Source organism: Planctomycetaceae bacterium, from assembly GCA_041398825.1.
Lineage (GTDB): Bacteria > Planctomycetota > Planctomycetia > Planctomycetales > Planctomycetaceae > F1-80-MAGs062.
The window spans coordinates 230,686-288,356 of sequence record JAWKTX010000009.1 but is presented as its reverse complement, the minus strand read 5'-3'; the positions used below and the strand labels follow the sequence as shown (position 1 = coordinate 288,356).

Below are 57,671 nucleotides of genomic sequence, written 5' to 3'. Positions count from 1 at the left end.
ACGCTGCAGGTCGTTCTGTGCTCCCGTTGAAGTCTCGTTGTAGACGATCTGTTCGGCCGCGATGCCCCCCAGGAGAACAGCGATGCGGCTCTGCAATTCCGATTGCGTCAGTAATTCACGTTCATTCTCCGGCAGTTGAAGCATGTACCCTAATGCTCCCATACCTCGGGGAATGATTGAGATCTTGTGGACCGGATCCGTGTGCGGCAAGCTGGCCGCAACCAGGGCATGGCCCGATTCATGGCAGGCCACACGGCGTTTGATATCGTCCAGAATGATCCGGGAGGTCTTCTCCAGCCCCGCCATCACCCGTTCAATACCGTCTTCGAATGACCGCATCGTGACACGTTTTTCATCACGACGCGCTGACAATAAGGCTGCCTCATTGACAAGGTTGGCAAGATCCGCACCAACAAATCCCGGTGTCAGTTTCGCCAGTCGTTTGAGGTCAACGTTTGTGTCCAGTTTTACTTTTCGGGCATGGACATTCAAAATGGCCTCTCGCCCCTTGATATCAGGGCGATCCACCAGAACATGTCGATCAAATCGCCCCGGGCGCATCAGGGCCGGGTCGAGTGTTTCCGGACGATTGGTCGCTCCCATTACGATCACGCTCTGGTCGGTGCCGAATCCGTCCATTTCCACCAGGAGCGCATTCAGAGTTTGCTCTCGTTCGTCGTGACCTCCGGGAGCGCCGCTTCCGCGAACTTTGCCCAGGGCATCCAGTTCGTCAATGAAGATAATGGCCGGCGAACGCTGCAGTGCCTGCTGGAACATATCCCGAACGCGAGCGGCCCCAACACCAACGTACATTTCAACAAAGTCGGAACCAGACAGCCCGAAAAAGGGGACTCCGGCTTCGCCCGCAACTGCCTTGGCAAGCATTGTCTTACCGGTTCCCGGAGGACCCACCAGCAAAACGCCCCTCGGAATTCGACCGCCCAGTGCCTGATATTTCTGAGGAGTTCGCAGGAATTCGACGATCTCCTTTAGTTCTTCGACGGCCTCTTCAATGCCAGCCACATCGGCAAATGTAACTCGAACATCTTCCTGCGCGTACAGACGACCACGACTTCGCCCAAACGACATCGCTGAGCCAGCTCCACCGATTCGTCGGAGGAAGAGCAGCACTGCGACGAACAGCAGAATAGTGAACAACATCATCGGGGCCAGAGCCGCCCATTCCGATGGTGGCTCAGCATAGCTGTACTTGATGGATTTCGACTTCAGCAGTTCCTCAAGGTTCGCGCGACCCACATCGCTCAACGGCAGAATGGGTACGTAGAAGCGTTTGAAGTCAGTGACGTTTGAAGCACTGACATCCTTAGTGGCGTGCGATTGCCACGCCAGGGCTGATGTGCCAATTGTCAATTCATGCACATTTGCGGAGGTGTAGTTGCCCTTCTGAAGTTCCTCCAGAAACTGGCTGTAGTCGATTCGTTCGCCGGTACGATTCCGGCTGGCAACAGACAGGACGACCACCAGGATGACGCCGATGGCAATGACATACCACATCGACAGGCCTGGACCTCGTTCCTTTCGAGGGTTCTTCGGAGCCTGCCCTTCGCCATTTGCTGAACCGGACTCTTTATCTTCTGGCATATTCTGGGTCTGTTCCGCCCGAATCGGAAACCGTTCGGTCAAACTGGTTTATGGTGTCTGGAGTTTGCTGGTCATCTCGAATCTGACATGAGACAAGCGCTACTCCACTGTAGACCTGCAAACGGAAGCGGTCAACCTGATCTCATCGGAGGCGCTGACGGAGTTTATCGGTGGGCAGGATCAATCACCGAATCGATACAACCCCTCCCGCAGGACAATCAACTCAGGAACTCAGCCTCTCTCTCCATTCCCTGACCCGTTCCGTCACAGACGATTGGCCACCGGATCCGTAAGATTGCAAGGCTTTCATCGCATTTTCAGCCCCCAGAATCTGGTAGACATCTTCCTCGATCAGGTCGCACGCTGCGCGCAGGTCATTCAGAGAAAGATCGTTCAATCGGCAGCCTGCCTTTTCGCATTTTCCAACCAGCTTTCCAACCGTTTCATGGCCGGTTCTCATGGGAACCCCCTTCTTGATCAGGTATTCCATGAGCGCCGTCGCATCCAGAAATCCGTCTTCAAGCTTCGAACGAATCTGATCCAGCTTCAGTTCCGCACCGGCAACAATCGCGGGCGTCAGCTCCAGACAGGACCGAACCGTGTCGTATGCACTGAACATAGCCAGCTTGTCCTCCTGCAAATCACGGTTGTAAGCCATAGGGAGGCTCTTCAGCAGGATCAAAAGCTGGGGAACGGAAGCCATCACGCGAGCCGTCTTGCCGCGAATCAACTCCAGAACGTCCGGGTTCCGCTTTTGCGGCATGATCGACGAACCCGTTGTGTAGGCGTCCGGCAGTCGAAGGAAATTGAACTCTGTGGTGAACCAGAGGATCCATTCTTCGCACAAGGTGCTCAAATGGGCAGAAATCAATGACAGGCCAAATACGAACTCAACCAGGTAGTCGCGGTCGCTGCTCACGTCCAGACTGTTGGCTGCGACGCCTTCGAAACCAAGGAGGCTTGCAGTCATTTGTCGATCGATCGGCAGAGACGAACCTGCCAGCGCGGCGGCCCCCAGCGGACTCACATTCACCCGTCGGCGGCAATCGGCAAGTCGGTCACGATCGCGTTGAAACTTCTCACAATACGCCAGCCAGTAGTGGGCGGCCAGTACCGGTTGTGCTCGCTGCAGATGTGTGTAACCGGGCAGGACCACGTCCGCATCCGTGGAACACCGATCGACAAAAGCACTCTGTATGTCGGCAAGCAATTTGTCGAGGTCGTCAATTGCATCTCTGACATAGAGTTTTAAGTCCGTCGAAACCTGATCATTCCGGCTGCGTCCCGTGTGGAGTTTTCTGCCGACGTCGCCGATCCTTGCAATCAGGCTGCTCTCGATGTGCATATGAATGTCTTCCAGCTCATGACTGAACGGGAAGTTGCCCTGCCGGATTTCTTCTCTGATTTCCGATAGTGTGCTGGTGATCAGGTCACGCTCGTGATCCGTAATCAATCCCACCGCAGCCAGCATGCTGGCATGGGCAATCGATCCCCGAATGTCCGCTTCGAACAGGCGGTGGTCGAAGCTGATGGATTCAGTGAACGCTTCCACACGTGGATCTGTTGCCTGACTGAAACGACCACCCCATGCCTTTGCCACGATACCCACCTTGCAGCCCTGAGAGGCCTGATCCGAAGTCAATGAAACACCAGGACCGGACTTCCGTCGATCACCAGAATTGCCTGAATTTTCCGAATTTCGGCTCCAATTGAAAATTCGCAGCGACCCGGACCCCGCCTCCAGCGGACGGATTGTTCCGCGAATCTCCATCAACTTCGCAAAGTCATCACCGTTGAGCGAAGTCTCGAAACCGATAAACCTGAAACGAAACCGGGGCGGTGGATGAACCGAAGCCAGTCAACCAAACGACGGAACAGCCGGGAGCCAGCCACCAAATTCAAGCAGATTCGCGATGAAACGCGATGCCATCCGCCTCAGGGATGCTACCGTAAACAGGCCGTCGCTTCGAGTGTCCGGCCGGCATTCGCGGAATCGGCATTCCCAGTTGGTGCATCGCAAGTGCGTTTTGTGGGTTGCAGGATTGAATGTCCGCTGCAAACTCGCTAAATTTCTCGACTTGCATCAGATAGCTGCCGATTTACCAGCGGTATTTGGCGGCTTTTTTGTTTCCATGCGGAGATGCCACACTCGTTTCTGTGGCTCCGCGGACTTTTATGTACACATGAACACGGGTTTTCAACCCAGAGGACGAACGTTCGATGCTGGCACTCGGCAAAACATGGATGGCAAAGAAAGAAGAAGTGTGTGATCCGGACTGGTTTGTCGTGGATGCCGACGGTCAGATCGTTGGTCGTCTTGCCGTCCAGATCGCAACGATCCTGATGGGGAAACACAAGGCCGACTACACTCCACACGTCAACTCAGGTGACTGTGTAATTGTAACAAATGTCGAACGAGTCCGTTTCAGCGGCGGTGCAATGCAGCACGCAGAAGTGCCGTACATGTCCACGAAGATGGGCAAGAAGAGCTACGACCGGTACACCGGATATCCGGGTGGCCTTCGCTCTCGAACCGCGGTTGAAGCCTGGCAGCACCGTCCGGAAATGATTCTTCGGGAAGCTGTTCGCCGGATGCTTCCGAAGAACAAGCTCGCGGATCAAATGCTGAAGCGTCTGCGCCTTTTCGTTGGCCCCGAGCATACGCATCAGGCACAACAGCCCAAGCCTTTTCCAGCACACATGCTGCCATCGACCAAATTGCAGGCTGACTCCTGAGAAGTCGTTTGATCTGTTCCTCGAAATTGCCGAGTGCTGCAGTTTCGAACGCTCCTGTTTTCCTCCCTATTTGTTCTGAAACGTGATGAGTATGGATCCCTCCGTAAACGAAGAACCCCAGGACGAGACCGTTGTTGCCTCTGGCGAAGAAGCAGTTTCCGCTGACGCGGAGCCTGAGGTGCCATCGTCGGATCTTCCTGAGCTGACTCTTGGCGCCGGTGCACCAGGTGAATCGGTTCCAGTCGATCCCAACTATCAGCCGACCATTCGAGGTAAGGTTGACCGCTTCGGCGTTGCAATGGGAACCGGCCGACGAAAGACGGCAGTCGCCCGAGTTCGCATCAAAGAGGGAACAGGTGTCTTCACGGTCAACGGCCGTCCTGTTGAAGAATTCCTCTGCGTGCAGCGCGACCGGGAGAGCGTAATTGCCCCGGTAAAGGCCGTTGACAAGGTCGGTCAGGTTGATATCCACGTTCGCGTTAACGGCGGCGGAACAACCGGCCAGACTGGTGCTATCATCCTTGGTATCGCTCGTGCTCTGCAGGGCATGAACGAAGCCTGGCACCACACACTTGCAACCGCTGGCTTCCTGACTCGAGATGACCGAATGGTCGAACGTAAGAAGTACGGCAAGCGGAAAGCTCGTCGAAGCTACCAGTTCTCGAAACGCTAGTTCGTTGGTTCCTCGACTTCGAGGATCGCAGCGTTCTTTTCAACTGAAATCGAGTCCCTGCTGCGGGGTTTCCGCTGGCAGGGATTTTTTTTGAACGAGTGGTTGGGATGCGGGATGCCTACCAGTCTCTGATTTTTCCGGACCTGCAGCTGATGCTCCAGGAAGGAGATCGGCACGGCCTGGCAGAATTCTGTGAAGTTGTCCATCCGGTCAAACTCGCCGAGATGCTGGAGGACCTTGAGACCAACCAGGTCTGGACAGTACTGGACCAGGCCGAGCTCGAGCTGCGGGTCGAAATCTTTGAGAATATTTCACTGCGGCGTCAGGCTGAGCTCGTCGAAACACTGGATTCCGGACGTCTGTCTGAGTTGCTGGAACAAATGTCATCGGATGACCGGGTCGACTTGCTGACCCGAATCCCGCAGGAACGCCGCGAAGATATCCTGAGGTTGATTGCCAAGGCAGAACGCAACGATATTCGCCGATTGCTCTCCTACGACGAATGGAGCGCTGGTGCGATCATGACAACGGAGTATGCGTCGCTTCCGGCCAACATCACCGTTCGTGACGCTATCGAGCGTCTTCGACTTCAGGCACCGAACAGCGAGACGATCTACTACGTTTACATTCTCGACGATAATCGGCATCTTGAGGGATTGATATCACTTCGTGAGCTTATCCTGGCAAAGCCAGAAACCCTGCTTGCAGAAATCATGCAACGGGACGTCGTGCGCATGCGAGTCTCGGATGAGCGAGAGGCCGTTGCACAGGAGCTCGCAAGATACAACTTTCTTGCCGTTCCGATTGTGGATGACGACGACAGACTCGTTGGTATCGTGACCCACGACGACGCCCTGGACGTTGTTCAGGAAGAGGCAACAGAAGATGCCTACCTGCAGGGCGGGGTACAGCCGCTCGAAGATGCCTACGAGGAGACACCAATCCTGACCATTCTCTGGAAGCGGGGAATTTGGCTGGTCTTTCTGTCAATTATGGCGCTGGCGAACGCAAGGGTACTCGACCACTATACGGGTTCCGCAGGTGAGCTCACGGCGTTGATTCTGATGTTTCTCCCGCTGGTCATGGCGAGCGGTGGAAATACCGGTTCTCAATCAGCGACCTTGTTCATCCGCATGATTGCACTGCAACCCGCCGATTCCGGAAACCAGTCCCTCCTTCGCGAACACAGAGACGTCATCACGCGTGAAATCTGGGTCGCCCTGCTTCTTGGTGCGTTACTTGCAGCCATCGATACCGTCTTCACGCTGTTCTGGTTCGGACGGAGCTGGCAGGAAGCGGCCGTTATCGGTGGTACCGTGGTCAGTGTAGTAGTGCTCGGAACGTCATTCGGGGCAGTCCTGCCCCTGATATTGCAGCGTCTGGGGTTGGATCCAGCCATCATGTCCAATGCCCTGATTGCATCGATACTCGACATTCTCGCTGTGACGATCTTCTTTCAAATAGCCATCTATACACTGTCCTGACAGATGCACCTCCGGTGTACCGACTTGTTATCAGCGGAAGGCAAGGGGTTCGAACCCTCATCTCCAGAAGAGAACCGCGTTAGCAATGCGGTCCGGCAAACCTTATCCGGCTACCTTCCATTCAGAAACCGCAGCCATTCATTCGGCTCAGTTGCTGTGACATCCTCATTGACACACGCAGACCAATCAGGTTCAGCCTGAACAGCGGGTTGCCGGAAACAAAAAGCCATCAGGTATCCATCACACGCCCGTCAGTAAGAATCAGGCGTCTGTCAGCCACCAGATTCGCTTCCTCTTCGCTGTGCGTTACATGCAGCGTCGTGACCTGCGCCGTCGTCTTCAGAGATTGAAGCAGCGTCTGCATTTCCAGTCGAGTTTCCTGGTCTAACGCACTAAGCGGCTCGTCGAGCAACAGCACCGTCGGACGAAATGATAAAGCACGCCCCAGTGCCACGCGTTGAGACTCTCCTCCGCTGAGTCCCTGGATGCGCCGAGCCAGCAGATGCCGAATGCCAAGTAAATCAGAGAGTTCGTTCACTCGTTCCGAAATTCCCGAAGCAGATACCTTTCGGATTTCCAGTGCAAAGGCGAGGTGTTCGCGCACCGTTAATGTTGGAAACAAAGCAAGATCCTGAGGTACATATCCAACCTGCCTGTCGCGCGGGGACCAGTCCGTTACGTCGACACCGTGAATCAGGATGGCACCGGAATCAATCCTGCGCAGGCCGCAAATCGCTTCGAGAATCGTAGTCTTACCCCTCCCGGTTCGCCCCATCAGTGCAACATGCTCACCGGTTTCAATGCAAAAGGACAATTGCGTGAGTCGAAAATCACCGGCGGCAATTGTCACATCCTTTAGCTCAATCATGCTGTCAGCCTTGTCCCAAGGCCACGAAGAATCAGCAACACGATCGATGCCATCAGCACCATCAGCAGCGAAACTGCCACAGCCGCGTTCAGGTTGCCAATGCTGAGTTCGAGGAAGACAGTGGTAGACAGGACTTCTGTCCGCATTCGTGTCGCGCCGGCAAACACCAGGATGGGACCGAATTCCCCCATAGCTCTTGCCCAGGCAATTGTTCCAGCGGCCATGATCCCGCGCCATGCCTGAGGCAATGCGACACGCAAGAACGCCTGACTGCGAGTGCATCCGAGAGTTCTCGCCACATCTTCTGCCCGCGGGTTAATTTGATCAAAAGTAACACGCATCGTTCGAACCGCAAAGGCACACGCCACGCTGAACTGTGCCAGAATCACCGCGCGAACCTGATACGTGACCGGATAATGAAGGTCTTGCCGCAACCAGGTTTCCAGCTCCCACCCGTTGATCTTTAAGTGAAACAGAATCAGCAGGCTTAACCCCAAAACGAGCGGCGGCAGTACGACAGGAATATCAACAAGCGTGTCCACAACCCAGCGGCCGGGAAACTGATATCTGGACAGCAGGTATCCGAGTGGAACTGCCACCCAAACGGACAACAATGCGGATATAGAGCAGGACAGCAGCGTCAGCCGAAACGCCTGCTGGATTTCCGGCTTCAACAACGCCTCTTTGAAATCAGCCACCGAAGTAAACAGCAGATCTGCGGCGAGCATCAGGACAATCAGGACGATAAAGCAGGACGATAATCCGCCCATCACAAGAAAGAACGGGACATCAGATCGGCCACTTCGCTTCAGAGCAATTTGCTGCGATAAGGCACCTGGATTCGATGCGTCATCGGTCATGATGTGCCTTGCGTTCGATGCCCACTGCTGTTTGATTTCATTTTCTGTTCCCATTGAATCATCTTCAGGCCTCCGAGTTTAGCGGAACGGCGAACATGCGGTCAAAGTACCGCAAGAGACGATTCGTACGAAAGAAGTATGCAGCATTTCGCGGAGTTCAGCAGGCAGTAAATCCAATGCTAGGAAGCTATACGTCAAGCGCGTTCAGCAGGCCATGTGCTCCGACCCGGGTGACTTAGTCGTGCAGTAAAGTGTCCATAAGCGATTGCGTCAGGGATCGCTGATCACATCACGCTGCGACGTTGCCTGGCTCTTTCCATCGCAGCATCGCGTTCCGCTTCAGTTTGCAGGTAGACTGTGCGAATCAGGGTTTCCATGGCAGCGGTCAGAGTCTGGTCTCTTCGCTGCATGGCAATTGCAGCGGAGGCAAGGCTGTTTTCCAGCGGCCAGTCAGCAGCCAGTTCGCCGAAACTTATGTTACAGAATGAAGGGATATGACGTGGCAGAAGCCGACCTCCGGGAAGCACCATCGCCATAATGCCTATGGAACTGCCCGTATTGAACATGCTGTCGATGGCAGTTTTTGTATGGTCGCCGATAAACGAACCGACCTTCATCATCTGTGAATCGATGGATTTACCTTTCAGAGGAACGCGTACACAACTGTAGTCGCTCTTCAGGTCAGAGGTAGATGTCATTGCACCAAGATTCACCCAGGGGCAAACGTAGCTGTGGCCAAGGAACCCCTCGTGGTATTTGTTCACGTAGCTATGAAGAATCGACTCTTCGATTTCGCCACCAACACGACAGTACGCTCCGACCGTTGTGCCGCCTCGAATCATCGCACGGTAGACTCTTGCCCCTCTACCGATATGACAGGGCCCATCAATACGCGTGAATGCCTGCACTTCGGCATCGCGGTCGATAGACACAGGTCCGGATGTTGCATCGATCACAACAAACGGATCGATCCTCGCTGATTCTGAAATATAGACGTCCTGCGGATCTCCCAGAATCACAACCTGAGGACTACTTGTGGATTGAGAAAGCCCTTCGTCCCGGAAATCTCGAACCAGCTGCGTAGAGTTCCGACTGACCAGGTCCCATGGATAACGGATAATGCTGCCACCTGCTTCGACAACGCGTCGACTTCGGGCCAGCAAGAGCAGCGTGGAGCTGAAGTCCTGTTCGGTAAGCAGGCTCAATTCTTCCGGGGCAAGTGCAATCCACGCAAGATGTCCATCGATAAATCCGGCGCTGTCGAGGTCCAGTTGGGAGGGATCAATTCTGGCATCCGGCAACCAGCGTCCATTCATCAGCAACGTCGAGTGATGCTGCAGCCAGTTCAACTGGTTGACGTGAGCATCAGGAAACTGCTCTCGGTAAACCGCCACCAAATGCGATCGGACCCAAACACCCCAGTGAGCACCGGGGAACCATCGTTCCACTCGGCGCCGAAGGCAATCACGACCGCACACCAGCTCAAACGAAGGTCGCAGCAGCGTCAGAGGAGACAAATCGTCGGTGAGTTCATCTTCGAAAAGTAAATAACGCATTTGCGGAAACGAGATTATCAACGACAGCTGTAAAGAAATGGCCGTTCAGCCTCAGAGTATTCTGGTTCCATTGCCAGATTTGTACGACCTCGAAATGATTCAAAATCCATGCCAACGGGATCGAACGGTGGAGCCCATTGGGTGGACCAGCAATGTTTGCCGCGCAGCTTTCGGGCCGACTGGCTATTCTGATATGATCCTGCGACATCAGATTGGCCTGAATTTCTTCGTTAACGGCACGCACTGCTATGAGTCGAACATTCCCAACAGGTGACTTCACTATGTGTCCTCGTTTCCTCCGTCTGTTCATGCTGGGCTTAATCCTGCCCTTGACCTGCGGCGTTTCTTCGCGGGTTCAGGCTGGCCAGTCAAATAGTCTTCTGGCGATCGACAGCAGCAACACACTGATCGCATGTTCGAACCGCGACAGTGGTTCCGTAACCATACTGTCCTGGCCTGAGATGAAGAAAATTTCGGAAGTTCCGGTTGGTGTTCACCCGGAAGGTGTGGCGTGGATACCCGGAACAAAGCAACTTCTGTGCTGCGTCTACGGGGACGATGTCGTTAGCGTGATTGACGCCGAAAAGGCGACAGTGACGCAGCAAATCAATGTATTTGACGAACCCTATGGGGTCGTGTGCTCCGAAGATGGTCGATTTGCCTATGTCACCCTTGAGTATCCCGGACAGGTCGTTCGGATCAACACATCAACGTGGCAACAGGATGCTGCCTGGACTGTCGGGGCCATGCCGCGCGGGATCGCAATCAACTCGGATTCGACCGCTCTGTTTGTCACCGAATATCTAACATCACGACTTGTGGAGGTCTCTACAGTCGACGGGACCCTGAAGAGGTCCTGGGAACCAGCCTCAACAGACAATCTGTGTCGGCAGGTGACGTTATCGAACAATGAACGAAAGGCGTATCTGACTCATATTCGTTCGCGAGTCACAGCTGCACACGGAAACGGTTCGATCTTTCCGTACGTTTCGGTTGCGACGCTGCAGGGGGAAAAATCGGGGCAACGGGTTCGCGTTCCGATGGATTCGATTCGAGGTGCGAGAGTCACCGCAAATCCATGGGAAACAGCCGTTTCGCCGGACGACAGCACAATTGCAGTCATCTTTGGGGCGACAAACGACATGTTTCTCTGCCGGGTTATCAACGATGACTATTCGGAACTGGACTATGCGGCATCGATTCCACTGGGCAACAATCCACGAGCTGTTCGGTACACAAATGACGGGGCTGCAATACTGGTGTACAACGCACTGGATTTCGAGGTGGTGGCAATTGATCCGGCCAGCCTGAAAGTGATTGCTTCCGAGAAAGTGACTCAGAATCCCCTGACCGAAGACGCGCTTCTCGGAAAGAAGCTCTTCTACACAGCTCTTCAGCCGATGTCTTCCAGAAACTGGATCTCCTGCTCAAGCTGTCATCCCGATGGTGACGCCGATGGTCGCACGTGGCAGCAACCAGAAGGTTTGCGAAGTACTCAACCTCTCGCGGGACTTGGCTGGACACATCCTGTCCACTGGTCTGCCGATCGCGACGAGGTACAGGATTTTGAACACACTGTCCGCGGGCAACTGATGCAGGGGCGGGGGCTAATGCGCGGAGCGTTGCCCGATGCGCTCGGCGATCCCATCAGTGGCAAAAGCAAGGCATTGGACGCTCTGGCAGCTTATACAAATTCACACAAATTCACGCTCAGTCCTCATTCGAAGAATGGGCTTTCGGAGGCTGCTCGACGCGGCCAGCAACTATTCCATTCAGATCGAACAAAATGCGCGTCGTGCCACAGTGGCCCGTTCTATACAGACTCGCAACCACGCCCGACCGAACAGATTGTTCGGCACGATGTTGGTACCGGCCATGACGACCCATCAGAATTGATGGCACCCGCCTACGACACGCCAACGCTTCTGGGCATCTACCGATCCGGGCCTTACCTGCACCATGGAAAAGCAGAGACTCTGACCGATGTGTTAACAACATGGAACAAGGACGATCAACATGGGGTAACCAGCGGCCTGAACGAATCGGAAATAGCGGATCTGGTGGAATTCCTGAAGGCACTACCGTTTGAAGATCCGGAGCCTGCAGCAATTCAGAAGGGACTCAGAAAGGTTGTGAGCCGACTTCAATAAACTGGCGTCTGTCGAGCAAGCGGCAAGAAAAAAAGAGCCGCTCAAATCTGAGCGGCTCCGCTTCGTTTCTGTTCAGTGGTATTTCCCTGGGGCTACTTCGCTTCGGTCGCCTTCTGCTCGGTTTCCAGCTCGGAAATCTGCAATGCAGAAATCAGCAACTCTGACAGCTGTACGGCGGTCACGGGATCGGTGTCATCCCAGCAGGGTGCCATATCCGGTACCCGAGTCTTTGCCGAAGCCCCAAAGTCCACTGCTGTCATTCGCAGGACGGGCGTCCCGGCAGGCGGCAACCCACGCTCAACGGAACAAATGCCTTCGGCTGACAACTGCAGCGTTGCCTGTAACCCGCCTGGTCCGGAAAGATCAATGCCGACCGTGTTTTCCGGAATCGCGCTGGTGTTGCTGGCTGAATGCAGAACTTCCATCGCTTCGAATGCAGGCTCAACCCACTCCAGCTTTCGCTTGCCCCATCGGTCCTCGTTGCCATACTCGATGTAGCGATGCATCACTGTCTCGTCAATGACTGGACACACAATGTCGCCGGCAAATCGCTTCGTGTTTGTCAGGTCAAAGATGTTGTCGGTGCGTTCGTACGGAGCATAGGTCTCCATGTTCTCCTTGTACAAACGCTCAAACATGTACTGGTCTTCGTTTTCTTCCCGACTGACTGCTGCTGGTTCCGGCGCATCTGCTCCGATGAATTCAGCACCCGTTGAATTGAAGAAATCAGCACAGTACTGAATGATCTGACGGACTTTGATTGGGTGGTCAGGAGCGATGTGAAACGTAAGACCGCGTGCTTCCGGGGATTCGAAGATACGAGTCATGACCGCCGATACCCACTCGACAGGAATAATGTTCCGGCGTTCGTCACCCGTCATTCGCAGTCGAATTGGGGTTGGATGCTTTCCGTCCTCGTTCAATGGGATAGCCGGAATCATCAGAGCCATGAGTCGAAGGTACAGATAAATTCCGTGGTAGGTATTTGTGTACCCGGTCCTGGAATCGCCTGCAATGACGGCGGGACGATAGACCGTAACGTGGTCTGCGAAATCGATCTGCCGGACCAGTGACTCTGCGAGGAACTTACTTTCTTCGTAGTCATTGCGGAAAGTCTGCCCGGCAGACAGACTGCTTTCCATGACACGACCTTCCTGGATTCCCGCGACATAGGCAGTAGACACGTAGTGGATGTCGTGAATCCTGAGATCACGACACAGCGCGATCATGTTTTCAGTACCATTCAGGTTCGTTCGCCACGGTTCCCCTGCGCGATCCTTTCCGTAGAATTCCAGGATCGCAGCACTGTGGATGATGCTGGAACAGTTCTCGCTCACCCATTCGGCGTCTTCTTCGCTGAAGCCAAAACCTGGCTGGCAAATGTCTCCTGAAATTACGACCGGTCGCGGCAAAGCGCGGCCAAGTTCGCGTTCCCAGTGCTGAAGGATTTCCTCCATTCGGTCTGATGCGGATTGACGCCGCGATGGGCGCACGACCACCGCCAATTGGTGTTCATTCAGCAAAAGATCTCGAACCAGATAACGTCCAACCAGCCCTGTGGCACCAGTCAAGAGTGTGTACATCGTGTCCCCTGGCAATAATCTGCGAAACAACAACCGACCTCACGTCAGTCAGCACGTCATCCTGTGATGAGCACGCGGAGGTTTTCTGAGGCAACATTGAACCACAGAATCGACGATTTCAAAGGAAAAACAAACCTCTCTTCGGTGCATCGTCGACAAAACTGCGGGCACCGGCCAGGCCATTCCTTCAAAGGCAACAGTCTGAGTAATATTCACTTTTTACGCAGAACTTCAACTCTACTTATTCTGAACAATCTTACATCCGAACAAAACGACTATTCTTCTTGTTCCTCAGACTCCTCCCTTCGGATAACCCCCAGATGTTTGGCCATACGCATCCACTCGATCTGATCATCATATTGCTCTACCTCGTCATTGTAACGGCCCTCGGCTGTTTAATGTCGAGGCGAACAAAGAACGCAGGCGAATTCATGGTGGCCGGAGGCTCACTGCCAGGGTGGGTAGTTGGACTTTCGATCATTGGAACATTCGTCAGCAGCATTAGTTTCATCGCGAATCCAGGCAAGACCTTTGCGGACAATTGGAATCCATTCGTGTTTTCTCTGTCGCTTCCGTGGGCAGCGTGGATTGCCACAAAGTGGTTTGTTCCGTGGTTTCGAGCGACTGGAAGCGTTTCCGCTTTCGAGCCTCTGGAACAGTGTTTTGGAGCCTGGGCCCGCGTTTATGCGGCTCTGTTTAATGTTCTCTACCACGTTGGACGAACCGGAACGATCCTTTACGGTGTGTCTCTGGCAGTGAGCACGCTGCTTTCGATTGACGTCTACTGGCTGATTCTCGCGATCGGAATTCTTGTGATCGTCTACACACTGACGGGTGGCATCGAGGCGGTCATTTGGACGGACGTTGCGCAGAGTCTCATTCTTGTGGGTGGAATCATTATCTGTGCAGGGTTGTTGGTCAGCCGGGTACCAGGAGGTTTCTTTGGAATCATCGATATCGCTCGCCACCAGTCAGTCAACAAACTGTCGCTTGGTTCCACCGAGTTCAACGGAAGCACCTTTGCAATACCATCATTCTGGATGACGCTGATGTTCGGGCTGGTCATCAACGTGCAGAATTTTGCTGCCGATCAAACCTACGTTCAGCGTTACTTTGCTTCTGATTCGAACCAGTCTGCACGAAAAAGCGTTTGGATGGGTGCATTGGGATACATCCCGATTTCAGCAGTCCTGTTCTTCGTGGGCACCGCATTATTCGCGTTTTACCAAACGACGGGAAGCGGGGTTTTGCCGGCTGATATAAAATCCGACCGAGTACTGCCCGTTTTCATCCTTTCGGAGTTACCACCGGGGCTTTCAGGGCTTCTCATCGCGGCAATCCTGGCAGCAGCGATGAGCACCGTCGACTCATCGCTGAATAGTTCTGCAACCCTGCTTCTTTGCGATGTGCGACAGCGATTCTGGGGCCGCACGGCGGATGCCAGCGAACTACGGTTCCTGCGTAACATCACCATCGTGCTTGGGATAGCTGGCATTGGTTGTGCAATTGCGATGACGAAAATTGAGTCCATGCTGGATGCATGGTGGAAGATTTCAGGAGTCTTGAGCGGCGGAACACTGGGGTTAATGTTGCTGGCCAGATTTACTCGCGTTCGGGGAACCCTCGTCAGTCTGGCGGCCGTCATTGTGGGAGTCACCTTCATCGGGGCCATCACACTCTCCAGCCTCGACAATCCGCCACCGTCCATCGCGTGGATCCGCGGGTATGTACATCCTCTGATGGCCATCGTCATAGGTACCGCGGCGGTATTTGTGACGGGAATTGCACTTTCTGGTGTCCGGGCCATCTTTCAGCGTTCAGAGGACGCGTAGTGCAGGCCTGATCACGAACGGCAAAATCAAATGACGGAATGAGTAATGACGCGGTTGCGAACGACATTCTTCGTTCCCTGGGTCAGACTTGTGTTTCACTTGTTTTAACGAACCCTCCCGCTTAGCCGGATCTTCAAGGACTCGGTTACTGCGCTATCCTGCCAGCCCGCTCAACAACTTCGCGACCCGTCAGAGATGGGTCGCTGGACATTGCCGACGCTGAAAAACGTGCCTCTCTGACGCGTGCGGTTGCCTTTCGCGTCGTTTTTCAACGGCCAGCGATCAGGATTCTGTCGAATTTCCAGAGCGACCAATTCGGCAAGTGAATTCCTGAATCTCATTCAACGTCGTTTTGAGGGAAATCAGCTCAACGGTTGGTAGAGATGAGAAATTGTGTCTACCATGTTTTCCTCGTGGATGCGGTTTTGACACCGGGCCGCGCGAGGCTGAAATCCCCGTGGTTTTTCACACTCCACCCGAAAAATAGTTAGAGATCCCACTTTTTGTCGGTTCCGCGTCGCAGATCCCCGACATTTTGACTTCGATTCTGTAGAAGGATGTTTTGTGGCTACGCTTGAAGAAAAGTGCCTGGAACGAAAGCAGCAACTCGATCAACAGACTCGTGAGATTGTCCAGTGGCATTTCAGTGATGAGACCGGCTGCGAGTTCTGGCTTGAGAAAAAGAAAACTTTTGACTTCGACCCTCTGAAAGATGTCAATTGCTTCGACGATCTTAAGAAATTCCCTCTGTTTGAGGATGAATGGCTTCGCGGCGGGCCCATGAGAAGATGGGTACCGAAAGCATATCAGGACAAGCCAATCTATGTTTTCGAAACTGGTGGCACCACGGGGATCCCGAAATCTCGCGTTGTCGTCGAGGACCACTGGATCGACTACGAAATGTTCAGCGACACGTTACCGGATGAAAGTTTCCCGCGCGGGGCGAACTGGCTCATGCTGGGCCCATCGGGTCCAAGAAGGCTGCGCCTTGCAATTGAGCATCTGGCACAACACAGGGGGGGCATTTGCTTCTGCGTGGATCTGGATCCGCGGTGGGTCGTCAAACTCCTGAAGAAAGGGAAAGTTGAAGAGGCGAAAGAATACAGCGCTCACGTCATCGATCAGGCGATGACCGTCCTGTCCGCAAATAACGACATCCAGTGCATGTTCACCACCCCGAAACTACTGGAAGCCCTGGCACTGCGGCTGATGGATGAAGGCAGCAGTATCGAAGAAGCCGGAATCAAAGGCATCTTCTGTGGTGGTACGGAGTTTACGCAGCAGTGGTTCCGGTTCGCATGCGAAGAATTGCTCGGTCCCAATGTCTACATCACGCCGACCTATGGCAACACGCTGATGGGGCTGGCATGCGGCAAGCCATTTGACCCCGCTGACAATTACAAGATCACGTACTATGCACCGCAGCCACGTGCCGTGGTAGAGGTCGTGGATTTTGACGACCACAACAAGGTCGTTGGGTACGGTGAAACAGGTCGAGTAAAGCTCTATACCCTGACGAAAGAGCTCTTCGTGCCCGGGTTCCTCGAACGCGATGAGGGCGAAAGAGAAAAACCGTGTGACAAATACACCTGGGACGGCGTCAGCAGTGTTCGCCCCTACCACGTATTTGCAAAAACAACGACTGTTGGGGTCTACTAGCTGCCACAGTGACCGTCGGAAGCCAGCGGAGTCATCTGTCACGCACGGGCGTCTTTTCTGGCAACCTGCGACGCAAACGCTTACTGCGAAGCATTTCAGTTCAAATTTCTCTGTTTAATCAGCACCTTCTGCCATGCTTGAAATTCCAGTTATCCGTTGGGGTAAGCCTTACGAGTCGCTCGAAAAGGCGGACGTAGTTCATTTTGAAACCGGAGAAGTCATGGCTCAGATGCATCAGGCCAATGCAGGCCTGGTGCAAATGGACATGCGGAAAGCAGACAAAGCACGAGAAGTACTTCGTCAGTTCCAGCCCGCCGATCTGATCGACATGTGCGTGAAAGCGGCGGACTTGTTTCTGACCGCAACATTGCCGATGGGTAACGGCACACAGACGCCGGAAGAATTCTGCTCGATTCAATCGGCAACTACGGGTCTTCCGCTCAACATGGCACGAGCCAACATGAGCAAGAATGCGTTCGTGCTCAGCAATATGGGCGCGATGCTGGATGCGTTGACACGGGGTCTGCCACTCGAAATTCTTTCGCGTGGATACGGCATGGAAAGTCGCGGGGTGATGGTGAGCTATCAAAGCACCACTCCGGTTCTGGGGCTCGTGTTACCATCGAATTCTCCTGGTGTTCACACACTATGGCTTCCGGCGATTCCTCTGCAGGTTGGATTGGTTCTGAAGCCGGGGTCCTCAGAACCATGGACTCCGTATCGCATGTACGAAGCATTTGCGGCAGCTGGCGTCCCGAGGGAAGCATTTTCACTGTATCCCGGGCCACACGATGTCGGAAACAAAGTACTGGAAACATGCCAGCGTGCGATGATTTTCGGGGGTACCGCCACGGTCGAGAAATACGCTGGCAATCCCCGGGTTCAGGCTCATGGTCCAGGATTCAGTAAGATCATGCTCGGCGACGACGTTGTCGACCGCTGGGAAGATTATCTGGACATCCTGGTGAAGAGCGTCCTGATTAACGGCGGTCGCAGCTGCATTAATTGCTCGGGAATCTGGGCATCTCGCCACACAGAAGAGATCGCGGATGCGATTGCAAAACAGCTGGGCCCGATCACAGCTTTGCCAACCACCGATCCCAATGCCGCTCTTGCTGCGAATACGATGGCAGGTGCTGCCGAAGCCATGAACCGTCAGATCGACGAAGGTTGCGAATCTGCTGCCGTCACAGAGATGACGGCCAAATATCGGGACGGTGATCGATGGATTCCCAAAGAACGCTGTGACTATCTTCGCCCGACCGTTCTGCACGTCAGTGATCCTGACGACAAAATGGCAAATACGGAGTACATGTTTCCATTCGTGTCTGTGGTGAAATGTCCTCAGAACCAGATGCTGAAAAAGATCGGTTCCACACTGGTTGGAACCGCAATCACTGAAGATCCGAAATGGACACAGGAACTGGTTGACGCGAGACACATTGATCGACTGAATATCGGTCCGATACCAACCTGCGCTTTGAACTGGCTGCAGCCACACGAAGGTAATATCATCGACTTCCTGTTTCGCAACCGCGCATTCCAGAACAGCATGCCGCCAGCTCACTAAGTGCCTCACTGATCGCTGTCGAATGGCCCGACGCCTGACTTCTTATGGTCGGGCCTGTTCGAATTGCAGACTGTGCGAAATCCAGTTGAGACTGTTCGAATTCGAGACCGCGCGAGTTTCAGAAAGACTCCAGCACAGAACGCACGACTGGTCCGGTGCTCTGCATGGAATGCAGCCTCGTAGCCGATTCGATCAACCTGGATTTACAATCAGAATCCATATTCCGCGTGTAGGTCGTCACAAAATCCTCGAGCTTCCGGACCGAAGATTCACCATGCGGCGGTTTGCAACTGGAATCGAATAACCAGCCTGCTCCCAGGTCGGCAATGCGTTCAGGAAATGCTCCATGAGCGGGAAGCAGCGACGGAACACCCAGCAGAGCCGCCTCAATGACGTACAGTCCCTTAGGTTCGTGGTAATCCGCAGGAATAAACAATAAGTCGAACGCCTGCAGGATTTTGAACTTCTCACTCCTTGTCGAAGGACTACCAAGCCACCGCAACCTGTCTGAAGGGACGTCCTTCTGCACTCCTGCAAGCAATGAGTCAAACCAGTGCCGGTGTTGCTGTGGTAAAAATCCGGCGATCGTAAAGTCCACGTCAGGATAGATCGGAAGCAACTGCCGGGCCGCATCCAGGAAGTGCTGAACGCCCTTCTCGGGACAGACTCGTGCGAAATAGCCAATATTCACACGGCCCTTGTCCCCATCCGCCTGTATTTCGGTTTTGGCTTGTTTTTCTTCAACATGCCACCCATCCATGGTGAGCGGAATTTCACGAAATTCCATGCCTTGCAGGGAAAGGTAATCCCTCATGTGGCTGCTGTAATACCGGCTGTGAGTCAGTATTCCGTCCAAAGAACGACAGTTGTCAGTCAGCTGCCGTAATGCCGGCTGCCGGAATTGTGGTCTCAGAGCATCAAGAAAAATGTCGTCGCCCTGAAGCAGCGTGAGAATCCTGCCGCGAAACCGACTGCGTAAATGAGGAACAACACCGGACAGAAGTGCGTTACTGAACACCACGATATCCGGCTTCAGGTCATCGACGATGTAGTCAACAAGCTGAACAATCTCGCCGCGCTGCGGGCCGTGCGTACCGCTAAGAAGATCAATGGTCAATTTTCCGAGACTGGCTGCGTCCGTACTGCCGCTCAGTCGGGAAAGTTGCCGAATCACACCTGGGTGATCGAGCCATGATTTGAGGAAATGCGGCAGACGCCGCCAACCGGGAACCACGGAATCCAGGTAAACATTAATCCCGCCGAGGAAAACTTTAGGGCTGCTGGCATTCTCTTCATCCACACGAATCGGCGTGTAAGTAGGAATGAGCACAGCGTCCACGTCGGCTATCCGCAGAGCGCGAGCAAGTGCATTGTCCTGCATGCATGAGCCGCAGAACATCCCCGCCCCCCCGGCTGTGATTATTGCAACTTTCATGGAATGATTCTGTGTTGGCGGTTGGGATTTTTCCAGCGGGGCTCGCCGAAACGGTCGACCAGTCGACGGACATCGATCAGGACGTTTGTCCGGGATGACACGGTAGGAAATACTCAGGGCGTTTCATCTCTCGCTCGCGAATTTGGTGGAATAATTCAATACTGCGACCACAAATGGCGTACGAAAGTGATCCTGCTCGAACAACCGGAATGATAATATGCACACCAGTCCGTATTCCAGGCGGCAATTCGTCGGCAGCGCAGCCTCGCTGGGCATCACCGCTGGGTTGTCAAGAATATTTGCGTCCTGCCACACCATGGCGATTCCCAGTGGGCAACAGAACTCACGTCTCTTCGCGTATGTCGGTACTTTCAGCTCGCCCCTGAAGGATACGCTGCCGACTCAGGTCGACCTTCCTCCGGGCAATGGTCGTGGTATTCATATTTTCGAGATTAATCGCCAGTCTGGCGCGATGATTCCGGCGGGAACATTCGATCTCGGAACCAGCCCCAGCTGCGTTACCATTAACCGATCCGGAGATCGGCTTTATTCCGCAAATGAGACCGATCGGGTCGGCAATGACAAACAGGGCTCCGTAAGCTCATTTGCCATCGACAAAAGCAACGGGCAATTGCGAATGCTGAATTCGGTCAAGGCGGGCGGCGCTGGACCGACTTATGTGAGCATCCATCCATCCGGCAAATTTCTGTTGGTGGCCAACTACTTCGGTGGATCTGTTGCCGTATTTCCGATCCTTAAAGACGGCACACTTGCAGATGCGAGTGACGTAAAAAATGACGAAGGAAAGATTGGACCAACGCGAGCTGTCAACGCTCCTCCGGGAAGCTTCGCATTCAGTGGACATGACCGAACCCACGCGCACATGATCGAATCTTCACCGGATGGGCGGTATGTCCTTCATGTCGACCTGGGCCTGGATCGCATCTTCATCTGGGCATTCGACGCAGAGAATGGAACTCTGTCGCCCGCAATACAACCGTTTGTTGAATTGCCGCCCGGAGATGGGCCACGACACTTCTACTTTCATCCCAACGGCAAATGGTTCTATTCCATTCAGGAAGAAGGATCGACGCTTGTCGTGTTCGACTACGAAAAAGAGTCCGGCCAACTGACCCCTCGGCAGACCATCTCCACACTTCCTGAGAGATTTGTGGGCAGCAACTTCTGTTCTGAGGTACTCGTCAGTTCAGATGGCCGGTACCTGTATGCTGGCAATCGATTGCATGACAGTATTGGAGTCTTTGCTGTTGGTGCTGACGGAACGCTGTCGCATGTGGACGACGTCTGGACTCGCGGCAATTATCCCCGCAGTTTCAGCATCGACCCGAGTGGAACGTTCCTGTACTGCTGCAATCAGCGGGCAGATCATGTCGCGGTGTTTCAGGTCGATCGGGAAACCGGAAAGCTTGAATTTACGGGCGATTACGGTGCAGTTGGCAATCCATCGATGATCGCGTTTCTGGAAATTGACCGCTAATGCATGTCGAGCCCATCGTGGCCGCAGACCAACCCTCCCGTCTGGTGTCTGGTGCGTATTGCTGGCGAATCACGCTGGTATTGGCATCCGTCGCCACGCTTGCGATTCTGCTTTGCCCATTCATTCCGCTTGGAGTCCCAGACGAATGGACATGGACGAGGCATGCGTTCGCCAGTTCAGCTGGCGAATGGATGGATCGATTTCTGCCGGGCATTGTTGTGGGGATATTGCTTTTCATACTGGCTGTCTTTGGTGATCGCCGCATCTCGAAATACGGACAGATTCGCCACGCACTGCTGATTATCGCTCTGACTCTGTTGACGGTTGCCTGGCAGAATGCAGCAGGGCGTTCGGCGCCAACGCCCCATCGCGAAGTGAAGTCGTGGTGGATTGTTTACGACAGGTTTGCGTCCGGCTATTTCTATGAAGCCGCTTTCAAAATTAATTCGATGGACGAACTGCTGACCGGGTACGAGGAGCGGATGGCAGAAGGAGACGTATTGCATGTCGGAACACACCCACCAGGACTCTTCATGCTGTGCGTCACGGCTCTGAACCTGACGCACAATCAGGATAGTTTTGTCGACGTTCTGAGAAACATCCGGAGTCGCGAAACAGAAATCTTGTTCCGTGAGCTGGAAGCCACCGCCAGAATGAATCGGCCCCTTTCGCAGGCGGAACTGGCAGCCTTACAGCTGGTCTCGTCAATCAGCATTCTGTTTGCCGCCATGTCTGTGATTCCAGTGTATCTGCTGGCATCGACCATTGCTGGTCGAACTTCCGGATGGAGAGCGGCATGTTTGTGCGCCACTATCCCAACACTTGTTATCTTCACACCCAAGTCCGATGTCATTTTTGCCTTCACAGGGACTCTGTTTCTTTGGCTGACTGTCGTCGCGGGACTGACTTCTCACTTGCGTGTCAGAATTCTCAGTTCATTGGCTGCCGGAATTCTGTTGTTTGCAGGGATGCTCCTGAGCCTGGCCCACCTCCCCTGCATTGTCGTGGCCTTCGCCTTCGCCGTGTTGCAACTCGGCCAGAATCAGGCGACCCGGCCGCGATCGATTTTTGCTGCCGTGGGCATGATGGTTCTCTCCTGGGCTGGCTGCGTCCTGCTTTTCGACGTCATAACAGACTGCAATCTGCTGAACGTCTGGCGAATGAATCTAATGAATCACGAGGGGTTCTACGAAACTTCCCCCCGAACGTGGTGGATCTGGACTCTTGTGAATCCACTTGAATTGACGCTGGCAGTTGGCGGGGCTTTGATGCTGGCGGGCGGAAGAAACGTCTTTGACTCTTTCAGGATCCTGCTCCGGAATCTTCGATCGAATCGTTCATCTTCCATGATTCCGTCAACGGATCAACAACTTGTGAAAGTGCGCGCAGGCACCCTGGAACAGGATCCCAATGAAGCTGGGTCGCCATCAAAGCCGAATCCTGGTGTGCCCGCAATCGACTCTGCCTGCAGCGCACTGATGGTTTCGATGGCCGCAACATGGGTCATCCTGTGGCTATCCGGCAAGAATATGGGAGAAGCCGCCAGATTATGGTGTTTCCTTGTTCCCTGGATTGCGATCGTTGCCGGCTGCAGCTTCAGGCATTTGCCGTTCGGGCAATCCGGATCGGGGCAGGCGTCTTACGAAAGCGATAAGACAAACTTTTCCATACTGATCGGACTCCAAATCGTCTGTAGTCTGATCACTGTCTCTGTTGTCAACGGATTTTCAGTTTGACGTGCCGCTCAGCCCTTTATCGAACTTCATACTTTCGCCAATTGTGTCTTGTGCAGCCATTTAGTTTTGCGGACGTGGCCCCGTTGATCATGCCGAAGCCTTGAAAACAACGCCCGAATACGGTCCTATGCACGCTGAGTCAGGCGGTAAATCGCCGTTTGATGGATCGAGCCCACCTCTAATCTACTAATCTTCCGGCCCGCCATAACCCTCCAACGAAGATCTGGGAGCCCATTGCCGATGACCACATTTAATCGTCGTAATTTTCTTCGAACGTCAGCCGTCGCTGCTGCATCAACCGTATTCGCTGCTCCGGCTATTGGACGCGCCGGTACGTCCGCCAACGCAAAAATGGGCGTCGTTGTTGTGGGCGTGAATGGTCGCGGTTCATCACATATTGATGCCTACCTGAGCGATTCCCGCACAGAGATCCGCGCCATCGTTGATGTCGACGAGGCCGTTGGAAACAAACGTTGTGATGCAATCAACGACAAACAGGGACTGCGACCAAAACTGTTTACCGACATGCGCAAAGCCTTCGAAGACAGCGCGCTGGATGTTGTGAGCACCGCAACCCCAAATCACTGGCACGCCCTGACGGGCATCTGGGCCATGCAGGCCGGCAAAGATGCCTACGTCGAAAAGCCAGTCTGTCACAACGTCTGGGAGGGGTCGGCTCTGATTGCCGCAGCCCGGAAATATGGTCGAATGTGTCAGGTAGGAACTCAGTGCCGCTCCAGCCAGGCCATTAAAGACGCCTTTGCATTTATGAACGCGGGTGGCATTGGCGAAGTGAAGTTCGCTCGAGGGTTGTGTTACAAACGTCGAAAATCGATTGGTGCTTTGGGAGACTACAAGATTCCTGACAATGTCGACTTCGATCTCTGGTCAGGTCCGGCAACGCTCACCAGCCCGAAGCTGACTCGTGAAAAATTCCACTACGACTGGCACTGGCAGCGACATTACGGAAATGGTGACCTTGGCAATCAGGGACCACACCAGACCGATGTCGCTCGCTGGGGACTTGGCATCGACAATCATCCGACCAATATCTTTACGTATGGCGGACGCCTGGGATATCAGGCGGAAAGAAAGGACCCAAATTACGTCGACGCTGGGGACACCGGAAACACGGAGGTCACGGTTTATGATTACGGTGACAAATGCATCGTTTTCGAAACGCGCGGATTGAGTGTTGATGACAGCGATGACACGGAACTGAACAAACTGTTCCAGAGCACCAAAGGCAACAAGATCGGTGTCGTATTTTACGGAACAAATGGCTACCTGACGCAGGTCAGCTATTCCCACTGTATTGCATTCGACAAAGAGATGAACATCATCAAAGAGTTCAAAGGGGGAGGAGACCATTTCGGGAACTTCCTGTCCGCGTGTGAGTCCCGAAATGTCAAGGACCTGAATGCCGACGTCCGCGAAGGCCATCTTTCCGCTGGAATGAGTCACCTCGGAAACATCTCCTATTACATGGGAGAAAACAACAAAGTGACTGTCTCGGAACTTTCATCCGTCCTGAGTGGCATCAAGAGCCTGGACGATAACGAAGCGACCCTTCAGCGGACGGTCAAGCACCTGACGAAGAATGGTGTCGATCTGGATAAGTATAAACTTTCACTGGGTGCCAACCTCGCGTTTGATCCGGAGAAGGAAGTGTTCACGAACAACAATGCTGCCAACGCTTTATTGACTCGTGAATATCGCAAACCATATGTTTGCCCTCTGGCGAAGGATGTCTAGCATCATTCTGACTCAGGCCCGTCGTTCTGTATGACGGGCCTTTTTCATCACGCCAGTCGTGCAGCAGACAACATCCCCCTCCCTGTTATTGAGCGCCAAGAGATGGCTAACACGTCAACCTTTCGCATCGCTTCTCTGGCGGCGGTTGTCCTGACCGCATCGATTTCTCCTGCGGAAGACTTTGAGGCCAGGCCCATCTTTAAAGATGGCGAAGCACAGGTCGTAGACGCATTCAAGGACTCGAAAGACTGGATTCGACATCATCTTTGGGTTGAGACGGAATTCGATTCCGACGGCGACGGTAAACTCGACCGAATGCACGTTGACGTCACCAGGCCGAAACAAACGGAGTCAGAAGGCCTGAAGGTTGCAGTGATTTATGAAACCAGTCCGTACTACTGCGGAACTGCAAAGAACGCGAAACCGTATTTCTGGGATCCGCAACACAACATCGGGGCGACTCCTCCTCCGCACGAGCTACCTCAGCCTATCGAGTTCGACAAGGATCGAAGCTCGATATCCAAATCCCACGTAAATGACTGGGTCCCACGCGGATTTGCCGTCGTTCATTCGTGTTCACCCGGAACAGGACGATCTCAGGGATGCCCAACAGTCGGTGGCGATAATGAATCGCTGGCCCCCAAGGCCGTCATAGACTGGCTGAATGGCCGAGCAAAAGGGTATACGACCCCGGATGGTAACGAAGAAGTGAAGGCGACGTGGTCGACCGGGAAGGTCGGTATGACGGGCACTTCTTACAACGGTACCCTGCCGCTTGCGGCAGCAACAACCGGAGTTGAAGGACTTGAAGCCATCATCCCGGTGGCCCCCAACACTTCTTACTACCACTACTACCGTTCAAATGGTCTCGTTCGCCACCCCGGTGGCTACATGGGCGAAGATATCGATGTGCTTTACAACTTCATAAACAGTGGAGACCCAGCGCGGCGCTGTGATTGTGACAAGAATGTTCGCGACGCCGAAATGATCAAGCACCTGGACCGCGTCACCGGCGACTACAACAGTTTCTGGGCCGGTCGCGACTATCTGAATGAGATGGGCCCCATGAAAGCTGCTTTGCTGATGTCGCATGGCTTCAATGACTGGAATGTGATGCCCGAGCACAGCTTGAGAATTTACGAAGCCGCACGGGCGAAAGGACTTCCCACACAAATCTTCTATCATCAGGGCGGACATGGCGGACCACCGCCACTGAAAATGATGAACCGATGGTTCACCCGCTACCTGTATGGTGTCGAAAATGGTGTGGAGAACGACCCCAAAGCGTGGATCGTTCGAGAAGACAAGCAACGTGATGAACCGACGTCGTATCCCGATTACCCAAACCCCTCCGCGATGCCCGTAACACTGTATCCGACGCGCGGGGGCGAACGACAAGGGAACCTCTTGCTGGCCCAGCCGATGAATCAGGGTACAGAGCTGATTGTTGACAACTTTTCATTCGACGGAGCGACATTAGCAAAGGCAGACTGGACGAATCACCGGTTGTTATTTTCAACGCCGGAACTCAGCGAACCAGTGCATATTTCGGGCTACGCCGAAGTCACCATCACTATGGCCAGTGACCGCCCGGCCGCCAATCTTTCGGTATGGCTTGTGTCACTGCCGTGGGACGACAAAGGCAAAATTACAGACAACATTATCACTCGGGGCTGGGCCGATCCGCAAAACCGGGATTCTGTCAGTGAAAGTGCTCCCCTCACGCCGGGGCAATTCTATGACGTCCGGTTTCGCCTTCAGCCGGATGATCAGATTGTTGCCGCGGGCCAGCAAATTGGATTCATGGTCTTTTCAACAGACCGCGACTTTACCCTGTGGCCGGATCCGGGCACCGAACTCACGGTCGATCTGGATCACACCAGCCTCACGCTGCCCGTGGTGGGAGGAGCGGTCGCTTTGGAGAAGGCATTCACTCCAAAGCCAAAACCAGAATCTGAGGTTGAAGCGGACTGACACCGTTCCTCAGGAAGACCCCTGCGAATCAAAACTAAAGTCGGTTCAAAGGATGGTCTCTGCGTTCCAGTGGAAGACTGACGCTCTTGCTGTTCTGACGGTGAGATTCAAACGCTGCGCAGATCATTTCGACAGTCAAAGCCCCGGAGCGGGCGTCACACAATGGCTGACGGTCTTCGTCTACCGCTGCGATCAGATCGTTCACGCCGGCAACGTGGTTATGAACATCAGCAACCCGACCGGGGTGTGGTTCTGGTTTACCCGGACCAGCAGACGTAATTGGCACCCACTGCCTCGGTTTCATATCAACTGCAAAGGGGTTTCCCGAAACGATGTGCGCCACTGGGTTGGCGTCGATATGCAATGCGATAACGCCATCGCTGCCGATGAAATGCATGCAGTAGGAATCTTTCGTTCCATCGTTTGCGATGGAGTCGTATGCGGCGAAGACCCCGGATTCCATCTGGTAATGAGCGTGAACCTCATTTCCGGCGAGAGGCCCCAACGCTTCATTGCCTGGTGCAACATCAGCTGCCGTCACCCTGGCTCCATTTGTCAGCAGCGTCGCAGAGCATGAGAGTGGCTTGCCACCAATATATTCGAACAGGTTCATGACATGGCATCCAAGCACCCATAGACATTCTCCGCCACCTCGGCGATCACCCTTTCCGCGACCACGCATTTCAAGAAGCCGTCCCAACTGTCCATCAGCGATCATCTGTTTGATCAATACAAGAACGGGGTGATATCGGTTCCGATGAGCAACGGCGATTTTCGTACCGGCTTTCAACGACGAGGAAACAATGGCGTCTGCTTCAGCGGGAGTTCGGCAAAAGGGTTTTTCGACGTAGATTCCGCGGACCCCGGACGCAATTGCAGCCATGATCATGTCGAAGTGCTGATCCGGGTGGCGTGGGGCAACGGAGACAAACTCTGGTTGCTGTGCGGAAAGCATCTCCCGGTAATCAAGGTAACCACTGCTGACATTCAACTTCTTAAGTTCCGCGGCGAGACCGGCTTCGTTTCCATCAGAAACACCAACAACCTGAGCGTTGGGGATGTTCTGCCAGACAGTATCAAGCCCATGCCCGTAATTGCCGCGTCCAGTATGCCCCATCACTCCCACTCGACGCGTGGCATCCTGACTCGCAACAGATGAGCCGGCGTACAGTCCTGCGGCAATTGATGAACTCAGAAAGACACGACGCTTCATGATTTGCCCCTGATTGAATTCAAAACTTCGATTGTTGGCATCGTTTTTAGCGAAATCCGAAGGAATTCCCAAGGCTTCCGTATGTATCCCGGATTCTGCGGCATCATTTCAGATACGCCGCAGATGAAACCTCGTATCCCTCACAGTCGACAGCCACTTGTTGTTTTGCTGCTTCGGAATCACAATTCGCACCATTCAGCCGGATGATGTTTTGCTTATTTCTAGATGGCCCCATTGGGATTTGCCTCGTGTCACGTTTGTCTGCGTCTGGTTTGCTGGTATCACATTTACCGATGTTTCGTTGGCTGTGCTGCCTTCTGGTGTTTGCCTTCGCGGCCATGTCGAACGAAGTGATAAGTGCGTCGACGCATCCATTTTCAATTACAGAGACGGATATCTTCGTAACAAAATCCCGTGCAATCATGCGATTGCAGATGTTCGCGGAGGACCTCGTCCTGTTTCATGAACTGGAGGCAAACGAATCGGACGTGGTCCCAGCGTCAGAAATTAAGCGAGGTCTCGAACTTCATCGCGATTTTCTGCTGGAAAGAGTCACTCTGCGTGATGCGCGCGGCGAATTGCTGAAAGGTCACATCACCGATCTGCAGTCGTTTGAGATTCCCGAGGCGGGGATCGCAACAACAGACATGATGCTGCACACGGCGGTCTATCAGATTGAATTTCCATTCGCCGATCCCCCTGAGTTCCTGACGATTCAGCAGGACTTGTCTGATCCGGATTTCGTCACCCCGAGCGAAATGAAACTGTCGGTTCATCAGACAGGAAGCGATCTTACGTTCACTGATTCGATGAAAGCTGGTGCGGCTGTCACATTGCGGTTCGACTGGACCGAAACACCACTCTCTGAAGATGCAAGCGATGAAGAATGGGAATCTTGGTTTGCGAAGCAGCGAGAACAAACGCTGGGGATCATGAGCTACAGCAGCGTGTATTCTTTTATCTACATCGATCCAACAGAGTTACGTCATGAGGTGCTGATTCCGCTTGCCACCCTGAAGACGTTCCTGCCGATCCAGCACAGGGATCCATCGTTCATCGACATCGATGAACAGGATGCAGTGCGAGAGCTGATCCGGAATTGGCTGAAAGATGTCAATCCCACGACTATAAACGGCTTGCACGTGAACCCTGAGTTTACCCGGATTGACCTGCTTGGGCTTGACCAGAAAGACATGGCCGCAAACGCAGAGAAGCGACGGACAAGCCTCGCCAACGGGCGAGTCGGCATCATTCTAACCTATCACCCCTCAGACCGTTTTGTCCGGGCGGCAACGGTGGAGTGGACTCGATTCCATTCCACAATGCGAAAGGTTGAATCGGTGGTCATTGCGGGCGATAAGACACTGCAGCGATTTGAGTTTTCCCGATTTAACAAACCAGCTGACAATACGTTTGCCTGGGAGTGCCCGCCGGAATTTCTACCGGAAACTTTCACCCCCATTCCAGCGGAGACTCCACCTCTGCCAACGATCACAGTCCCCATGCTGTCATTCGGCCTGCTGCTGGGCGCCATTGTATCCAGTAGCGTTTGTTATCTTCTCCGATCCACCGGCAGCCTGATTGGGTTTGGCCGGATTTCGTTCGTTGGGTTAAGCGCCATTCTGCTCATTGTAAGTGCTTGTACGCGTGAATTTGGTATCACTGTTTTCAGGAATCCGTTCAAGTCTCCTCCCCTCCTTGCGACGTCCGATTGCCAGCAGCTGGCGGAGAAACTGCACGCTCGAACCTACAAAGCGTTGGAAGCAGGCGCAGAAGCTCAGATTCTCGATTCACTGGCGACCGCGGTGGACGGACCGCTTCTGGAGGAGCTCTACCTTCAGATGAGACGCAGCCTTGAGCTTCGGGACCAGGGCGGCGCGGTGGCACGTGTAACGTCCGTCACCTATGACAGCGTCGACATTACGCAACCGACAGACATCACCCGTTCCGACGGCGAGAATTCAGACCAGCTTTCGTGGCCGGGATTTGAGGCGGCCATTACCTGGACCGTGGCGGGAACTGTCGAGCACTGGGGACATATCCACGAACGGCAGAACCAGTTTGAAGCTGTTTTTGCTGTGGAACCTGCCAATGGTGCGTGGAAATTCTCCGCCATGGATCTTCGTAGCCAGAAGCAGAAATCTCAACGAACAAATGTTCGCAGGTTTTAGAGCGCTTTCAGAACCGTTGACCAGAGTCTATCCTTCGCACAATCCTGCCACTCGTTCGAGTGTGCAAGCATCCGAAATGTTTCGCTCGAAACAACACTGACATCGTCAAAGGTATATTGAAATGGGACTGTTTACCGGCAAAAAGGGACTCGTTCTGGGGATTGCAAACGAGCGCTCGATTGCATGGGCCATTACGGAAAACCTGCACAAAGAAGGCGCGGAAATGGCATTCACGCACCTTCCGGATTCGGGCGATCGGCCAAAGAACAAGAACAAGGTCGCGAAACTGGTCGAACCCATCGGGGCGAAATTCCTTGTGCCTTGTGATGTCTGCAATGATGACCATCTGGCAGCGGTCATGGATCAGGCGGCAGAACAATTCGGCAAGATTGATTTTATTGTGCACAGCGTGGCATTCGCTCCGCCAGGAGACCTGACCGGGCCAACGTACAACTGTAGTCGTGATGGCTTCAAGACTGCGATGGAAATCAGCGCTTACAGCCTGCTGGCCGTGGCAGGTGCAGCGAAACGCAAAGACATCCTCAGCGAAACCGCCAGTATTCTGACGCTCTCTTACTTTGGCGGCGAGGAAGTCATTCCAGGATACAACATCATGGGACTGTGCAAAGCTGCTCTGGAATGCGGTGTCCGCTACCTGGCCAGTGAACTGGGCCCTGACGGCGTCAGAGTCAATGCAATTAGCGCTGGGCCGGTACGTACCATCAGCGCTATGGGAGTCGGAGACTTTAAGCAGATGCTCGATCTCTATGACGCTGTTGCACCAATGCGTCGCAATATTACGGCGGATGAGGTTGGCAAATCAGGTATGTTCCTGTTGAGCGACCTCGCCAGTGGCATCACTGCCGAAGTCCTGCATGTGGATTGTGGTTTCAGCAAAATGGGCGCGCCTCCCGCTGATTTCGGTCAGCCGAAGGACAGCTAGAGTCGCCGGAGTTGCACTGGCTGACATGATTTCCGGTCGCGGGCCTGTCCCCGGAGTTAACGACGCAACAGCGTCGAGGACCCATGGACGGCCCTCTTCACATTCCGCAGCCAGCGTTCCGGGTCGCGTCTTTCCGGTTCGCTCCGTGCGACGGTACGACCAGGTTTGTTCGCGCGGAGGAGTTCCCATTGTGCGGGCGATAACATAACCGTCCGTTGAAAAACCGGGACAGGCAGGACGATTGGAAACCATCGTGTTTTAAGGTCTCCTGCTCGAGCCAGTCCCGTTTTTGAACAGGCTGATAGATGTCCACACAATGCGGGCGCGTCCTGTGGAATTCTCCGGAAGTCATCATTCTCCGCCGGGCCCGTTTTCATTGGCCTCCACCGACTGGTAACCTACCCGGTCTTCTGTTTCCGTCGTTGGAGCTGTTTGTCGTTGTCGGGATATATTGATGGATCCGCTTACGTTAGGTTCGTTTATCTTCTTCACTGCGCTTGTTGGTGTTATCACATGGGTGCTGACCAGGAGTGATCGCCACGATACGTCAGATGGGTATTTTCTTGCGGGTCGTTCGCTGACTGGCGGATACATCGCCGGCTCACTGCTGCTGACAAACCTTTCAACAGAACAATTGATTGGTTTGAATGGTGCCGCGTTTAACGACGGCCTTTGTGTCATGGCCTGGGAAGTCATCGCGGGCATGTCTCTGGTTGTCATGGCGCTGATCTTTCTGCCGCGTTACCTGAAAAGCGGTATCGCCACCATCCCGGAGTTTCTGGAGCTTCGATACGACACGCATACCCGTACGATCACGTCTATCATCTTTATCGTTGCCTATGCAGGAATCCTGTTGCCGATGATTCTGTATACCGGAGCCACGGGTCTGAATGGCATTCTCGATATCAAATCACTGACGGGAATCGAAAATCAACAAGCAGCTTTAACTCTGATGGTCTGGGTTATCGGGTTGATCGGAGCTGTCTACGCCATTTTTGGTGGACTTCGCACGGTCGCAGTCAGCGATACGCTGAATGGATTTGGATTATTAACCGGTGGCATCATGATTAGCTGGTACGGCTTGAAGGCCATCAATAGCGATCCGATGACGGCCCTGTCGATCCTTCGTGAACAGCATCCCGATAAATTCAACTCACTCGGTGCCGGAAACCAGTCCGTCCCGTTTTCCACCCTGTTCACAGGTGTCCTGCTGCTTAACCTCTTTTACTGGTGCACGAACCAGCAGATCATTCAGCGCACGTTTGGAGCATCCAGCCTGAAAGAAGGACAAAAAGGCGTCCTGTTTGCTGGCGCACTTAAAATTCTCGCACCGCTCATATTGGTTCTGCCCGGGATTATTGCGTTCCATCTGTACTCAGCTGAAGGCATACAAGGGGACCATGCCTATGGCCACCTTGTCCAGGCAGTCTTGCCTTCTTCGCTGCGTGGTTTCTTTGCAGCGGCCGTCGTGGGCGCAATTCTGAGCAGTTTTAACTCGGCTCTGAACAGCACGGCAACGCTCTTCAGCCTGGGTGTCTACAAGAAGATGATCGCTCCTGCCGCAACCGAAGAGGATGTCATCCGTTCAGGGAAATGGTTCGGCTGGATTATCGCGGTCGCAGCCATGCTGTTTGCACCTTTGCTTGTCGGACAGGACAGCATCTTCGGGTACCTGCAAAAAATGAATGGACTGTACTTCATTCCAATCTTCTCCGTGATGATTGTTGGCCTGGTGAGCAAACGCGTACCCGCCATTGCTGCCAATATTGGTCTGGTGGTGGGGTTCGCAGCAATTTCCATCGGCTACTTTGTTCCGGGCATCAAAGATTCCATTGGATCCGGTCCCGGCCAGCTGCATGAATTTCATTTCCTTGGTGTGGTGTTTGCCGGACTCGTTGCCCTGATGCTGGGAATCAGTGCTGTGCGACCTCGAACCACCAACTGGCAACAAATCAACACGCAGCAGGTAGACCTGACTCCATGGAAACCGGCGATTCCATTCGGGCTGGGACTGATTGCCATCGTACTTGGACTTTATGTTTCATTTGCAGACACTTCCGCATTGTTCGCGGTGGCACCTGATGCTGCAGCAGACTCAGCACTGGAAGATGCATCCGATGACACCAGTGGGGAAGTCGCTGATACCTTGAAAGAAGTCACAACGCCGGAGTAGGCGATTGGCACGAGACTCAGGTAAGAGTGATCGTCGCCTCAGAATCCGGCGACTTCGTCCCTCACAGCTGGCAATGCTGGCGCTGTGCCTGCTCATTGTCTCACGCGTCTTGTTGCTTCGTTCAACTTCATTTCCGTCTGTTGCACTCCCTGCCCATTCCTGGAACTCCATTACTGCACGGGTTGGCAGGGTCATTGACGGGGACACTGTTGAGCTAACCGATACGCGGCGAGTCCGACTGCTTGGCATTGATGCCCCTGAGATCTCATACGACAGCACCGCATCGGATTTTTTTGCCGACGAATCGAAATCCTGGCTCCGTGAACAAGTCGACGGGAAAGAAGTCATCCTGCAGACGGGCATGCCGAAAACAGATAAGTATGGCAGGATGCTATCCTGGATCTATCTTCCAGACGGGACATCGATCAACGTTCAATCGGTCCGGTCCGGAATGGCAAAAGTCCTGGCTGACTTTGGATTGCCGGAAGAAATTGAACCCGAACTCCGCAGGGCGGAAGCGGAAGCTCGGGTTCGAAAACTCGGTATCTGGTCCGGGAGAAGACGTTGAGATCGGCAATTTCAACGACCAGATAATAGACGCTTCTACGGAGCCAGACCGATTGGCGCCTTTTTCACCGGCCACTCTTTTTGCAGCAACGCCGCCAACTCCTTCACTTCTGCCGGGTGATCCGCTGCAAGATTAATTTTCTCATGCGGATCGGCGTCAAGGTCGAAAAGCTGCGGGTTGCGTTCGTAGTGAGCATGAGCTTCCGAGTAGCGATCAGGCTTTGCATCATAGGTCAGAAGCAGCTTTCTGCCATTACGAATCACCCAGCGATACATCAACGAAGCTTCAGGGTTCTTTACGTCTGCGACATCATGAGCAAAACTTTCGCCATAGATGTAATCCCGATCGACTTTGCCTTTGCCAGTCAGCAAAGGGACCAGGCTAAGACCAGGCAGCGCCGCTGGCGGTGTTTCTCCGATGGCATCCAGCACTGTGGGCAGAATGTCAACGGAACTAATTCGTTCGTCCTGAATGCCTGTATCGAAGTGCCCAGGCCAGGAGAACATGATTGGGGTTCGCGTGCCACCATCGTATGGGGATTGCTTCGAACGAGGAGCGAATCCCTGTTTCCATCGCGCATCCGGTTTGTTGTCTGCCGTTGCCTGTATCCATCCATTATCACAGACGTATACGATGATGGTATTGTCCGTCATCTTTCTGGCGTCGAGGTGGTTCAGTAATTCTCCACACGTTTCATCGAACCATTCGCACATCGCAAAATACTTTGCCAGTTCTTCCGGGCGCCCCGGCTGACTGTATTTGTCGAGCAGGCGTTTTGGGGGATTGTGTGGCGTATGCGGCAAAAACGGAGCGTACCAGAGAAAGAACGGCTTATTGGCGGCCGCAGCGTCATCGACAAAATCGAGCACTGGTTTCATTCCCTGACGACCAATAGCCAGCCCGTCATCACCATGACGTCCGCCCTTTTGGGGGAATCCCCGAGTCATCCCGGCGGTAAATCCACCACGGGAAAAGTTGCCTTCCCACCATTTGCCACTTTGATGACTGACGTACCCCTGCTTCCCCAGCAGTCTGGGCAACGTGTCACTTGAATCCACATATGAGATCAATTGCTCTCTCAATGCGTTGTATTGAGCAGACGAGAGAGCGGCATTCGGAGCCGGATCATTTCCGGTGACTCCGTGCTGATGCGGGTACTTCCCGGTGATCATCGTCATGAGCGAAGGTCGGCAAAGTGCCGTCGGTACGTATCCTTTCGGAAATACAGCACTCCGAGAGGCCAAACGATCCAAATGCGGGGTCTGAATTGTTTCATGGCCCATGAACCCGTAGTCTGTCCAGGACTGATCGTCTGAGATGATCATCACAATATTCGGAAGCGATGTCGACGGTCGAGTCGGGTGAGGGGCCCCCGCAAACGAACTGCTGAGTCCCAATGGAGTTGTCAGCACCAATAGCAGAATCACTCGTAATGACAGTGCAAACGAGAAAGACAACGTCGGCCGACTCAGGTGCCTGACCGGGATATGAGAACCAAACATAGAAGTGCAAACTCCGGATCGGGGATAGTAAGCGATCATCGACACCGGCAACCGCCGCAGAGTGTCAGATGCAGAAGTGGAGCATAGTCGCACATTAACGGTCAGGCAAAGCAAGTAGTTTGACATTGACCGAAACAGTTTGCCGGATTGAAAGCAGAAACGAATATCGACTCTGTCGCGGAAATGTAAAACCGGCGATTCATGCGGCAAAGAGTGTGTGCTCCTTGACGATGTTTTAGTTGCTTCGCTCACTACTCATCCTGTCCCGCTTGCCGATCGGCAATTTCCGCTTCTGTAGTGAACCAGGCACGAACACAACCGGTAGGGAGACCGGGTACCGCCAGATTCCGAATGAGGAGCCTCGATATTGAATTTGGCCCGTCAAATTCCTGCAATGGCCCGCCAGCCCGAGTCTGTTCAGACGGCGTGGCGAAGCTGTTTCCCCGCGAGGTAATTTCCTGATGACCACCTGTCGTTCCGGCTTCTCTGTTCGTGGTTCCAATTCTTTGGCAATCACAGTTTGCACGGCCAGTTTACTGGCGCTCTACACGAGCTTTGATCCGGTACCCGCTGGCGAAGAACTGAATAACGACAAAGTCACTGCAGCCGCCGAAGTCGCTGCCAACTTCGTTATCCAGGACGAAGTCCCTCTGCCGCCAGATGCGAATGTCACACCCAGTGACCGTAAGATCGAAATAAATGAGCCTGCTGACGAGACTCCCGAGCTCAGGACAAATGCCGGGGTAGTTCTGAGCGATATGGAAGCCATCCAGTTCATGGTTTACCTCCTGAGGGATGGAATGCAGCAGCTGGAAAATGTGAACCACTACCAGGCGTTGTTCACGAAGCAGGAACGCATCAATGGTGATCTGACCGGCAGTCAGACGATTGAGATGAAGGTGCAGCATTCTCCAGCATTCAGCGTCTACATGAAGTGGAAGAACGGAGACGCCGGACGGCAGGTCCTTTACAGCGATCAATACGAAGATGGCCAAATGGTCGTCAAACTGGGTGGACTCAAAGGACGATTGCTGCCCGCTATCAAGCTCGACCCAAAGGGCGAACGGGCAATGTCGGAATCACGATACCCCGTGACCGAAGCGGGGCTTCTGGGGATGATCAAGCAGATCGTTCACCATCGCGAGAACGATCTGAAACGCGGCTATGGCGTCAGATGTCGGCGACTGCCCAATCAGGAATTTGACAATCATGACTGCATGTGCTTCTCGTTCGAATATGAAAACTCAGAAGCACATCCAACCTATCGTAAGAGCATCATTCTTGTCGATTCCCGACGTCACCTGCCTTTGATGGCAAGGAACTTTACCTGGGCCACCGACGCTGAAGGTATGAGCCCGGATGAACTGGACGAGATGACCCTGATCGAAAACTATTCGTTTACATCTGTCAACTTTGACGCAGAACTAGTTGCTGAAGACTTCAGCCGCGAAAATCGAAAATACCGCATGTAAACATTGGATCCTCCTGCAGGGCAGTACACAGACAGAAACCGCATCCGATCGGGAAACCGATCGCGAATGCGGTTTTCTGCATTCTGGTCATTTCAAACTGCGTCGGCCTCTGGCGGTTCGCTGCTGCTGGCGGTAATACTTCAGGCCCGGGAAGAAGAATGTCGAACCGCTGATCAGCCCGAACAGGGCAATACTGAAATTCGGTAAATTGCTTTGCTGCATTGCTGCCATCAGTGGTGAAGTTGCGAACAGCAAAGCTGCCTGGATATAGAAACTGCCGGACAGCATTCCCGCTTTCACAAGAAAGACAATTCCCGCAATCGTCCCGAGTACCGGGGAGAGTTCAAGAACCGACCGATCCATGATCCATTCCACTGCGAACAACATCGTCGAAGCGATCATACTGCCAGCCCAAACGTGAGCAATCTGACGTTCGATGGCTGTGATCGGACCAGCGCGATGTCGAAGATTCCAGAAAATAGCGGCCCATAGTCCCAACCCGACAACCCACAGAGCAACGTATGGGGTTCGATGGTCTACTCCCCAAAGTTGAAATGCGTTGGTGATAAAACAAAGCAGGACGAGCACCAGGCTGTGCCACATCCACAGCAGGCCCCAGTTCTCAAGAATTGCTGCCTGATGCGATTCGCGGAAGAGTCTCGTCATAACCTGCATGACAGTCGATTGTCGAGCGCTAACAGGTTCGCTGTTTAACCATGCCTTCAAATCCGCGGCAAGCTGGTCGGTGGATGAGTATCGCAGGTCACGTGGCTTTTGCAGACACTTGAGAACCACCATCGCGAGGTCGCTGTCGATCGCAGGATTCAGAAGTCTGATCGATGGTGGATCCTGCTCCATCACCATCAGGAGCGTGTCCAGGGGCGAAGCTGCCTGAAATGGCGGACGCCCCGTCAACATCGCATAAAGAATGGCTCCCAGACTGTAGATATCCGTCGTCACATCGATCGACTCAACCTGCCCGGCCGCCTGTTCCGGAGACATCCACGCGGGCGTCCCGAGTATTGCTCCGGTTTGTGTCAGGCCGGACATTGCGGAACCGGCAGTCATCATTCCAGACCGGATCGAATGATGACTTAAGTCCGCAGAGCCGTCCGCACTATGGACACGTTTGGCCAGACCAAAGTCCGTAACAAACGGAACGCCACCTTCTGCAATCAATATGTTGGATGGCTTCAAATCACGATGCAGCAGGCCAGCCCGGTGGGCAGTACCAATTGCATCCACCACAGGCAGCAGAATTGATACGGCATCGCGACTGGAAATGGGGCCTCTGGCCAGCAACTGAGAAAGAGTATGCCCCTCGATCAGTTGCATACTGAACCAGGGCTGACCATTGTATTCACCAACATCATAAACGGGAACAATATTTGGATGTGCGAGACTGGCCGCGGCAATTGCCTCGGCACGCAGACGGGCGAGGTCCTGTGAAGACGCAAAGGCTGCGTTTGGAATCATCTTTAACGCGACGGAACGCTTGAGATCGCGCTGGTACGCGCGGTAGACGACTCCCATCCCTCCGCGACCAATCTCTTCCTGTAACTCGTAGTTTCCAATCTGTGCCCCGGCGGCATTACCGCCGGAAAGACTCCAGTCGGGTGTCTTCAGCGGGCCGGATCCGGTTCCATCGATGATTCTGCTGACTTCAGCGGACTGGAACATCGCGACATCATTTGCAATCATCGCGGTCGCCCACAGCTCACGAAGATCTGCAGCCAGATCCGGGTGCTGCCTGACGGCCATGCTCAATCTGGCATCAGACGACGCTTCCGTGCCACCGTGAAGGACTTCGTCGAGCACACTTGCCAGACGTTCTTCGCGATCCGTTTCCGATTCAGAATTCTTCCCCGAAGTTCTTTCCAACACCAAACGTCTCCCGCAGATGTTGCCTGAAGCAACCCGCAACCCCCGCATCCTGCCAGATTCTGCGATCCGGATGGATTATCCGTGCGTTTAAGTCGGTCGTTGTACTCGCAGAGCGAAGATACGACATCGACTTCTGTTTTCATTCTGAACTACGCTCAGTGTAACGGTTGTCCGCTCTGCTGGCACGCCCTGACGATTGTCGGTGAGCTGACAATGAAATTCGTCCATGCCTTCTATCTTGTGAATGTTCACATGGATACCAAAACGGATCCTTCAATTGTTCGAAACGTCACTCGTCGCCCGCAGGAAACACGCTTCCTTCGGGGACCGCAATCTCGTTTCCGTGAATTTGCACTCGCATGGCGTGTGTTGAAAGAAATGATACACGGATTTCGGCGTCTGCACTTCGTTGGGCCCTGCGTCACCATCTTTGGTTCCGCTCGATTCAGGGAAGATCATCCCTATTACCAAAAAACCGTGGAAGTGGCGGCCGCTGTTTCGAAAGCAGGTTTCACTGTGATGACGGGGGGTGGCCCGGGACTGATGGAAGCTGCGAATCGCGGAGCAAAACAGGCTGGAGGCCACAGTATTGGATGCAACATCGTCCTGCCAATGGAACAGGAACCGAACCCTTACCTCGATACGTTTGTGGATTTCCAGTACTTCTTCGTACGCAAGTTGATGCTGGCAAAATATTCGTATGCATTCGTCGCTGTGCCCGGAGGCTTTGGGACGTTCGACGAATTGTTTGAGGTCGCCACGCTTGTCCAAACCAAAAAGATGGAAGAGTACCCGCTGATTCTGGTGGGAAAGGACTACTGGCAGCCCATGATTGAATACATCCGCGAAGTCATGCTCGGCCAGGGCACCATCAGCCCGGTTGATGTGGATCGGTTTGTACTCACTGATGATCCGCAGGAAGTCGCAGAGATCATTCGCCACGCCGCCATCAATAAATTTGGATTGAAGGAAGGTGCCTGGAAGCCAAAATGGTGGCTGGGTGAGCGACGTCCATGGAACATTTGAATGATCCGACTGCGACCGGATCAAAGGAAAATCCCGGCTGGCTGTCCGTTAAGAAACCGGGACAGTCACGCAGGACGACTGAAGCCGTCGTGTTTTAAGGTCTGATGGTCGAGCCAATTCCGGTTTTTAACGAGCTGCTAAAGGGGCGACCGCCCAGGTGCTCCTGCCGCCGACGTTCCTTCATAACTGCGTTTCTGCCGCACGATCGGCGGCCCTTCCGCGCGTCCGGCGGCCCATCCCATCAAATCCTGAAGACGTCGCCGGCCTTTCAGGAAGTACATATTGTCAAGCGACTGAATGTGCTGTTCAAACACCAGGTCTACCTGCTGCCCCCAGAGAGAATTCTCTGCGATCAGCAGGCCCTCCGCTTCCATCCATTCTGCAATGGCAACTGCAATCCATTGATGACCACGGAATGATGGATGGATGTGATCGACCAATACATTATCACCGATGATAGACTGGCCGGATTTTTCACTCAGCACTGCAGCCGCGTCTATGAAATGGCTTTCCGTTTCATCCTTCATTTGGTGCATCGCAGCTTCCAGCGCGGTCGTCATGCGCAGCGGACATACGTCCTCGTCACGTGCCTTCACAAAGGCAAGTTTCGCTCCAACGACATCACCCAGCGCAAGTCGCACATGTCCGATCTGGTACCAGGTGAACGCAAAGCGATTATCGAGACTGGCGGCCTGTTCAAGTTCTCTCAGGGCGGCATCGGAATTTGTTCGCATTTCAGCAGCGGCGGTAGAAAGATGATCCGCGATGGCGTCCTGCTGGCTGGCTGTAGTCTGTTCCGAGAATGTCGACTTGAATGGCGGGCTGTCCGCAAGGTTTGACGGAGGTTGTATGAGAAGAAACGGAACCCCGGCATTGTCGCAAATTGTCCGCATTCGTCGCAAATTGCTCCCGAAGTGCCGAACTACGAGATCCGCGTGCACGTCGTCGCGGACATAGGCCTCAAGCCCGCCTTCATGATCCAGCAACGCGTCGACTTCCTGACTCAACACCGGCTTTGCCCCGGCGGACGGGACAGTCTTTGTCGACTCCGACGATTCAGAAACTGACAGAGGTTGCTCGCGGCGTTGTTGGCGCGAATCCGATATCAGATTTCGAATCAGACGATAAGAGCGGAACCGCCCCAGGACTGAGTAGACTGAGGCTATCGGGGATCCCGTATTTCGAATTGTGCTGTACGTGATGTCTTCGAGGAATTCATTGTGGCCGGTGCAGACAATCATCAGATCGGGCTGGTACTGAAGACATTCCTGCATTAACGGCACCAGGCGATAACTGGCGTAAGAAATACCACCACAATTGACAACTCGCCACTGCGCCGACGGCTGAGCGTGGTTGAGTGACTGCTCAAGAAAACGCGTAAAGCTGGTTTCAATGGAATAAGGGTTGCCCTGTACGGTGGACCCACCAAAGGCGAAAATGCGAAACTCATTTTTCGGCTTGTGCACCTCGAATTCATCATGTTCAAAGAATCCACGACGTTCGGCAGACACTTGCCAAAACCGCCCGTCAGGTGACAGCGTGAACAAGCGTCTGATTGACGCGAAACCAACAAACGGATCATCAGCCGCTTCAGGCGGCGCAACATCGAAAACCGCGAGAACTCCCTCGAATGCAGCACAGAGCAGCAGGCTGAAAAACACCGCCCCCGCACGCAACGCAATTCGTCGCGGCCATCGGTGCGATCCTTCTTGTTTCTGGCCACTCATACCAGTCCAGTCCACTAACGCATCGGTAAATCAGCAGCCGGATTCGGGGACTCTCAAGACGGCTCGTAACCAAGATTGGGGGCAAGCCAGCGTTCGATCTCTTTGACAGACATTCCTTTTCGAGCCGCGTAGTTCTCGACCTGGTCCCGCGTCAATCGATCCACGGCAAAGTAACGACTTTCCGGAAGACTGAAGTACAAACCACTCACAGATGCCGCCGGCCACATGGCGTATGAGGAAGTAAGTTGCATGCCGATGTTGTTTTCCACATCCATCAACTTCCAGAGATCACCTTTGGGAAGATGGTCGGGACACGACGGGTAGCCAAATGCTGGACGAATGCCAAGGTATTTTTCTTCAATTAATTGTTCATTATTCAATGATTCGTTGGCTCCATAACCCCAGTCGCGACGTGCTTTGACATGCAGCGCCTCGGCAAATGCTTCCGCAAAACGATCAGCAAGTGCCTTGATCATAATGGCGCGGTAGTCATCGCCGGATTCTTCCAGCTCTTTTGCGAGTTCATCACAGCCAAACCCTGCCGTAACGGCAAACGCACCGATGTAGTCGTTATGCAGGAGCGATTCGACTTCCTCCCCTTCAGCCTGAAAGGCTTTGAGACGTCGGTTCTCCGCAATCGGGGCTACATAATCCGCCAGACTGCGAAAATCTTTCTGACCGACTCGTTCCCATTGCTGTCTGAGCATCGGGAACCGCATCAGTTCTTCGGTACGAGATTCATCGGTCCACAAGATGATATCGTCGCCGTCTGAGTTCGCTGGCCAGAAACCGTAGACAGCTTTGGCAGTGATGCTCTTGTTCTTCAGCAACAGCTGGAGTTCATTCTGAGCATCCTGCCACAGCTTGCGAGCTTCCTCGCCCACCACAGCGTCGTCCAGAATCTTCGGATACTTCCCGATCAGCTGCCAACTACTGAAGAATGGTGACCAGTCGATGTACTGCACCAGTTCGGTGAGCGGCATTTCTTCAATCACTCGCACACCTGTGAACTCAGGAATCGGCGGATCATATTTGTCCCAGTTGATCGTGAATCGCTTCGACAATGCTTCTTCGTAAGGAACCAGTTTGACCTGCTGACGCTGGTTGAAGGACGCCTTGGACCGCCGCTGAGCTTCCAAATTTTTCGCGACGAAATCGTCTTTACGATCGGGGTCCAGCAGAGCTTCCACGACTCCCACAGACAAAGATGCGTCACCCACATGCACGACCGGCTGACTGTACGCAGGAGCAATCTTTACGGCAGTATGTTTGGCGCTGGTCGTCGCGCCACCGACCAGCAACGGAACCGTAAAACCCTGCTCTTCCATCGCGCGTGCGACAATAATCATCTCTTCCAGCGACGGTGTAATCAGACCGCTGAGACCGATGATATCCGCGTTGTGCTTTCGAGCCTCTTCGAGAATTCTTTCACACGACACCATCACTCCCAGATCGATGACCTTGAAGTTATTGCATCGCAAAACAACCGCGACGATATTCTTGCCAATGTCGTGAACATCCCCTTTGACAGTGGCAATCAAGAAGGTACCGCGGTTGCCCTGTTCGACAGCTTCGCCCGCCACCTGCAAACTCTCGGCCAGCGCTATGGCATCATCGCGAGTTGCGTTAAAGAGGCCAGCTTCGTTGAAATGCCGTGACGTCGTACCTGCTGCTGCCGCTGCTTTTTCGGCTTCCATGAAGGGTTCCAGCCAGGCGACAGCCTTCTTCATGACTCGAGCAGATTTCACAACCTGTGGCAGAAACATCTTGCCGCTGCCGAACAGTTCGCCGACAACATTCATCCCGTCCATCAGCGGGCCCTGAATGATGTCCAGCGGGCGGCCGTATTTTAGCCGGGCTTCTTCGATGTCGCCGTCGATATGATCCAGAATGCCTTTCAGCAACGCATGCTTGAGCCGATCCTCGACGGTACCGTTGCGCCATTCGTCGGTGCGTTTTTCGCCTCCCGCTTTTTCCTTGACGGTTTCGGCATATTCGATGAGGCGTTCTGTTGCGTCCGGACGTCGATTCAGCAACACATCCTCGATGTAGACCAGCAGTTCCTTGTCGATTTCGTCATAGACCTCCAACTGAGCCGGGTTCACGATCCCCATGTCCAGCCCGGCAGCCACGGCGTGATACAGAAACGCAGCATTCATGGCTTCACGGACGACATTGTTACCCCGAAAACTGAAGCTGACATTGCTGACGCCGCCCGATGTTTTCGCGCCCGGACATTCGCGTTTGATGTCGCGTACCGCTTCGATAAAGTCGACGGCGTAGTTGGCATGTTCTTCCATGCCGGTGCCCACTGTCAGAATGTTCGGATCGAAGATGATGTCCGTGGGCGGAAAGTCGGCTTTCTCTGTCAACAATTTGTAAGCGCGTTTGCAGATGCGCACTTTGTCTTCTCGAGTCGCTGCCTGACCAACTTCGTCAAAGGCCATGACAATGGTGGCGGCCCCATAACGACGAATCAGTTTCGCTTTGCGCAGGAATTCTTCTTCGCCTTCCTTCAGACTGATGCTGTTAACGATGCACTTACCATGCACACACTTCAGACCGGCTTCGATCACATTCCAGTCGGAACTATCGATCATGATCGGCACGCGAACGTTGTCGTCATGCAGCAGCCACAGGAATTTTTCCATGCACCGAGGCCCATCCAGCAGGCCTTCGTCCATATTGACATCGATCACCTGAGCACCGCCCTCGACCTGGTTGGCCGCGACACTCAGAGCTTCGTCGTATTTTTCTTCTCGGATCAAACGAGCAAACATCCGCGAGCCCGTGACGTTGGTCCGTTCGCCGACATTCAGGAAGTTGGATTCCGGTCGCAGTTCCAGATAGTCAAAGCCGGAATAGGTTGAGTTACCTGTGCCGGATGACGGCTTGCGGGGCTTCATATTCTTGACGGCTTCGGCCGCGCTCGCGATGAATTCCGGCGTCGTTCCGCAGCAGCCGCCGACGACGTTCACCAGTCCGGCCTTCGCCGCACTGACAATCGCTTCTGTAAATTCAGCGGCCGTGTTGTCGAAGCCTCCCATGCCGTCGGGCATGCCGGCATTGGGATAGCAGGTCACGTATCGAGTTGATATCTCAGACAGCGTCTGCAAATACGGCTTCATCTGAGCGGGCCCCAGCGCGCAGTTGAACCCGATGCTCAATGACGGGAAGTGTTCGACTGCCGTGTAGAAGGCTTCCGCCGTTTGCCCCAGCAAAGTCACTCCACCGGCAAACACCGTTCCCGAAATCATCACGGGAACTTCCGTACCGCGTTCCTCGAAGACTTTCGAAATGGCGAACAGGCAGGACTTCATGTTCAGCGTGTCGAAGCTGGTTTCGGGCAGCAGCAGATCGACTCCCCCGTCCAGTAGTCCTCGAACCTGTTCGGCGTAAGATTCCACCATGGCATCGAACGTCACAACGCGAGTGCCGGGTGCATCGGCATTCATCGATAACTGCACATTGGTCGGGCCAATACTGCCGGCCACGTATCGCGGCTTCTTAGAATTCTTTGCCGTGTATTCGTCGGCGCATTTGCGTGCCAGTTCCGCACCGGTTTGGTTGAGTTCGCGCACCAAATGAGACAGTTCAAACTCCTTCATGCCGACAATCGACGCATTGAAGGTGTCGGTTTCGATGATATCCGCACCGGCGTCCAGATACTGTCGATGAATCCCACTGATCAGATCAGGCTGTGTCAGGACCAGCAGGTCGGTGGCGTTGCGGACGTCGATATGGTGCTTTTTGAAGCGTTCGCCGCGATACTGCTCTTCGGTAGGGTTATTCGCCATAATCAGCGCGCCCATCGACCCGTCGATGATCATGATGCGCTGGTCAAGAATTTCACGGATGTCGGGTTTGCTGGTCATTGAATTTGGGTTGATCTGCTGAACAAGCGTTAACTGCGTAGGAACGTTTCGGTCGATTCAAATCGTGCCGCTTCCTGTTCACACTTCAAGGCAAAACTCGCAGGAGTTTCCGCCCATCCAACAGGAACGGCCCGTCACTTTGTGTCGGGCCGAATTCTAGACACCAGTTGGATTTACAGAAACCCGCAACACTCTTTCAACCGGACCCAGACGCAGAATTGCGACAAGCAGTTCGCCCCGCGACAGGATGTTGCCCGATTTTGGGGACGCAATGGATTGATTCCGGGAAATTGTGGCATTGAAGGATGCCACTGCCAACTTTGATTTGACTGCTGACGACCGTCCCACAGAATACCTTTAGTGTTGATAAACTTAATTTGGTGCCGATAATAAACGTGTTGATCGATATTCCTGCCGTCTGACACACCTCCCTCCCCCGTCAGACACAAATCTCCGTACATTTCACCGTGATGGCAAGGTCCTCGTCTGAGGCGGCTGCCGCGCGGCCTCCTGATTCCCTCACAGAAAAATCGCCCATGCCGAGCATTCGATGGACGACCGCCCACCTGTTTCGAGCATCCTGCTCCGCATTGCTGGTTGCGCTGGTGTTGCTGGCAGGGGTGGGAGCCGTAAACCGGGATCATGAGCCGGTTGAACTCTCTCTGTATGATGTCCAGCCTCGCCATTTCTCTGACGTCATCGAACTCACTGGAAACGTCGAACCACTCAAGTCGGAGACTGTTTCGTCAGAGTGTCGATGGTCCACGACGATCCTCAGCATCGTGCCCGAAGGAACCTGGGTTCAGAAGGGCGATATCGTTTGCGTACTGGATTCGTCAGAAGTCGAGGAGTTTCTGCGGGCCAGAGATGTACCCCTGATACGCGCAAGGGCAACTCTTGAGGGCTCTGTTCAGGACGAGGAATTGCTGAAATCCGCGAATGAACGCAGACTCGCACAGTCCAAGTTTGCCGCTCAAACAGCTTTGAATGAGCGTGATCAGTATCTGCACGCGACCCATCCTCAGCTTCTGGATAAACTTGAGCAGGACCTCTCACTCTGGCAGGAACAACTCGAATCAGCGCGTGAAGAGTTCGCCTATACCGAACGGCTTTGGGCGCAGGGTTTTGTCAACCACCGAACGCTGGATCAGGCCAATTTCATTCTTCAGCAGAAAACAGAGGGTGTTCGGAAACTGCAGGCAGACCTTTTTCTCAGCAACGAATTCACCCACCCAAGAAATGAACTCCGGCTGCAGTTTCGAGCGAGCAACGCTGACCGAGACGTTCTGCGTACGGAAATCATGAATTCTCTGGCGGAAACAAAGGCCAGGCTCACGACGCTTGCAAATGAACGACGTGTCCAGATCTACGAACGATACGTGAATTCAGCTCGTGAAAGTATCGCAGCCTGCACCATGAAGGCCCCTTCCGATGGGCAGGTCATTTACGCAAATTCCTGGTATGACCTCAGTCGCGGACGCAGATCGGTGGAAGAGGGAAAACGAGCCTATTTCCAGCAGCCGATTTTCCGCATTCCAGACGAACGCCACAAAAAAGTCACCGTCTCTCTTCACGAATCGCTGATCACCCGTGTTCGTATCGGCACACCCGTGAGCGTGCAACTGAAAGGGTTTGAAGAGACTCCCGTCGCCGGTGAAATCGTGCACATTTCCAACTACCCAAAATCTCGCAGCTATTACACGCCGGACGTTCGCGACTACTACCTGGACATTCAACTGAAGCCCACGCCCGAACAGGCGTCGATCATCCGGCTGAAGATGGATGCCAATGTTACCATCTCACTATTCGAAGATGTTGACGCGTTAACGGTTCCGAATGAATCCGTCGTCGGCGTCGGGGGCCGGAATTTTGTGTGGGTCTATGAGGATGCAGGCTTGCAGCCTCGAGCGATCCAGGTGGGTGAATCAAACGATGAGGCTGTCTGTGTCACCGCCGGACTCCGCGAAGGTGACCGCATTGCAGTTCAACTCACTCCTCAGCAAAGAAGCGGACTTCAGGAGTACGCTCAAAACATGATCTCGGGGCTGTAAGCCAGCTTTTTTGGGGCCAGAAGATTCACAGAGGAAGAGCTGCTCCCACCGCGTTCGGTACTTACGCGTTGATCACGAAAAAAGCCACCGGAATATTCCGGTGGCTTTGGTTGTTCATCAGCGTCGCCGATCAAGAATCTGAACGCTCAGCATTCGCCTGAGGTCGATTAAGCAACGTAGAACGGGTGAGAAGCGGTGTCACGTGCGGCCAGAACTTCATCCACGGAAGGAGAATTCTTCATGGCTCGCTCGATCGATTCTTTGGTAGCTTCGTAGTTGTATTCGTAGATCTTCTTGTCATCGGCTGCTTCCCAGTGAATGAATACACCGCAGACGATGCAAAGATTCTCGCACTGGTCTTTCGGGATGACTCCGGACTTCACGCAATCCGTCACGGCGTCCGCAACGGCCTTTTGAGCTGGCCCAAACATCTGAACGGCCTGACGCGCGCCCTTGATCGTGACCTTGGTGATCATGACGGTCGAAGGCTTTACGGCAATGTTCGGCGTCAGAACTGCCAGAAGGTTGCTGTGACCCATTTTCTGGTCTGCCAGTGCATTGGCGAATGCAACGCCAACCGGACCAGCCTTGTCACCGATCAGAAGGTCAATATGAGCAACTTCATTGCCATCGCCTTTCAGCGATTCGCCTACGTACATGGACATCTTATAATCCTTTTCAAATACTCTGAAACGATCTCACGAGACGTGAAGGATTGCGATTTCCTTCGTGATGTTCAACCGAGCCAAGCCGAATTCGTTGTGGGAACCGCGTGATCTGTTAAAAAGTGATTTGGTGAGAAATCACTGCCGCATCAAACGGACTGTTTTTGGCGTTTGTTTCATTGTCCGCGAACAGTTTTCTCGAACCGGCACAAACCAACAGCGACTTTCCGTACTCGAAGGATCCCGTTAATGAAGATTATTGAAACGGAAGTGCTCTTCCACCCGGAATCAGAAGAACTTCGGTTTCTCCCGGAAGGTCCATACACCGCAGGACCAGACCTGATGAGTTGGGTGGCCATTCAACACGGAGCTGCGTCGTCCAGCGGCTCTATCAATCTCCTTGACACAAGAACACGGCAAAACAGATCGTTCGAATTACCCGGCCGGCCTGGGTTTGCTTTTCCAACCACAAGCGCGGGCGTCTTCGTTGCAGGAGTCGAACGAGAGCTTGGATTGTTTGACACCTCGAATCAAAGCTGGACGGCATTCGCCACGGAAGTGGACCGAAACACGACGAACACCATCATCAATGACGGAGTCATCTTTGAAGGGAATTTGGTTCTCGGCTGCAAAGAACTGGAATTTAAGACAAAGAAAGCCGGTCTCTACCTCTGGCGCAGAAGTGACAGGCAGTTGATCCAGCTCCGGGACGACCAGATTTGTTCGAACGGGAAAGCCATCGTTCGCGATGACGACGGTGTGCTGAATCTGATCGATATCGATTCACCTTCAAAGACAATTACTTCCAGCGTCCTGAATATTGATGCCGGCATCCTTTCTGAACCAAGGGTGATCGTTGACCTCTCAGATGAAGAGGTCTTTCCGGACGGAATGATTGTCACACCAGACCATAAGAGCCTGATCGTCGCACTGTACGATCCGGGAGATCCACACTTCGGGGCCGCCAGGCAGTATTCTCTGCAGGAGGGGCAACTCGAAACCATCTGGACCTGCGCTGGGTCTCCGCGTGTCACATGCCCCCAGCTAATTGAACACGAAGGCCGTGTCCGTCTTGTGTTGACTTCGGCGGTTGAGCATATGCCCGCAGACCAGCAGAAAAGACATCCGCAGGCAGGAGCTATCTTTGTCGGAGACACATCGTTCGAGACGATTGGAGATCAACCGCTCTTTGAACTTCCACTCTAAGCAGAAGCGATAATGATTGAACTGACAGAAGACGTCATCGACTATTCCAGCCTGACAGAATCCGTCCGCGATCATCGTGCTGGAGCAGTCGTTCTGTTTCTTGGAACGGTGCGAGAATTCACCAACGATTTGCAGACCGCTTCCCTCACGTACGAAGCCTATCCGGAGATGGCAAAGTCGGCAATGACTGAACTCGAAGAAGAAGTTCGAAGAAATCACCGCGTCTGCAATGTTGGGATTGTCCACCGTATCGGATCCCTTGGTCTTGGTGAGATCAGTGTTGCAGTCGCGGTCAGTGCTCCCCATCGCGCTGACGCTTTCGAGGCTGGACGATGGTTGATCGACACGCTTAAAGAGAGAGTGCCGGTCTGGAAACAGGAGAATTATGTGGACGGTTCCACCGAATGGGTACACCCCAATGGCTGACGAATGTAATGACGCGAATGGCCCGAATGCAGAAGAGTTCGATCGCAAACTCGTGGATCGATTCGGTCGACAACACAATAATCTTCGCATCAGCGTCACAGATCGATGCAATATTCGCTGCTTTTATTGTATGCCGGCAGACAACGTAGAGTTTCTGCCCAAAGATCACCTGCTCACGTTTGAAGAAATCACGCGAGTGGCAACCATCAGTGCAGGCCTTGGCATTGATCGCATCCGATTGACGGGTGGTGAACCCCTGGTGAGAAGAGATCTTCACAAGCTGATCTCGTTGCTCGTGAAAATCCCGGGCATTCGCGACATCGGGATGACGACAAATGGTATTTTGCTTGCGGAACAGGCCCGTCAACTGCGAGACGCCGGCCTCGCCCGCCTGAACATCAGTCTGGATGCACTTGATCCCGCGGTTTTCCGCAGGATTACTCGTCGTGAAGGTTACGAGAAAGTCATTGAAGGCATTCAATCGGCCCGCGATGCAGGCTTCGAACCTATCAAGTTGAATGCTGTTTCGATACGTGGCCTCACCGAAGATCAGATCGTGCCATTTGGCCGCCTGGCCAGGGAAACGAACACCATCGTTCGATTCATCGAATTTATGCCTCTCGATGCAGATGCGAAGTGGCAGCGTGAAAAAGTCCTGTTCGCCCATGAAATCATTGCCCGCCTCGAAGCAGAGTTTGGCAGTCTTGAGCCCGTCCAATTCGGAAACGCGAGCTCACCATCGCAGGATTACCGTTTTGGGGATGGCTGCGGACAAATTGGATTAATCGCAAGCGTATCCAGGCCATTCTGTGGCTCGTGCAATCGCTTCCGATTAACTGCAGATGGCAAACTGAGAAACTGTTTGTTCAGCCTTGAAGAAACAGATATCAAACCATTGCTTAGAGACCAGCAGTCCGACGACAGAATTGCCGATGCGATGATAAGATGCATTGCTGACAAGAAAGAAGGCCACGAAATCAATACAGCCCGCTTCATACAGCCGAATCGCCCGATGCATTCCATTGGTGGCTGAGTTGCCGGCGCTGTGTGCTGACCAGCAGATTTCGCAAATTTGTTTGACCGACCCAACGGAAAGTAGAGCCCGATGACCGAATCCAATACTTCTGAACCCTGCTCTTCGATTGCTCCGGTTCTCGGCCGAATACCAAGCGGCGTCTTTATCCTGGTTGCCGGCGGACCGGATGGAAGAAGCACAGGCCTGCTTGCAAGCTGGATTCAGCAGGCTTCGTTCGCGCCACCTCAGGTGACAATTGCCGTCAACAAGTCTCGCTACCTGAACGACTGGCTGGCAGTGGGTTCTGCCATCACACTCAATCAGGTTGCCAAAGGAGACAAAGTGTTGTTCGGTCATTTTGGAAAAGGCTTTGAGCCCGATGCCAATGCATTCCAGGGCATCGAGACCACTGAAGGAAACAACGGTTTACCGGTTCTCAAAGGGGCTATGGCATCAATGGAGGGTGTGCTGGAATCGAAATTGGATGCTGGCGATCACGTGATCTGGCTGGCAAACATCACGGTAGCTCATGCACATCAGGACCCTGGTGGATTTGATCCATACGTGCACATTCGAAAAAATGGCCTTGGGTACTAGTCCTGACCTCTTTATGCGAATTTCGGGAACAGAAACTCCGATCCTGAGCCCGGACGTAAAAACTTTGCTCCGGATATTTGCATTCAGAGCGCTGTCGATAGTTCTTGTTTCAGCACCCTGCTTTCTTCTCTCCGTGACAGTTATCTTCCACGCAGGCCGAATCAATGCCATCTACTAACCCCATCGTTACGCCTGAGTTCATTCGGCAGTTGTGCGAGATAGCAGGTCGGGATGCGGTACTCGATTCTTCAGACGAACTGCTCGTGTATGAATGCGACGGATACGTCGTGGAGAAAGCCGTCCCTGACGTCGTCGTCTTCCCTCGCAATAGTGACCAGATTAGTCGCATCGTCATCGCGTGTAACCAGTACGGAGTCCCGTTTGTTCCTCGGGGAGCCGGGACAAGTCTTGCAGGTGGATGCCTGCCTGTCGGCGGTGGCGTAATGATCTCGCTGACTCGAATGAATCGCATTCTGGAGATCAATCTTCGGGACAGGTATGCCGTCGTGGAACCTGGCGTCGTCAATGTGCGTCTCACACGCGCTCTGGCTGGAAGTGGCTTCCATTACGCGCCAGATCCCTCAAGTCAGGGAGCATGCACAATCGGTGGCAACGTTGCCACAAATTCCGGTGGCCCGCACACTTTGAAATATGGTGTGACAGTCAACCATGTTCTGGGTGTTGAGTTCGTTGATCCCAGCGGAGAAATCATTCAGTTTGGCGGCCCATGTGGGCAAACAGATTCGTTTGACCTGACCGGATTGTTCGTCGGCAGCGAAGGTACATTCGGCGTGGTGACCCGTGTTTGGGTAAAGATCACACGAGATCCGTCAGCCTATCGGACGATGCTGGCGGTATTCGAAACCGTGGATGATGCGACTCGAGCGATCAGCAGTATCATCGGTGCCGGTATCATTCCGGCTGCACTGGAGATGATGGACCAGGGCATCGTCGGTGCCCTGGAGGCCGCGTACCACTTTGGCTTTCCTCTCGATGCCGGCGCAGTTCTGTTGATAGAAGTCGACGGACTGGATTGTGCAGTCGATGCTGAAGCCGAAACCATTACCCGGCTCTGCAAGTCGAACGCTGCACGCGAAGTCCGGCTGTCCTCAACGGAAGAAGAAAGAGCACTCTTGTGGAAGTGCCGAAAGCAGGCCTTCGGCGCTATCGGTCGTCTGAGCTCAGGATACTGCACTCAGGATGGCGTTGTACCACGAACAAGATTACCGGAGATTCTTGCCAGCATCATTGACATCGGCCATCGCCACTCAATTCGAATCGTGAACGTTTTTCATGCAGGCGATGGCAATATTCACCCAATTCTCTTGTTTGATGAACGGGATTCCGAGCAGGTGCAGCGTGTCCTTCTCGCGAGTGAAGAAATACTCGACCGATGTATCGAACTCGGCGGAAGTGTCACAGGAGAACACGGAATTGGCATTGAAAAGATCAACTTCATGCCCAAACTGTTCAGTGAGGAAAGTTTGAAAGTCATGGAAGATGTACGCCAGGCTCTCAATCCAGGCGGGCTATGCAGCCCTGCCAAGATGTTGCCGACAGCTGGGGCGTGTGGCACTGAATCAATTCAAAAGTCACAACCGGGACGCAGGGCTGCGTTGTGACGTTCTGCTCATCCGATTCCCCCCTGAACAAACACGATGCTTGTTTCCCTTCAACGCAGGTTAATCTACAAACCTGAATGCAACAGTCTGCTTCAGGTTGCTCTCTATCCCGAATTGCTTCAGTACTATCCCGCGGCTCGCGACGTTTGCATCCCCACACCGGACAACGAATCTCTCGGGGCCTGGTACCTCCCCTTCGACAATTCACAGGCAGTGAATTCTTCTCGCCTGATCATCTTCCTTCACGGCAACGCAGGGAATCGGTCTGGTCGTCTCGGTTGGTACAAGCTGTTCTATGAATTTGGCGTCAGTTTGCTTGCGATCGACTACCGTGGCTATGGAGATTCCACAGGCACCCCTTCAGAGGAAGGACTGGCCAGGGATGCAATCGCAGCGTGGCACTTTGCAAAATCATTGGGATATACAGACGACTCAATCTGCCTGACGGGAGTCTCTCTTGGTGGCGCTGTCGCAGTCCGTCTGGCTTCAACACTGTCCAGTACAGGCTCCACGCCAGCTGGACTTGTCCTGGTTGCTACCTTTGCGTCCATGGTCGAAACCGCAGCTTTTCATTACCCATGGGTCCCAGTCCGATGGCTACTGCGAGATCGATTCGACTCGGCAAGCTTCATCAAGACAATCGATACACCAATTCTTTGCTTTCATGGAAACACAGATGACATCGTCCCCATCGAAATGGGAAAACGACTTATGTCGTTCGCTCCTGACAAGTCTCGAACCGGAATCAGGCCGAGGTTTGTGGAGATGAAGGGCGTGGCGCATCGAAGGCTGGCGGAATCCGGCATCGAATTCTATCGTCGCCATCTGCCCGTGTTTCTACGGCAGATCTGGAACCAGCAGACTCCACCGGAGATCAAGAAAGAAAGAGGCAGCTGAACAGCTGCCTCTTTCATGTGTTTACACGAGACTCACCAGATCGAATCTCTCAGGAGAAGTCGATTTAGTACTCCCCGATCACTTCTCCACCAATGCGAGTTCCAAGAGCGCCCCAGACGCCGTAGGGGCTTGGACCGTTGGTCGTATTCTTTACAGCACCCAGATTACCAGTGTCAATATTCTCACTGATAAAGTGTACTGATCCGTCAGCCATCAATACCTGAGCACCTCCGGTGTGGTAGCTGCTGGCATTCAGGATGGAAAACGAAGAATCCGCATTGTTGTTGGTGTTGTTGGTGCAGGACGGTGCGTTCGGGGCCAGAACGGTATTGAATGCAACATTCTCCGGCTGTCCATCCTGCCAGATTGAACTGAACTTTCCTTTCACATTCGCACCTGTCGTGTACCGGCCACCGCTCAACACTGCGTTGGCGGCCGCAAGGCAGGCGCCCGGACCGCTTGTTGTGATCGCTGCAACACCCATGTAGGTCGCTTCACGCTTGTCACGCCCGGCAGCTCCGCCCTGACCAAAACTTGCCTGAACGCGCTCGCCGAATGCGATTGTATTGCTGGTACCGTCGGTGATATCACGAATACCGTAGCAAATGTTGCGTGCAAACAGACCACTGTTCGCATTCGCATCGCGGTTGTTCGATGTGTAAGCATAGCTGTCGCCACGACAGAATGCGTAATTCGACGTTCCACGTGCAGTGATAATTCCGGGATCTGTAGGACAGCGGAGTGAAGGAATCTGGACCCACCAGACACGCCAGCCGCTCCACGGAGCAGCACCACCCGGTGGAACTGGCAATGTTTGGCCATTGGCACCTGACGTGTCGCCAGCTTCAACGGCCTGATACAGATTCGCCTGCTCCAGATACGGCAGCAGACTGATCATGCCCGAGCGTCGGTTGTAGTTACCGTCGTTTCGTGCTGTGCTGCCGTAACCGTTCGTGCCACCCTTCTGATACACGAAGCGATCGAACACGTCGTGATAGTTGTGCAGCGCGAGACCGATCTGCTTCAAATTGTTTTTGCACTGCGTTCGGCGTGCTGCTTCGCGGGCCTGCTGAACCGCTGGAAGCAACAGCGCGATCAGAATGGCGATGATTGCAATCACAACAAGCAATTCAATCAACGTAAACCCACGATGACGCATCCTAAGTGATCTCATTCAACATCTCCTGAATAGGGGAAAAAATAGATAACGCTACTGACAACTCGATGATGAAGGGGACCGAAGCTACCATCAGTCTAACCCTTCCTTTTATTCGGAAACTTTACTCTGCGTTTCGAGTCTATCCGAAAATTCACCAATTCTCAATAGGTGACCCACTACTTAAGGAAATTCAGTTATGAAACTCTTCTGTGGATTTGCCATCGCAATGGTGCTGCTGGCTGGATGCGGTAGTCAGCAACCGACAAACCGACCGCCTGTCTATCCGGTCTCAGGAAAAATCACCTACAAAGGAGCACCGGTCGCCGGCGCCGATATCAAATTCGACGCGGATGGACAGGAAAGGGCTGCCTTTGGACGAACTGACGATCAGGGCAACTACAAGCTCACAACATTCGGATCCAATGATGGTGCTGTCGAAGGAAAACACTCCGTCAGCATTACAAAATACCAGCCGCCACAAGAGTCAGTCGCAGTGGAAGCCGACACCGAATCGCCTGAGTACGTTCCACCCGGACTGAATGAAGGCGAGAAAATGCCCGAACTCAAAAACGAAATTCCAGACAAATATGCAAAGCCTGAAACATCAGGCCTCGTCGTAATGGTCAACAGCGACGGAGAAAACAAACTGGATTTCGAACTCACCGACTGAATGAAATTCATTCACCAAAGACAGAACAAAATAAGCCCAACCAATCACGGTTGGGCTTATTTTATCCACGGCTGTTTACACGACGGACAGCCTCGCCATCCAAGTCAATCTGTGAGCTCGTGTGTAACGCCCGGAACTCGACTTGGCTTCCACGGCTAATATTAACTTCCTGAAGCTTGCAAAATAACAGGCAGATCAGGCCATCTGGTTTCCCTGCCACGAATGGAGTTCCGCTGTTCGACAGGCCGTACGGAGAAGGCCCCAAACGAGTGACCAAACGATCGATCGCACATGGATACCCATGCGACGCCGCTCGATTCCATCTGATCTGCTGTGAAAAACCACGGACGGTATTTGTCGAATGGAACGCGAAACTGCCAATGAAAAATTGGCCCCGGAAGAACCGGCGATTTCAGTCGGATCAGTCGCAATCGCCCTCAGGGCTGATCCGAATGGGACTCAGTTGCCGAGCGGCAATTGCTGCATAGTTGCTGGAATCTGATGGTCAATTTTGTGATCATCTGCCGCTGTCCTGTCACTTCCGTTCCATTTCAGAATCTCCAATTATCGCCAGGAGCCGTCACTGTGAAGTTCCAGCGTCGACGTATATCGCTTGTTTTCCTTTCCGCAGTTTGCCTGATTGGGGTATCGCGTGCTCAGGAGAAGCCAGTGGCTGAGACCGCAGTGATCACGAGAGCTACCGCGAGCCACGCCGTTCCTGTCGAAGCTGACATTTCAGGAGCAACGGACCTGTATCTTGTGGTGTCAGATGGAGGTGATGGCTTCACCTGCGACTGGGCGGACTGGGCCGAACCGAAGCTCAGCGGCCCGACTGGGGATCTGAAACTGACCGATCTGAAGTGGAAGACAGCTTCAAGTGATTGGGGAATTCCGGCAATCAACCTGAATGCGGGTGGGACATCGCTGAGGATCGACGGCAAGCCTGTCAAATACGGAATCGGGACACACGCCAATTCTGTGATTCATTTCGTATTACCAGAGGGATATACCAGATTCACCGCAACCTGCGGCCTCGACAATGGCGGGACAGACCAATCCGGTGGGACGGCCAGCAGCGTGAAGTTTCTTGTCTACACGTCCGCTCCACCGACGCGTGTACAGGCGAGTGGAGACGGACGCGATCCAGCGACTGCCCTTGCCGGCATAGATGTGGCCAACGGCGTTGAGGCGAGTCTGTTTGCTGCAGAACCGATGTTGTTAAGCCCTTCGAATATCGACATTGATCACCTTGGGAGAGTCTGGGTCTGCGAAGTGGTGAACTACCGACAGTTTGCCAACAAGAGTAATCCCGGACGTGCAGAAGGCGATCGAATTCTGATTCTGGAAGACACCGATGGAGATGGTGTCGCAGATAAAGAAACCACATTTTACCAGGGGCGTGATATTGATTCCGCGCATGGAGTATGTGTGCTCGGCGACAAAGTGATCGTTTCTGCCGGGGACAGTGTCTTTTGTTTTTACGATGACGACGGTGACCAAAAGTGCGACCGCAAGGAAATTCTGTTTACGGGCATCAAGGGCACGCAGCACGATCACGGCATCCATAGTTTCACATTTGGACCGGATGGGCGGTTGTATTTCAACTTTGGTAACAGTGGCAATGAACTCCACAATCCGGATGGTTCTCTTGTTGTTGATATCGCTGGCAATGAAGTCATCGCTCATCGCCATCCCTATCAGGAAGGTATGGCGTTTCGCTGCGAACCGGACGGCAGCAAAGTCGACACTCTGGGATGGAATTTTCGAAATAACTGGGAACTCTGTGTCGACAGTTTTGGAACAGTCTGGCAGTCGGACAATGACGATGACGGCAACAA

Annotated in this window: 40 protein-coding genes and 1 tRNA gene (2 of these 41 only partly in view); 26 read left to right on the top strand and 15 right to left on the bottom strand. The window is 53.6% G+C overall.

The features are described 5' to 3' along the window. Together ftsH and argH are read right to left on the bottom strand one after the other, a co-directional pair. A protein-coding gene (ftsH, locus tag R3C20_17480; protein ID MEZ6042298.1) for an ATP-dependent zinc metalloprotease FtsH crosses the window boundary here: on the bottom strand, window positions 1–1,602 show its 5' portion. It extends 429 nt beyond the left edge of the window; 1,602 of the gene's 2,031 nt are visible here — the first part of the coding sequence; the start codon lies at window positions 1,600–1,602; its stop codon lies beyond the left edge, outside the window. Window positions 1,603–1,825: 223 nt separating this feature from the next. Beyond that, entirely contained in the window at window positions 1,826–3,202 is a 1,377-nt protein-coding gene (gene argH / locus R3C20_17475) for an argininosuccinate lyase (GenBank protein ID MEZ6042297.1), read from the bottom strand. 620 nt (window positions 3,203–3,822) lie between these two features. Here argH and rplM point away from each other — a divergent pair. The 3 genes from rplM (at window position 3,823) to mgtE (ending at window position 6,495) form a co-directional block, all read left to right on the top strand. Further along, on the top strand, window positions 3,823–4,338 hold the full coding sequence (rplM, locus tag R3C20_17470) for a 50S ribosomal protein L13 (protein MEZ6042296.1): 516 nt from the start codon (window positions 3,823–3,825) through the stop codon (window positions 4,336–4,338). Window positions 4,339–4,636: 298 nt separating this feature from the next. After that, on the top strand, window positions 4,637–5,011 hold the full coding sequence (gene rpsI, locus R3C20_17465; GenBank protein ID MEZ6042295.1) for a 30S ribosomal protein S9: 375 nt from the start codon (window positions 4,637–4,639) through the stop codon (window positions 5,009–5,011). A gap of 107 nt (window positions 5,012–5,118) precedes the next feature. After that, a complete protein-coding gene (gene mgtE, locus R3C20_17460; GenBank protein MEZ6042294.1) occupies window positions 5,119–6,495 on the top strand; it encodes a magnesium transporter in 1,377 nt (458 codons plus the stop codon). A gap of 34 nt (window positions 6,496–6,529) precedes the next feature. Here mgtE and R3C20_17455 read toward each other — a convergent pair. From R3C20_17455 to R3C20_17440, 4 genes are all read right to left on the bottom strand, one after another. Next, window positions 6,530–6,614, bottom strand: a tRNA-Ser gene (locus tag R3C20_17455). 110 nt (window positions 6,615–6,724) lie between these two features. After that, window positions 6,725–7,363 (bottom strand): ABC transporter ATP-binding protein, encoded by a 639-nt coding sequence (locus R3C20_17450; protein ID MEZ6042293.1) that lies wholly within the window; start codon window positions 7,361–7,363, stop codon window positions 6,725–6,727. Further along, window positions 7,360–8,277, bottom strand: coding sequence for an ABC transporter permease (locus R3C20_17445; protein MEZ6042292.1), 918 nt, complete (start codon window positions 8,275–8,277; stop codon window positions 7,360–7,362). Before R3C20_17445 ends, R3C20_17450 begins: the two co-directional genes overlap by 4 nt. Window positions 8,278–8,507: 230 nt before the next feature. Beyond that, entirely contained in the window at window positions 8,508–9,779 is a 1,272-nt protein-coding gene (locus R3C20_17440) for a putative sugar nucleotidyl transferase (protein ID MEZ6042291.1), read from the bottom strand. Between the two features lie 248 nt (window positions 9,780–10,027). Here R3C20_17440 and R3C20_17435 point away from each other — a divergent pair, with 248 nt between their 5' ends. Then, complete coding sequence (locus R3C20_17435) at window positions 10,028–11,929, top strand: c-type cytochrome (GenBank protein MEZ6042290.1); 1,902 nt, start codon at window positions 10,028–10,030, stop codon at window positions 11,927–11,929. Between the two features lie 92 nt (window positions 11,930–12,021). Here R3C20_17435 and R3C20_17430 read toward each other — a convergent pair whose 3' ends face one another. Beyond that, a complete protein-coding gene (locus R3C20_17430; protein ID MEZ6042289.1) occupies window positions 12,022–13,512 on the bottom strand; it encodes an SDR family oxidoreductase in 1,491 nt (496 codons plus the stop codon). Between the two features lie 320 nt (window positions 13,513–13,832). On the opposite strand from R3C20_17430, the gene R3C20_17425 reads away from it, so the two are divergent. The 3 genes from R3C20_17425 to R3C20_17415 all read left to right on the top strand — a co-directional run bounded on the left by R3C20_17425 (window position 13,833) and on the right by R3C20_17415 (window position 18,573). After that, window positions 13,833–15,344, top strand: a complete 1,512-nt coding sequence (locus R3C20_17425; GenBank protein MEZ6042288.1) for a sodium/solute symporter — start codon at window positions 13,833–13,835, stop codon at window positions 15,342–15,344. 564 nt (window positions 15,345–15,908) lie between these two features. Next, window positions 15,909–17,003 carry a hypothetical protein gene (locus R3C20_17420; protein MEZ6042287.1) on the top strand — a complete coding sequence of 365 codons (1,095 nt, stop codon included), beginning with the start codon at window positions 15,909–15,911 and terminating at the stop codon, window positions 17,001–17,003. A gap of 133 nt (window positions 17,004–17,136) precedes the next feature. Beyond that, complete coding sequence (locus tag R3C20_17415) at window positions 17,137–18,573, top strand: aldehyde dehydrogenase family protein (protein ID MEZ6042286.1); 1,437 nt, start codon at window positions 17,137–17,139, stop codon at window positions 18,571–18,573. Window positions 18,574–18,691: 118 nt separating this feature from the next. Here R3C20_17415 and R3C20_17410 read toward each other — a convergent pair whose 3' ends face one another. Further along, on the bottom strand, window positions 18,692–20,008 hold the full coding sequence (locus R3C20_17410; GenBank protein ID MEZ6042285.1) for a glycosyltransferase family 4 protein: 1,317 nt from the start codon (window positions 20,006–20,008) through the stop codon (window positions 18,692–18,694). Window positions 20,009–20,225: 217 nt separating this feature from the next. Between R3C20_17410 and R3C20_17405 the strand changes: the two genes are divergently transcribed. From R3C20_17405 to R3C20_17390, 4 genes are all read left to right on the top strand, one after another. Continuing rightward, entirely contained in the window at window positions 20,226–21,506 is a 1,281-nt protein-coding gene (locus R3C20_17405; protein ID MEZ6042284.1) for a lactonase family protein, read from the top strand. Beyond that, a complete protein-coding gene (locus tag R3C20_17400) occupies window positions 21,506–23,242 on the top strand; it encodes a hypothetical protein (GenBank protein MEZ6042283.1) in 1,737 nt (578 codons plus the stop codon). The genes R3C20_17405 and R3C20_17400 overlap by 1 nt, the downstream gene beginning before the upstream one ends. Window positions 23,243–23,482: 240 nt before the next feature. Next, window positions 23,483–24,997: a Gfo/Idh/MocA family oxidoreductase gene (locus R3C20_17395; GenBank protein MEZ6042282.1), complete on the top strand. Its 1,515-nt coding sequence runs from the start codon at window positions 23,483–23,485 to the stop codon at window positions 24,995–24,997. A 102-nt stretch (window positions 24,998–25,099) separates the two neighbouring features. Continuing rightward, window positions 25,100–26,971, top strand: a complete 1,872-nt coding sequence (locus R3C20_17390; protein MEZ6042281.1) for a Xaa-Pro dipeptidyl-peptidase — start codon at window positions 25,100–25,102, stop codon at window positions 26,969–26,971. Between the two features lie 34 nt (window positions 26,972–27,005). On the opposite strand, the gene R3C20_17385 is transcribed toward R3C20_17390, so the two are convergent. After that, window positions 27,006–28,184, bottom strand: a complete 1,179-nt coding sequence (locus tag R3C20_17385) for a Gfo/Idh/MocA family oxidoreductase (protein ID MEZ6042280.1) — start codon at window positions 28,182–28,184, stop codon at window positions 27,006–27,008. 248 nt (window positions 28,185–28,432) lie between these two features. Here R3C20_17385 and R3C20_17380 point away from each other — a divergent pair, with 248 nt between their 5' ends. From R3C20_17380 to R3C20_17365, 4 genes are all read left to right on the top strand, one after another. Then, window positions 28,433–30,355, top strand: a complete 1,923-nt coding sequence (locus R3C20_17380; GenBank protein MEZ6042279.1) for a hypothetical protein — start codon at window positions 28,433–28,435, stop codon at window positions 30,353–30,355. 121 nt (window positions 30,356–30,476) lie between these two features. Next, entirely contained in the window at window positions 30,477–31,298 is an 822-nt protein-coding gene (locus R3C20_17375) for an enoyl-ACP reductase (GenBank protein MEZ6042278.1), read from the top strand. 454 nt (window positions 31,299–31,752) lie between these two features. After that, complete coding sequence (locus tag R3C20_17370) at window positions 31,753–33,471, top strand: solute:sodium symporter family transporter (GenBank protein ID MEZ6042277.1); 1,719 nt, start codon at window positions 31,753–31,755, stop codon at window positions 33,469–33,471. A 4-nt stretch (window positions 33,472–33,475) separates the two neighbouring features. After that, entirely contained in the window at window positions 33,476–34,039 is a 564-nt protein-coding gene (locus R3C20_17365) for a thermonuclease family protein (GenBank protein ID MEZ6042276.1), read from the top strand. Window positions 34,040–34,074: 35 nt separating this feature from the next. Here the strand turns inward: R3C20_17365 and R3C20_17360 are convergent, their stop codons facing one another. Beyond that, window positions 34,075–35,667, bottom strand: a complete 1,593-nt coding sequence (locus R3C20_17360) for a sulfatase (GenBank protein ID MEZ6042275.1) — start codon at window positions 35,665–35,667, stop codon at window positions 34,075–34,077. 335 nt (window positions 35,668–36,002) lie between these two features. Between R3C20_17360 and R3C20_17355 the strand changes: the two genes are divergently transcribed. After that, window positions 36,003–37,013, top strand: coding sequence for a DUF1571 domain-containing protein (locus tag R3C20_17355; protein MEZ6042274.1), 1,011 nt, complete (start codon window positions 36,003–36,005; stop codon window positions 37,011–37,013). Window positions 37,014–37,100: 87 nt separating this feature from the next. Here the strand turns inward: R3C20_17355 and R3C20_17350 are convergent, their stop codons facing one another. Further along, the gene (locus tag R3C20_17350; GenBank protein MEZ6042273.1) at window positions 37,101–38,897 is read right to left on the bottom strand and encodes a serine/threonine-protein kinase; all 1,797 of its coding nucleotides are present in this window, start codon (window positions 38,895–38,897) and stop codon (window positions 37,101–37,103) included. Between the two features lie 81 nt (window positions 38,898–38,978). Between R3C20_17350 and R3C20_17345 the strand changes: the two genes are divergently transcribed. Further along, window positions 38,979–39,923, top strand: coding sequence for a TIGR00730 family Rossman fold protein (locus R3C20_17345; GenBank protein ID MEZ6042272.1), 945 nt, complete (start codon window positions 38,979–38,981; stop codon window positions 39,921–39,923). Between the two features lie 137 nt (window positions 39,924–40,060). Here R3C20_17345 and R3C20_17340 read toward each other — a convergent pair whose 3' ends face one another. Both R3C20_17340 and metH read right to left on the bottom strand, forming a co-directional pair. After that, window positions 40,061–41,434, bottom strand: coding sequence for a hypothetical protein (locus R3C20_17340; GenBank protein ID MEZ6042271.1), 1,374 nt, complete (start codon window positions 41,432–41,434; stop codon window positions 40,061–40,063). 269 nt (window positions 41,435–41,703) lie between these two features. Then, on the bottom strand, window positions 41,704–45,525 hold the full coding sequence (gene metH / locus R3C20_17335; protein ID MEZ6042270.1) for a methionine synthase: 3,822 nt from the start codon (window positions 45,523–45,525) through the stop codon (window positions 41,704–41,706). A 536-nt stretch (window positions 45,526–46,061) separates the two neighbouring features. Here metH and R3C20_17330 point away from each other — a divergent pair. After that, the gene (locus R3C20_17330; GenBank protein ID MEZ6042269.1) at window positions 46,062–47,576 is read left to right on the top strand and encodes an HlyD family efflux transporter periplasmic adaptor subunit; all 1,515 of its coding nucleotides are present in this window, start codon (window positions 46,062–46,064) and stop codon (window positions 47,574–47,576) included. Between the two features lie 167 nt (window positions 47,577–47,743). Here R3C20_17330 and fae read toward each other — a convergent pair whose 3' ends face one another. Then, window positions 47,744–48,241: a formaldehyde-activating enzyme gene (gene fae, locus R3C20_17325; GenBank protein MEZ6042268.1), complete on the bottom strand. Its 498-nt coding sequence runs from the start codon at window positions 48,239–48,241 to the stop codon at window positions 47,744–47,746. A 249-nt stretch (window positions 48,242–48,490) separates the two neighbouring features. Here fae and R3C20_17320 point away from each other — a divergent pair, with 249 nt between their 5' ends. The 6 genes from R3C20_17320 to R3C20_17295 all read left to right on the top strand — a co-directional run bounded on the left by R3C20_17320 (window position 48,491) and on the right by R3C20_17295 (window position 54,004). Then, window positions 48,491–49,447 (top strand): SMP-30/gluconolactonase/LRE family protein, encoded by a 957-nt coding sequence (locus R3C20_17320; GenBank protein ID MEZ6042267.1) that lies wholly within the window; start codon window positions 48,491–48,493, stop codon window positions 49,445–49,447. Window positions 49,448–49,459: 12 nt separating this feature from the next. Continuing rightward, window positions 49,460–49,873: a molybdenum cofactor biosynthesis protein MoaE gene (locus R3C20_17315; protein MEZ6042266.1), complete on the top strand. Its 414-nt coding sequence runs from the start codon at window positions 49,460–49,462 to the stop codon at window positions 49,871–49,873. Beyond that, complete coding sequence (gene moaA, locus R3C20_17310; protein ID MEZ6042265.1) at window positions 49,866–50,906, top strand: GTP 3',8-cyclase MoaA; 1,041 nt, start codon at window positions 49,866–49,868, stop codon at window positions 50,904–50,906. The genes R3C20_17315 and moaA overlap by 8 nt, the downstream gene beginning before the upstream one ends. Window positions 50,907–50,978: 72 nt before the next feature. Further along, a complete protein-coding gene (locus tag R3C20_17305; protein ID MEZ6042264.1) occupies window positions 50,979–51,485 on the top strand; it encodes a flavin reductase family protein in 507 nt (168 codons plus the stop codon). A gap of 164 nt (window positions 51,486–51,649) precedes the next feature. Further along, on the top strand, window positions 51,650–53,107 hold the full coding sequence (locus R3C20_17300) for an FAD-linked oxidase C-terminal domain-containing protein (GenBank protein ID MEZ6042263.1): 1,458 nt from the start codon (window positions 51,650–51,652) through the stop codon (window positions 53,105–53,107). A gap of 36 nt (window positions 53,108–53,143) precedes the next feature. Beyond that, on the top strand, window positions 53,144–54,004 hold the full coding sequence (locus R3C20_17295) for an alpha/beta hydrolase (protein MEZ6042262.1): 861 nt from the start codon (window positions 53,144–53,146) through the stop codon (window positions 54,002–54,004). Between the two features lie 64 nt (window positions 54,005–54,068). Here R3C20_17295 and R3C20_17290 read toward each other — a convergent pair whose 3' ends face one another. After that, window positions 54,069–55,178, bottom strand: a complete 1,110-nt coding sequence (locus R3C20_17290; protein ID MEZ6042261.1) for a DUF1559 domain-containing protein — start codon at window positions 55,176–55,178, stop codon at window positions 54,069–54,071. Between the two features lie 181 nt (window positions 55,179–55,359). On the opposite strand from R3C20_17290, the gene R3C20_17285 reads away from it, so the two are divergent. Both R3C20_17285 and R3C20_17280 read left to right on the top strand, forming a co-directional pair. Further along, a complete protein-coding gene (locus R3C20_17285) occupies window positions 55,360–55,833 on the top strand; it encodes a hypothetical protein (GenBank protein ID MEZ6042260.1) in 474 nt (157 codons plus the stop codon). A 669-nt stretch (window positions 55,834–56,502) separates the two neighbouring features. Then, on the top strand, window positions 56,503–57,671 hold the 5' end (the start) of the coding sequence (locus R3C20_17280) for an NPCBM/NEW2 domain-containing protein (GenBank protein MEZ6042259.1). It continues 2,272 nt past the right edge of the window; the window shows 1,169 of its 3,441 coding nt (coding positions 1–1,169); its start codon is at window positions 56,503–56,505; its stop codon lies beyond the right edge, outside the window.

Excerpts from the sequence above, each read along its gene's own strand:
- rplM (MEZ6042296.1), top strand. The coding sequence starts at position 3,823 with ATGCTGGCACTCGGCAAAACATGGATGGCAAAGAAAGAAGAAGTGTGT.
- rpsI (MEZ6042295.1), top strand. The coding sequence starts at position 4,637 with ATGGGAACCGGCCGACGAAAGACGGCAGTCGCCCGAGTTCGCATCAAA.
- mgtE (MEZ6042294.1), top strand. The coding sequence starts at position 5,119 with ATGCGGGATGCCTACCAGTCTCTGATTTTTCCGGACCTGCAGCTGATG.
- R3C20_17450 (MEZ6042293.1), bottom strand. The coding sequence starts at position 7,363 with ATGATTGAGCTAAAGGATGTGACAATTGCCGCCGGTGATTTTCGACTC.
- R3C20_17445 (MEZ6042292.1), bottom strand. The coding sequence starts at position 8,277 with ATGGGAACAGAAAATGAAATCAAACAGCAGTGGGCATCGAACGCAAGG.
- R3C20_17440 (MEZ6042291.1), bottom strand. The coding sequence starts at position 9,779 with ATGCGTTATTTACTTTTCGAAGATGAACTCACCGACGATTTGTCTCCT.
- R3C20_17435 (MEZ6042290.1), top strand. The coding sequence starts at position 10,028 with ATGAGTCGAACATTCCCAACAGGTGACTTCACTATGTGTCCTCGTTTC.
- R3C20_17430 (MEZ6042289.1), bottom strand. The coding sequence starts at position 13,512 with ATGTACACACTCTTGACTGGTGCCACAGGGCTGGTTGGACGTTATCTG.
- R3C20_17425 (MEZ6042288.1), top strand. The coding sequence starts at position 13,833 with ATGTTTGGCCATACGCATCCACTCGATCTGATCATCATATTGCTCTAC.
- R3C20_17415 (MEZ6042286.1), top strand. The coding sequence starts at position 17,137 with ATGCTTGAAATTCCAGTTATCCGTTGGGGTAAGCCTTACGAGTCGCTC.
- R3C20_17410 (MEZ6042285.1), bottom strand. The coding sequence starts at position 20,008 with ATGAAAGTTGCAATAATCACAGCCGGGGGGGCGGGGATGTTCTGCGGC.
- R3C20_17405 (MEZ6042284.1), top strand. The coding sequence starts at position 20,226 with ATGCACACCAGTCCGTATTCCAGGCGGCAATTCGTCGGCAGCGCAGCC.
- R3C20_17400 (MEZ6042283.1), top strand. The coding sequence starts at position 21,506 with ATGCATGTCGAGCCCATCGTGGCCGCAGACCAACCCTCCCGTCTGGTG.
- R3C20_17395 (MEZ6042282.1), top strand. The coding sequence starts at position 23,483 with ATGACCACATTTAATCGTCGTAATTTTCTTCGAACGTCAGCCGTCGCT.
- R3C20_17390 (MEZ6042281.1), top strand. The coding sequence starts at position 25,100 with ATGGCTAACACGTCAACCTTTCGCATCGCTTCTCTGGCGGCGGTTGTC.
- R3C20_17385 (MEZ6042280.1), bottom strand. The coding sequence starts at position 28,184 with ATGAAGCGTCGTGTCTTTCTGAGTTCATCAATTGCCGCAGGACTGTAC.
- R3C20_17375 (MEZ6042278.1), top strand. The coding sequence starts at position 30,477 with ATGGGACTGTTTACCGGCAAAAAGGGACTCGTTCTGGGGATTGCAAAC.
- R3C20_17370 (MEZ6042277.1), top strand. The coding sequence starts at position 31,753 with ATGGATCCGCTTACGTTAGGTTCGTTTATCTTCTTCACTGCGCTTGTT.
- R3C20_17360 (MEZ6042275.1), bottom strand. The coding sequence starts at position 35,667 with ATGTCAAACTACTTGCTTTGCCTGACCGTTAATGTGCGACTATGCTCC.
- R3C20_17355 (MEZ6042274.1), top strand. The coding sequence starts at position 36,003 with ATGACCACCTGTCGTTCCGGCTTCTCTGTTCGTGGTTCCAATTCTTTG.
- metH (MEZ6042270.1), bottom strand. The coding sequence starts at position 45,525 with ATGACCAGCAAACCCGACATCCGTGAAATTCTTGACCAGCGCATCATG.
- R3C20_17330 (MEZ6042269.1), top strand. The coding sequence starts at position 46,062 with ATGCCGAGCATTCGATGGACGACCGCCCACCTGTTTCGAGCATCCTGC.
- fae (MEZ6042268.1), bottom strand. The coding sequence starts at position 48,241 with ATGTCCATGTACGTAGGCGAATCGCTGAAAGGCGATGGCAATGAAGTT.
- R3C20_17320 (MEZ6042267.1), top strand. The coding sequence starts at position 48,491 with ATGAAGATTATTGAAACGGAAGTGCTCTTCCACCCGGAATCAGAAGAA.
- R3C20_17315 (MEZ6042266.1), top strand. The coding sequence starts at position 49,460 with ATGATTGAACTGACAGAAGACGTCATCGACTATTCCAGCCTGACAGAA.
- moaA (MEZ6042265.1), top strand. The coding sequence starts at position 49,866 with ATGGCTGACGAATGTAATGACGCGAATGGCCCGAATGCAGAAGAGTTC.
- R3C20_17305 (MEZ6042264.1), top strand. The coding sequence starts at position 50,979 with ATGACCGAATCCAATACTTCTGAACCCTGCTCTTCGATTGCTCCGGTT.
- R3C20_17300 (MEZ6042263.1), top strand. The coding sequence starts at position 51,650 with ATGCCATCTACTAACCCCATCGTTACGCCTGAGTTCATTCGGCAGTTG.
- R3C20_17295 (MEZ6042262.1), top strand. The coding sequence starts at position 53,144 with ATGCTTGTTTCCCTTCAACGCAGGTTAATCTACAAACCTGAATGCAAC.
- R3C20_17290 (MEZ6042261.1), bottom strand. The coding sequence starts at position 55,178 with ATGAGATCACTTAGGATGCGTCATCGTGGGTTTACGTTGATTGAATTG.
- R3C20_17285 (MEZ6042260.1), top strand. The coding sequence starts at position 55,360 with ATGAAACTCTTCTGTGGATTTGCCATCGCAATGGTGCTGCTGGCTGGA.